This window comes from Oscillibacter sp. 1-3 (assembly GCF_000403435.2).
Taxonomy (GTDB): Bacteria; Bacillota; Clostridia; order Oscillospirales; family Oscillospiraceae; genus Oscillibacter.
The window spans coordinates 634597-691325 of record NZ_KE159707.1 but is presented as its reverse complement, the minus strand read 5'-3'; the positions used below and the strand labels follow the sequence as shown (position 1 = coordinate 691325).

The following is a 56729-nucleotide window of genomic DNA, read 5'->3' as shown; positions in this document are numbered from 1 at the left end:
GCTTGGGCTGTTTTGACGAGCGGTTTGACAAAGAGACTTTCGGCAGCATCAATCTGAAAAGGGATAACTTTTTCCAGAACCTTCGCCCCATAGAGCAGGCAAAGCGAGACGGGGCTGCGCACTGCTCAATCAAACCTTTTCCTGGATGCCGGCGAGACCGTGACCATCTCGGCCGCCAATCCCCCAATCCGCCAGCGTGGACTTCGGCCTGATCGCCCCGGGCGGATTGTTCTATTCTTTCCCGAAAAAGCGGAGCAGATTTGTCCCATTCACAAAAATCCTGTGCAAAAGCAGCCAGCACGGACGCAAATGCGTCCGTGCCTCCTCCGCCTCAAAACAGCGGTCCCTGCCGCTCCCTCTTCAATCTCCGAATATCCTCCCCCACAAAGGGCAGCAGCTGGTACTCCCCCTCGATCCGCGAGGCAATCTGGGGCGAGTACCGCCGCCCCAGCTCGTTTGGCATCAAATTCGTGCTGAGAATCGTGGACCGCCGCTCCACCAGCCGCGTGTTGACGATCTCATACAGCGCGCTCTGCACAAAGGCCGTGGTCAGCTCCGTCCCCAGATCGTCCAAAATCAGCAGGTCGCACCGGAGCACCCGCTCCACGTCCTCCCCGGCCTCCTCCCGGCTGAATTTCTCGTCCTCAAACACCCGGAACACGTGCCCCGCCGTGTCGTACACCACGGACCACCCGGCCCCGCTCACCTCCCGGGCGATGGCGGCGGAGAGGTGGGTCTTTCCCAGCCCCGGCGCGCCGAAAAACAGCAGGTTCTCAAACCGGCGGCCAAACCGGTGGGCGAACTCCGCGCAGCTGTTGTACACCCGCTCCTCCATGTGGCTCCGGGCGGACCTCCGCTCCCCCGGCTCAACCCGGTCGGAGTACCACTCCAGGGAGAAGGTGTCAAAGCTCTGCCCTCCCAGGTCCAGCATCCGGCTCAGCTCCCTCTGCTGCTCCCGGGCGTAGTAGCCCCGCAGGCACCGGCACACGCCGCCGTCCCGATAGCCCGTGTCGCCGCACAGGGGACAGGCGGGCCTCTCCTCCAGGCAGTCCTCCGGCAGACCCAGCCGCTCCAGCAGGTCCCGCCGCTCCCGCTGGAGGCGCAGGTTCTCCACCCGCAGCCGCGCCACCTCCTCCGCCGGGTCCGTTCCCCGGCGGAAGGTGACGGTGACCAGCCGCCCCATGGCGGTGCGCAGCTCCCGCTCGATCTCCCGCAGCCGGGGGGCCTGCCGGAAGATGTCCTCCCGCCGCCGCGCCTCCCGCGCCTCCCGCGTCCGCCGGTCCTCCTCAAACGCCTGGAGGGCCCGGCGCATTACTTTTCCGTCGTAAGCCATCTCTTCTCTCCTTCATCCGGCCTCCGCCCCGCCGCTCAGACGTACTCCCAGGCCCCCCGTCCGCCGGTGGTCTTCGGCTTCCTGCCGCCGTCGCCTGCCTCCACCTCCTCCGGGGTGTGGAGACCCGCCTCGTGCCACCGCTTCAAAATGCCGTTTAAGTAGGGCCACTTCAATTCGTGGCACTTGAGCACCGTCTTGTCGTAGGCCAGGGCCACCGTCTCCGGCGGGAAGCCCATCTCCTGCCAGGCGGTGAGGTACTTCTCCTCCGACGCCGCCGGCATCCGCTCCCCCAGGCCCAGGACCCGCATGTACTGCGGCACGCGCTCCTGCCGCCGGGCGTAGTTTTTCAGGTACTCCGCCGCCGCTCCCTGGCTGTCAATGCCCATCCGGGCCCAGGCGTAGCCCTCCCGCTCGATCTGCTTCATCCCGGGGCGGCGGCCCGGGCCGTACCGCCGCTGCACCCGCTCCGCGCAGTGGCACACCAGCAGGTAGATCACGTCGGCGGGCAGCCCCAGGTAGTCGTTCAGCCCCAGCAGGACCCCCACGTCCGGGGCGGTGAGCTTCTTGCCCAGCTTCCGCTCCACCTCGGCGGTGAGGCTGCGGAACTCGGCGCTGCCCTCCAGCCGGTCGGCGATGTCCGTCTGCCGGTAGGCCGGCTTTTCCTCCGCCGGCTCCGGGGGCGGGTCCGCCTGGGCGATGAAGCCCAGCTGGCGCAGCACGTCCTCCGCCGCCTCAATGCGGGACCTGTCCCACCGCAGCTCCCCCGCCAGGGACCGGGGCGGAACGGCGCCCCGGCGGCGCAGGAGGGCCAGGTAGAGCAGGGCCGCGTCTCCGTCGCCCCGGTCCAGCAGCCGCCTGACCGCCTGGCCGGTGAGGGTGACGCCCTCGTCTCCGGTCTCCACCAATACGCTGGACATGGCCTGTCCCTCCCCTCTGCGCGGTTTTTGTCCTCCTATTCTACACGAAATTTCCTGGAAGGGCAAGCCCTGACCGGGGGTTTTCTCTCGGGGGTCCCCGCAGGGAAGGAGGATTTCGCGCCTCGGGCGCGGGACGGGGAAATCCGGCCTCGGGCCGGGGACGGGGGAGACCGCCCTTCGGGCGGGAGTGGGTTTTACTCGCCCTGACGGGCGGGGTGGATTTCAGCCATGATGATGGCTGGGCAATGCACCCCCCATTTTCTCTTTTTCTGCGCGCAGAAAAAGAGAAAACGGGCCGTGCACGGTCCAAAAGAGAAAAAGACGCTGGGGCGGAATTTGACCGCAGGGGTCAAATTCACCCAAATTACGGGGGCTGGCCTGAACTAGTGCCCATAAATCTTGCCGGTCTTCTGCCGGGTGCGCTTGACAGCGTACCTTGCGGGGGCGCTCCCCCGCATTTGCATCTGCCAACGGGGTTGTTTTGGTGCGTAGACGCAAGGCCTCCAGCGCCTCTTCCTGCGCTTCGCGCCTGGTCGGGCACGTGCGGGGAAGAGAGTTCGTCTACCGACGGTAGAAGGAGATCTGTCCAAACGGGACAGGCCAGGCGCGAAGCGCGGGAAGAGAAGCTAGGAGCCTTGCGTCAAAGAAGCAAAACAACCTCGTAGAAAGTACCGACTGCGGCGGAGCGCCAAAGGACGGTACAGAGTTAGACGCAGCCGGCAGAAGACCGGCAATTTACGAAAGCACCGATTCAGGCCAGCCCCCGTATCTTGGGCGAATTTGGCCCTCGCGGCCAAATTCCGCCCCAGCGTCTTTTTCTCTTTTGGACCGTGCACGGCCCGTTTTCTCTTTTTCTGCGCGCAGAAAAAGAGAAAATGGGGGGTGCATTGCCCAGCCATCATCATGGCTGAAATCCACCCCGCCCGTCAGGGCGAGAAAAAACCTCCCCCGCCCGAAGTGCGGTATACCCCCCGTACCGCCCCCATGGCGCGACTCCTCCCGGAATTTTTGTGAATTTTTTGGAAAAATCACCATTTTTTCTGGCATAAGGCCAGCTCATGTGCTATACTGTACGCTGTAAAATTGACATGACCCGCTCCATGTGTGAAGAAAGAGGAGGAATGTCTCATGGCAAACCGGGTGGTCGTAAATATCTGCGGCGATGATTATACCCTTGTGGCGGAGGAATCCCCCTCCTACATCCAGCGGGTGGGCTCCTATGTAGACGGAAAGATGCGTGAGACCATGGACGCCGCCAAGGTGGGCCGGGTCAACGCCGCCGTGCTCACCGCCGTCAACATCGCCGACGAGCTGATGAAGTCCCAGGAGACCGCGGAGCAGCTGCGGGGCCAGATCAAGGGCTATGCGGACGAGGCCGCCCAGGCCCAGTCCGAGGTCAGCGAGCTGAAGCGAGAGGTCTTCCGCCTCCAGCAGAAGCTGGAGCGGCAGAGCCGGTGATGCGCAGGCCGGAACTGCTGGCCCCCGCCGGTTCTCCGGAGGCCCTGCGGGCCGCCGCGGAAAACGGCGCGGACGCCGTGTACCTGGGCTGGGGCAGTTTTAACGCCCGCCGGGGCGCCAGGAACTTCTCTGACGAGGAGTTCGCGGAGGCCCTGGCCTATTGTCGCGTCCGGGGCGTGCGGGTCTTCCTCACATTGAACATCCTCTTGTCCGACCGGGAGCTTCCCGCCGCGCTGGAGGCCGCCCGAACCGCCTCCCGCCTGGGGGCGGACGCGGTGCTGGTCCAGGACTGGGGCCTTCTGGATCTGCTGCGCCAGACTCTGCCGGATCTGCCCCTTCACGCCAGCACCCAGATGAGCATCTTTACCTCCGGCGGCGCCCGGGAGGCCGCGGCGGACGGCTGCGAGCGGGTGGTCATCGCCCGGGAGTGCTCGGCGGAGGACACGGCGGCCATCATCCAAAACTGCCCCGCCGAGATCGAGGTCTTCGCCCACGGGGCCCTGTGCATGTGCTACTCCGGCCAGTGCGCCATGAGCGCGCTGATCGGCGGCCGCTCCGGCAACCGGGGCCGCTGCGCCCAGCCCTGCCGCCTGCCCTACGGGGTCAACGAGGCGGCGGGGGACCGCCGTCCCCTGAGCCTGAAGGACAACTGTCTTGCCGGAAGCCTGGGGGAGATGGCGGCCATGGGCGTCAGCTGCGTCAAGCTGGAGGGGCGGATGAAGCGGCCGGAGTACGTGGCCGCCGTCACCAACGTCTACGCCCGTCTGCTGGAGGAAAACCGGAAACCCACGGCGGAGGAGCGGGACATTCTGGAGCGGGCCTTCTCCCGCTCCGGCTTCACCGACGGCTACTGGCGGGGCCGGAGGGGCCCCGATCTCTTCGGCTTCCGCCCGGAGGACGCCGCTCCCCCGGCGGCGCCCGACCTTCCCAAAGTCGACCGCCGCATCCCCGTGGTCTTCACCGCGCTGGTCAGGGCGGGGGTCCCCTGCTCTTTGACGCTGGACGACGGCTTTGGGAACGATGTCACCGTTACCGGCCCCGTGCCGCAGCCCGCCGGAAACCGTCCCCTGACCCTGGAGGACCTGACCGCCCGGCTGGAGAAGACCGGCGGCACGCCCTACCTCTGCGTCATGGACGAGGACTCTTGGGTGGACCCAGGGCTGTACCTCTCCGCCGCCGCCGTCAACGCGCTGCGGCGGGACGCTCTGGACGCCCTCTCCGCCGCCCGGGCCGCGCCGCCCGCCCGCTGGGAGCGCCTCCCCCCGCCGCCCCTGCCGGAGACCGACTGCTCCGGGGACGTTCCCCAATTCACGCTCTCCGTCACAGACGCCGCCCAGCTGACCGGCGAACTGCTCTCCCTTCACCCCGCCCGCGTCTATGTGCCGCTGGAGGCGCTGGCCTCTCTCTCCGCCCTGCCGCAGGGGGATGCGGAGTGGTGCGCCATTCTGCCCCGGGTGTGGCGGGACCGGGACGAGCCTCAGCTGAAAGCCTGGCTGGATCACGCCAAGTCCCTGGGCGCTGCCGGGGCTCTGGCGGGCAATATTGGACATCTCCCCCTCCTGCGTGATTCCGGACTGTATATTTACGGTGATTTTGGACTAAACGTATTCAACAGCCGCGCCCTGGAGTACCTGCGGAAAAAGGATCTGCGCTCCGCCTGCGTCTCCTTCGAGCTGCGCTTCTCCCAGATCCGGGACATGCGAAAGCTCCTGCCGGCGGAGGCCATTGTCTACGGGCGCCTGCCCCTGATGATTACGGAGAACTGCCTGATCGAAAACAGCGGCTCCTGCCGCTGCAGCCGGCCCAACGTCCTCCGGGACCGCACCGGGGCCGCCTTCCCCCTGCTGCCCGCCTACGGCTGCCGGACGGAGGTCCAGAACGACCGCCCCCTCTGGCTGGCGGACCTGCCGGAGTGGCGGCGGCTGGGGCTGCGCTACGCCCGGCTGCGCTTCACCACGGAGAGTCCCGGGGAGTGCGTCCGGGTCTTTCGCGCCTATCTCAGCGGAGAGGCCCCCAAGGGCGAGTTTACCCGGGGCCTCTGCAGGCGGGGCGTGGAGTGAGGGGATCAAACCCGTTTTGTATGCTGCGCCGCAAAAAATGCAAGGCATTTACTGAATTGGAGTATTACAATGGAAGAATTGAAGGTAAAATATTTTACAGACCAGATTGACGAGCTGTGCTATGTGGCGGGGAAATCCGACTGGATTGACCTCCATGCCGCGGAGGAAGTGACGATGAAGGCCGGGGAATTCCGGCTCATCCCCCTGGGCGTGGCCATCGCCCTGCCGCAGGGGTACGAGGCCCACGTGGTGCCCCGCAGCTCCACGTTTAAGCATTACGGCCTCCTCCAGGCCAACTCCATGGGCATCGTGGATTATACCTACCGCGGGGACAACGACCAGTGGTTCCTCCCGGTCTACGCCACCCGGGACGTGACGGTGGAGCTGAACGCCCGCATCTGCCAGTTCCGGATCATGCAGAATCAGCCTCCGCTGAAGTTCACCCGGGTGGAGCGGCTGGAGGGTCCCGACCGGGGCGGCTTCGGCTCTACGGGGAGATAGGAGGGCGGCGCTGTGGCAAACATCGTACTGGCCTCCGCCTCCCCCCGGCGGCAGGAGCTTCTGCGCCGCATCGGCATTGCGGATTTCGACGTCCGGGTGCCGGAGGCGGACGAGACCTTTCCCGAGGGGCTGACGCCGCCGGAGGTGGTGGCCCATATCTCCCGGGGGAAGGCGGACGCGGCCGCGGCCCTGTGCACACCGGAGGAGATCGTCATCACCGCCGACACCATGGTCTTTCTGGACCGCCAGCGGCTGGGCAAGCCCGCGGACGAGGCGGACGCCCTGCGGATGCTCACCGCCCTCCAGGGGCGGCGGCACACCGTCTGCACCGGCGTCACCGTCCGGCAGGGGGACAGCTGCCTCACGGAGTCCGAGTCCACGGACGTGTACTTCCGCCCTGCCTCCCGGCGGGAGCTGCTGGCCTATATCCAAACCGGCGAGCCCATGGACAAGGCCGGGGCCTACGGGGTCCAGGGCAAGGGGGCGCTGCTGGTGGAGCGGCTGGACGGCGACTTTTTCAACGTCATGGGCCTCCCCGTCCTGCGGCTGAGCCGGATGCTGGAGAAGTTCGGCGTTCTTCTTTTGAATTAGGAATGAGGACTTAGGAATTGAAAGATTTTCTGAAAAACAACGGTCTTTGGATTTTGTTTGCCGGAGCGGTCATCTCCGTGGCGCTGGCGCTGATGTCCTATTTCAGCACCACCTCCGCCCCGTTGGTGAACGCGGTGAATGTCCTGGTGTCTCCCTTTCGCTCGGCCTATACCGCCGTGGCCGCCTGGTTCAATGACAAGCAGAATTACTACCGGGACACCACGGATCTTCTGGAGGAGAACGACGCCCTGCGCAAGCGCATTGCCGAGCTGGAGGCAGACCTCCGCCAGGCGGAGGACGACAGCAAGGAGAACGAGGTCCTGCGCGACGCTCTGGAGCTGCGCAAGCAGCGGCGGGACCTAGAGCTAGAGAGCGCCATGATTACGGAGCGGTCTGTGACCAACTGGACCTCCTCCCTGACGCTGAACAAGGGCACCAGTCACGGCGTGGAGAGCGGCGATGCGGTGATCGACGGCGCCGGCAGCCTGGTGGGCGTGGTCCGGGAGGTGGGGCTGAACTGGTGCACTGTGCTGACCATTGTGGACACGGACACCTCCCTGGGCGCCCAGGTGTTCCGCACCAAGGATCTGGCCCTGGCCGTGGGGAATTTCTCCCTGATGGAGGAGAGCCGGCTGCGGCTGGAGTTTCTGCCCGCCGGGTGCCAGCTGCTCACCGGCGATCTGGTGCAGACCTCGGGCCTGGGCGGCTACTATCCCTCAGGCCTTGTCATCGGCACGGTGGAGGAGATCCTGGTGGACGACTCCGGCGCCGCATCCTATGCCATTTTGACTCCCGCGGCGGACCTCTCCTCCCTGACGGAGGTCTTTGTCATCAAGTCCTTTGACATTGTCACCTGAGAGCTGTATTCCCAGGCCTTGAACGCCCTTTGGCAGACAAGGCCCCAAAGCCCCGCTTTTCCCTGAGACCCCGGCGCCCCTCTGCGGCCCTTCCCGCCGGCAGAACGGGGCAATTTCCACCTGAGAGGACGGTGCGCCCGTGCTGGCACGAAACGAGACGATTTTCAAATGGTTCCTCTATTCCGCCGCCGCCGTGCTGTGCCTGACGGTGCAGGGCGCCGTTTTCCAGCGCTTCACGCTCTGGGGCGTGATCCCCTTTATCTGCCCGCTGCTGGCGTCCATTCCCGCCACCTGGGAAAGCCCCGCTGCGGGCACGCTCTTCGCCCTGGCGGTGGGCGTGACCTGCGACCTGCTGCTGCCGGCTCCCATTCCCTGCTTTTACACGCTGGTGTTCCCCCTGGCTGGGCTCTTGTCCTCCCTTCTCTCCCACAGCATCCTGCGTCCCGGATTCCTCTGCTCCCTTGCCGCCGCCGCCATCGCCTTCGCCCTGACGGACGGCTTCGCCTGCTTCGTCCTCTGGAGCCGGGGCAAGGCCGCCTGGGAGGCCGGGGCCTTTGTGGCCCTGCGGGAGTTCTGCGTCGCCCTGCCCTGGAGCATCCCCGTCACGCTGCTGTTCCGGGCGGTATTCCGCCGCACCCATCCCGACGACTGACCGCCCAAAAGGAGTTCCTATGGATCAACACGAATCCCGCAGCCTCCGCCTCTACGTTCTGGGGGCCTTTCTGGTGGCCGTCCTGCTGGTCTACCTGGGCGTTTTGTACAGCGTCCAGGTGGTTCACTACCAGGACTACGCCACCCAGTCCGTCCACTCCATCCTCCGGCCGGAGACGGTGGAGGCCTCCCGGGGCATCATCACCGACCGCAACGGCCGGACCCTGGTATCCAACCGCTCCACCTACAACCTGACCTTCGACCCCAGCCTTCTGAAAGAGGGCGAGGACCAGAACGAGGCCATCCTCCGCCTGATTCAATTATGCCAGGCCAACGGCGTGGAGTGGATCGAAAACCTGCCCATCTCCCGCCGCCTGCCCTATACCTACACCCTGGACCAGCTGGGGGACCCGGTGCTCAAAAGCCGCTTCCTCTCCTACCTCAAGGACCTGAAGCCCTCCCGGGAGGCTCTGACCGCCTACCTTCTCCAGCGCCCGGAGACGGTGGCCCCCCGTAATGCGGACGACCCGCCCCTGCCGGTGCTCCCGGAGCCCGAGGGCGAGCTGACGGAGGAGCAGGAGGCCGCGCGGCAGCGGCAGCTGGGGGAGGAGCTGCTGGATCTTCTCTCCACCAAGCACCTCACCGCCACGCTCCTCACCGGCGCGGGCATCACCCCTCAGACCCTGCTGGAGTGGATGCGTGAGGATTTCGGCCTCTCCCCCTCCCTCTCCCTGGGGGAGGCCCGGCTGGTGCTGGGCATCCAGTACGAGCTGTACCTCCGCCGCCTGGTCAACACCGTGGCCTACATTCTGGCGGAGGACATCGACATGGAGTTCATCTCCCTGATTAACGACGGCGGCTACTCCGGCGCCAAGGTCACCAGCTCCTACGCCCGGGAGATCGAGACCTCCGCCGCTCCCCACATCCTGGGCATGGTGGGCCCCATCTACGCCGAGGACGACCTGGAGGCCCTGCGGGCCAAGGGGTACAACGGCGACGATACCATTGGCCGCTCCGGCGCGGAGGCTGCTTTTGAGGACTATCTCCGGGGCACCGACGGGCGGCGGGTGGTCTCCGTCAACAGCGACGGAAAGATCACCGGCGAGTACTACACCCGCGACCCCCAGCCCGGCTACAACGTGGAGCTGACCATCGACCTGAAATTCCAGCAGGTGGCGGAGGAGGCCCTGGCCGCCACTGTCTCCGCCATGAGCGAAAAGGACGGCAACACCACCCGCGGCGCAGGGCTGGCGGTGGTGAAGGTGGGCAGCGGCGAGGTGCTGGCTCTGGTCTCCTATCCCACCTACGACCTCTCCGCCTATATTCAGGACAGCGCCTACCGGGGCCAGCTGAACAGCGACGAGTCCCGCCCCCTGATGAACCGGGCCACCACAGGCCGCTACTCCCCCGGCTCCACCTACAAGCCCATGATTGCGGTGGCGGCCCTGGAGGAGGGCGTGGTAACCCTGAACGAGCGGATTCTGGACACCGGCTACTGGCGCTATCCGGACATTGTTGCCGGCACCGGCGAGTGGGGCTGGTGGTGCTGGAACCGCGGCGGCCACGGGCGGCTCAACGTGACCCAGGCCGTCACCGCCTCCTGCAACACCTTCTTCTATGAGATGGGCTACCGCCTGGGGATCGAGAAGATCGAAGAGTACGCCGACGCCTTCGGCTTTGGAAAGAGCACGGGCATTGAGATCGGCGACAACCCCGGCCTGGTGGCGGGTCCGGAGGAAAAGGAGGCCCGGGGCGAGATCTGGTACGGCGGCGACACTGTCCAGGCCGCCATCGGCCAGGGCCACAACCTCTTCACCCCCCTTCAGATCGCCAACTATATGGCCACCCTGGTCTCCGGCGGCAGGCACTATGACGCCCATCTGCTGAAAACCGCCAAGACCTACGACAACTCCCAGGTGGTGGCCACGGGCAGCAAGGAGCCCTCCAACGTCATTGAGATCAGCGACGCCACACTGGACGCCGTCAAAACCGGCATGCACAACCTGACCACCAGCACCCTGGCGCCCTATTTCCGCAATTGCGTGGTGGATGCCGGCGCCAAGACCGGCACCGCCCAGCTGGGCGCCAACATCACCAACAACGGCGTGTTCGTCTGCTTCGCCCCCTACGACGAGCCGGAGATCGCCGTCGCTCTGGTCATTGAGCAGGGCAACTCCGGCGCACAGCTGGCCTCCACGGCCGTCAACGTCATCAACGCCTACTTCATCCCCGACGAGGCCGAGACCGCCGTCACCGGGGAAAACCATCTGCTTCCCTGACCCCTCCGCACGTTTAAGAAGCTGTATGGCCTGTTCGCAGGCGCCCAAGCGCATACCTTAAAACCTGTATTCACAGGCGTTGAACCAGTCCCCGCGGGAAAAGACGCCTTGAGCCGGCTTTCGCCGGTTTGAAAACAGACTCCGGAAATAGGCGGCAGGGCGCGGATTGGTGCAGCTTCTGACAATGTTGATTCCCCCATTTTGAAACAAGGAGTTTTTCCATGAGTGAGCCCTTCGTCTTTGACCCCCGCCACGACCTGTGCAAGACCCCCTTCGGCGCCGTCCCCTGCGGCCAAAGCGTAACCTTCCACTGCCGTCCTCTGGCCTCCGAGGGCTTCCAGCACTGCGCCATTGTCCTGCTGGGAGAATTTTCCGGATCGGAGGCGCACATTGAATTCGCCTGCGGCGGCCCGGAGGGAGACCGCGTCCGCTTTTCCGGGACGGTCCTCGCCCCAGGAGAGCCGGAGCTGGTCTGGTATCATTTCCGCTTCTGGCGGGACGACGGTTCCGGCTGCATTCTGGACTGCACCGGCTACCGCCACGACGGTCTGGTGGAGCCCTGGCAGCTGACGGTTTATGAGGAAACTCCGACGCCTCAATGGTTCGGGGAGGGTATCTCATACCAAATTTTCCCAGATCGCTTCTCCCGCCTGGCAGTCCCAAATCCCGCCGGCATGGTGGGAAACCGCTGGGTCCACGAGAATTGGGCGGACGCGCCGGAGTGGCGTCCCGATCCGGACGGGGAGGTGCGGAACCGGGATTTCTTCGGCGGCTCCCTGGCGGGCATCACCGCCCAGCTCCCCCATCTGGCGGACCTGGGCGTGTCCACGCTGTATCTCTGCCCCATCTTCGAGTCCGCCTCCAACCACCGCTACAACACGGCGGACTACTCCAAAATTGACCCCATGCTGGGGACGGAGGAGGATTTCCGGGAGCTGTGCGCCAAGGCCAGGGCGCTGAATATTCGGGTGATTTTGGACGGCGTGTTCAACCACACCGGCTCCCAGAGCCTCTATTTTAACGAGGACGGCTTTTACCCCACTCTGGGCGCGGCCCAGAGCCAGGACAGCCCCTACGCCGACTGGTTCTCCTTCCACCCCTGGCCGGCGGACTATGACGCCTGGTGGGGCATCCGCACCCTGCCCGCCGTCCGGGAGGAGAGCCCCAGCTATATACATTATATAATAGAGGGGCAGGACTCCATTATCCGCCGCTGGCTCCGGGCAGGCGCCAGCGGCTGGCGGCTGGATGTGGCCGACGAGCTGCCGGATTGGTTCATTGAAAAGATCCGCGCCGTCATGGACCGGGACTTTCCAGACGCCTTCCTCCTGGGCGAGGTCTGGGAGGACGCCAGCACCAAGGTGGCCTACTCCCGGCGGCGGCGGTATCTGCTGGGCCGGGAGCTTCACGGCGTGATGAACTACCCCTTCCGCACCTCTTTGCTGGAGTATCTCCGGCAGGAACAGGCGGAGCGGTTTCAGGACGCCATGGAGACCCTGCGGGAGAACTATCCCCCCGCCGCCTTTTACTCCGCCATGAATTTCCTGGGCACCCACGACACCCCCCGGGTGCTGACGGTGCTGGGAGCCGACGTGCTTTTGGAGCGCAAGGAGGACCGGGCCCGTTACCGCCTCTCCTCCGGCGAGCGGGACCGGGGCCTCCGGCGGCTGCGGCTGGCCGCTCTGGTCCTCTTCACCTTTCCCGGCGCCCCCACGGTGTACTACGGCGACGAGGCCGGGATGGAGGGCTTTGAGGACCCCTTCAACCGGGGCGCCTACCCCTGGGGCGGTGAGGACCTGGAGCTGCTGGACTGGTTCCGCCGCCTGGGCCGCCTGCGGCGGGATCGGAGATCCCTGCGGACAGGGAGCCTCCGCTGGCTCCACGCCGCCGGTCCTCTGCTGGCCTTTGCCCGGGAGGCGGAGTCGGAGCGGCTGACCACGGCAGTCAACGCCTCTCAGGAGGTCCGAACCCTCTCCCTCCCCTGGTCCGCAGGTTTGGCGGAGGACCTGCTCACCGGACAGCGGCTCTCTCCGTCGGGCGGAACGCTGGAGCTGACCCTCCCTCCCCTCACCGGCTTCCTGCTGGCGGACACATCTGAAATCTGACCGGCACGGCGGCCCTGGGACTTCGGTTCCGGGGCCGCCGCTGAATGTTTCACGTGAAACATTCCCCTCCGCCTGCCTGCCCCCTCTTTTCTCTCTCCCCTTTCTTCAAATTTATATCACATTTTGCATATTTAACCTTGCAAGGGATGTTCTCCCCTGTTATAATGATTTCGTATGATACCCCGCCCATCCCTGTTGGCGGCAGACAGAAACAGGCGCGGTCCGCCTGGAGTTTGGAAAGTAGGTGCCTCCGTGGCAAAAATAATCGCAATTGTCAATCAAAAGGGCGGAGTGGGCAAGACCACCACCTGTGTCAATCTCTCCGCCGCCCTCACCGAGGTGGGGAAAAAGGTACTTCTGTGCGACTTTGATCCCCAGGCCAACTCCACCTCCGGCATGGGGGTGGACAAGACCGTCTCCAAGGGGATTTACGACGTGCTGATTGGGGAGATCCCCGCCGAATCCGCCCTGGTACATACCAGATACGGCGATGTGCTGCCCTCCAATAAGGCGCTGGCCGGGGCGGGCATCGAGATGATCGGTATGGAGCGCCGGGAATTTTTGCTGCGGGAGGCCCTGCATCAGATCAGCGGCCGCTACGACTATCTCTTCATCGACTGCCCCCCCTCCCTGGAGCTGCTGACGGTGAACGCCCTCTGCGCCGCCGACGCCATTTTGGTGCCGGTACAGGGGGAGTACTTCGCCCTGGAGGGCCTCAGCGACCTGATGAACACCGTGCGCATTGTCCGCCGCTCCCTGAACCCCCAGCTGGAGATGGAGGGCGTGCTGCTGACCATGTTCGACGGGCGGACCAACCTCTCCCTCCAGGTGGCGGAGGAGGTCAAGCACTACTTCCCCGGCAAGGTATACGCCACCGTCATTCCCCGGAACGTCCGCCTCTCCGAGGCCCCCAGCCACGGAAAGCCCATCAGCGCCTATGACCGCACCTCCCGAGGGGCGGAGTCCTACGCGGCGCTGGCGGCGGAGTTCTTGCGGAAGAACTGAGGAGGCCGCGGCGCATAGTTTGGCGGTAAATTTTCTGCTGATCGCAAAATTACTCCGCCAAATCCCCTGCGCTGACTTCTCCAGCCCTTCCCCCCAAAAGCAGGGCGCATGACCGCCCTTTTGAAAGGAGCACCACATGGCATCCAAAAAGCCCACCGGCCTTGGCCGGGGCCTCGGCGCCCTGCTGGGCGACGATGTATTGAAAACCGAAACCACCGGCAGTTTGTCCCTGCCCATCTCCCAGGTGGAAACCTGCTCCTCCCAGCCCCGGAAGCTCTTTGACGAGGCGGCGCTGGCGGAGCTGGCGGACTCCATCCGGGAGCACGGCATTATCCAGCCCCTGACGGTGCGGAAGCTCTCCTCCGGCTACTATCAGATCATCGCCGGAGAGCGGCGCTGGCGGGCCGCCCGCCTTGCAGGCCTCCAGGAGGTCCCCGCCATCGTCATCGAGGCGGACGACCGCAAGGCCGCGGAGCTGGCCATGATCGAAAACCTCCAGCGGGAGGACCTGAACCCCATGGAGGAGGCCGCCGGCTTCCAGTCTCTCATGGAAAACTACCACATGACCCAGGAGGAGGCGGCCCAGCGGGTGGGAAAATCCCGCAGCGCCGTGGCCAACGCCCTGCGTCTGCTGAGCCTGACGCCCACCGTCCGGGAGATGGTGGAGCAGGGAAAGCTCTCCGCCGGCCACGCCCGGGCCCTGCTGCCCCTCTCCCCCGCCGTGCAGGAGAGCACAGCCGCCATGGTGGTCCTCCAGGCGCTGTCTGTCCGGGAGACGGAGCGGCTGGCAAAGAAGATGGGAAAACAGCCCCCCGTCGAGTCGGACCCCGTGGGGGGCAAAAAGCCCTCCCTTGATGTGGACTACACCGCCGAGGCCCAGAAGGACCTCTCCTCCCGGCTGGGACGGGGCGTGAAAATCGTCACAGGCCGGAAGAAGGGACGTATCGAGCTGGAGTACTACGGCGTGGACGACCTCAACGACCTGCTGGACGCCCTGGCCCTGATCCAGGTGAAAAAGGCGGGGAAAGGATCAGAGGTATGAAGCTGGAGCGGCGCAGTGACACGGGAGAGCCCCTCTCCCCCGCGCCGGAGGAGAATCCCTCCTCCGGTCCCGACGGAAAAAAGCCGGTTATCGTCTATATTCTCGTCCTCTTCACCGTGGCCTTTCTGCTGATGATCTGGTCTCTCTTCTCCCACCAGCGGAGCAACACCGAGGCCATCGGCCGGCTCCAGGGCTCCGTCTCCGCCATGCAGGAGGTGCAGGAGCTCCAGGACCGGGTTATCCAGCTCCAGGAGGAGCTGGCAGAGGTCAAAGAACAGCTGGAACAGGAGCAGGAGGCCGCCGAGACCGCCGCTGCCGCAGCCCGGGATGAAGCCGGCGCGCTTTTGACGGAACGAGACAGTCTGGAGGCGCAGGTCGCCGCCCTGACGGCTCTCTACCGGCTTCAGCAGCTCTACGCCGCCCGGGACCTGGAGTCCTGCGAGGCCGAGATCAGCGCACTGGGTTCCGGGTCCCTCCTGGACAGTCTAGACGCCGTCTCCCGGAAGTGGGACTGGGACGTCACGCCGCCGTCGGAGCGGTATCTGGAGCTGAAAGAGGCTGTGAGCGCCCTGGAGGACCGGGCTCCGTGAAGAAGTACCGGAGGCCGGTCTGCCGGTAACAGCCCCGCTGGCGGCGGAGAGGTAAAAGGAGGACGCCATGAAATGGCTGAAAGCCCATTGGAAGGCCCCGGCTGTCATTTTGATCCTGCTGCTGGCGTGGGGAAGCTGGTACGCCCGGCCGGTGGATCTCTACGGCCTCACCGGCCTGACCCCAAGCGCCGTGAATACCATTTCCTTCTCTCTCCGCCAATTTGACAGCTGTGTTCCCGGCGGCACAATCGACGTCTATGGCTCCTGCACTCCCGAAAGCCCGGAGTGGGACGCCGTGCGGGAAGCAGTGGAAACTCTGCGGTTCCGCCGCCCTCCCTGGAATCTCCTGCTCCAATTCTTTGACAGCAACTTCCTCACAGGCCGCCAGACCAAAGATGGAGATTATCACATCATGCTGACCCCCATAGCGCAGGGCGGAGGTTATGTGAACCTTCAATTTTTTCTGGACGAGTGGACATACAGCTCCCCCTGGTCTAATCGGAATCTTACCCTCTGGGTAGAAGACAGCCGGGAAACTGGTAACGCCCTGGCGGAGGCTCTCTGGTCCCTGCTGGAGGAGCCATAAACCGCTTTCATTGTTTCACGTGAAACATTCATAAGATACTGATTTTAATTTTGAGGTGAACCAACCATGCTGGACATGAAATTTATCCGGGAGAACCCGGAGATCGTCAAGGAGAACATCAAAAAGAAATTTCAGGACCAGAAGCTCCCCCTGGTGGATGAGGCCATCGACCTGGACGCCCGGCGGCGGGCCGCCATCGTTGAGGCCGATCAGCTCCGCTCCGCCCGAAACACCCTGTCCAAGCAGGTGGGAATGCTGATGGGCCAGGCCAAAAAGGACCCCTCCAAGCTGGAGGAGGCGGAAAAGGTCAAGGCCCAGGTCAAGGCCGACGCCGAGCGCCTTGCGGAGCTGGAGAAGCAGGAGGCGGAGCTGGAGGCGGAGCTGCGCAAGCGACTGCTGGTAATTCCCCAGATCATCGACCCCTCCGTCCCCATCGGCAAGGACGACAGCGAAAACGTGGAGGCGGAGCGCTTCGGCGAGGCCAAAACGCCGGACTTCCCCATTCCCTATCACACGGAGATCATGGAGTCCTTTGACGGCATCGACCTGGACGCCGCCGGGCGGGTCTCCGGCAACGGGTTCTATTACCTGCTGGGGGACATTGCCCGGCTCCACGAGGCGGTGCTGGCCTATGGCCGGGATTTCATGATCGGCAAGGGCTTCACCTACTGCATCCCCCCCTTCATGATCCACGGCAACGTGGTGGAGGGCGTCATGAGCCAGACGGACATGGACGGCATGATGTACAAGATCGAGGGCGAGGACCTGTATCTCATCGGCACCAGCGAGCACTCCATGATCGGCCGGTTTATCGACCAGATCGTGCCCAGCGAGAAGCTGCCCCAGACCCTCACCTCCTACTCCCCGTGCTTCCGCAAGGAGAAGGGCGCCCACGGCATTGAGGAGCGGGGCGTCTACCGCATCCACCAGTTTGAAAAGCAGGAGATGATCGTGGTCTGCAGGCCCGAGGAGAGTCAGGACTGGTACGAGAAGCTGTGGCGGTACTCCGTGGAGCTGTTCCGGTCCCTGGACATCCCCGTGCGGCAGCTGGAGTGCTGCTCCGGCGATCTGGCGGATTTGAAGGTGAAGTCCTGCGACATTGAGGCCTGGAGCCCCCGGCAGCAAAAGTTCTTTGAGGTCTGCTCCTGCTCCAACCTGGGCGACGCCCAGGCCCGGCGGCTTCGCATCCGCTACAAGGACGAGAGCGGCAAAACACAGCTCTGCCACACCCTGAACAACACCTGCGTGGCCCCGCCCCGGATGCTGATTGCCTTCCTGGAGAACAACCTCCAGGCCGACGGCACCGTGCTGATTCCGGAGGTCCTACGGCCCTATATGGGCGGCAAGGAAAAGCTGACGCCCAAAACCTAAACATATAAAAGTTTCGCGCAAGCCTTTGAAAAGGCTTGCCCGGGTCCAGGGGGCGGCGGCCCCTGAGGCCGCATCAAATCACAGTAGACACAAGAGACCGAATAGGAGGTAAACGCAATAGCACAACTTCCCTCCCCATCCCGCAGCGGTGCGGTGGACTTCCTCAGAGCGCTGGCCATCACCGGCGTAATCCTGATCCACGTCTCCGCCGGCGGATTCAGCCACCCCGCAGGCTCCTTCGACTGGCTCTCCGCCCTGTTCTGGGGGTCCGTCAGCCGCGCCAGCGTGCCCGTCTTCCTGATGCTCACCGGGGCGCTGATGCTGGACCCCGGCCGGCAACTCACCATCCGGCAGCTGTGGCTCCGGAAAATCCCCCGGCTGCTGGCGGCTCTGCTGGCCTGGGCCCTGATCTACCGGCTTTGGCGGATGGCGTTTTACGACGGCGGACTCACCGTCTCGGGAGCGGCGGACGCAGTGAAACAGGTCCTGGCATTTCACCACCAAAATCACCTCTACTACCTGCACATTGCGCTGCTGGTCTACGCCCTGCTCCCCGCGACCCGAATCATCACCGCTCACGCGGACCGGCATACGCTGGAGTATCTGCTGGTCCTGTGGGCCGTTCTGGGGATTCTCTATCCCACCTTCAAGGGATGCTGGCCACTGACCCTGCTCCGGGGCATTCCCACCCAATACGGGCTGAACCTGGCCTACACCAGCGTGGGGTACGGGCTGCTGGGCTGGTACCTGCGCAAGTACGCCGCCTCCCCCAAAGTCTGGGCCCTCACCGCCGCCGCAGGATTTCTGATAATCTTCGGCGGAACCGCCGTCCTCTCCCTGCGGGATGGACAGCTGAACGAGGCGCTCCTGGATGGGACCAGTCCCGGCACGGCAATGCTGGCCGCCGGGATCTGCGGCTGGGCCTTCTCCGCGCTGGGAGAGCGGCAGATGCCGCCGGCACTGCACACCCTGTCCCGGGCCTCCTTCTGCGTGTATCTGGTCCATCTGCTCCCCTGCTGGGAGCTGGGACGGCTGGGACTCAGCGCCGTGAGCGGCCCCTGTCTCCTCTCTATCCCCCTGACCGCCGCCGCTGTGCTGGCCTGTTCCCTGGCGGTGTGGACGGTCCTGGTCCATGTTCCCATTGCGGGAAAGTGGCTCGTATAATTCCAATTTGTATATTTTTCACTTCTTTATACAAACAGAAATCGTTTTAATCCCCTCTCAGGCAGAGAACCCCGCTTCCCAACCGCCCCTGGCGGAACGACTCGCCAAGAGGCAAATCCAAGAAAAGGCGGTGCCCTATGAGCATTTTTTCATCTCTCTTCTCCAGAGAAACCGAGGACGACTACGAGCTGGAGGCCGTCCAGAGCACGGACGGAAAAAACGGCCAGGCCAACAGCGCCCCCACGGGTGAGCTGTGCGAGGGAATGCGCATCGACGTAACGACCCCGGACGGAACGCCGCTTCTGGCGGGAAAGATCACGGCCCTCACCTCCACCACATTGACGCTGGAGCGGCTGCCCGGCGGGCTGGCCTTTAAGGTCTGCAGCCGGGAGGCCGCCGTGTGCGCCAGCGGCTACGACAAGAAAATGGTTCCCATCAGCCTGCGGGCCACGGTGCAGGAGTCCACCCGGACCCTTTTGAAGCTGAAAAATGTACAGGTGGAGACCCATGCGGAAAACCGGGAGGCCTTCCGCCTGCCCCTCAGCGTCCCCGTGTCGCTGTACCGCTGGGAGGATGAGCACTACAAGACGCCGGAGGAGTGCCTCCTGGTGGACATCAGCACCGGCGGCGCCTGCGTGCAGACGGAGTATATCCACTCCGAGGACGAGGTGCTGCGCATCCGCCTGAAGCTGGACGACTACACGCCGCTGAACTTTGTGGGCCAGATCGTGCGTTGCATTGAGCACGAGCCCGGTCAGTTCCGCTACGGCTTCCTCTTCGCCCAGCTGACCGAGGAGGAGATCACCTCCCTGAACAAGATCCTCTTCAATATGCAGACCGGCGTCAAGCGCACCCATATGCGCACGGAGATTGGACACTGGTGAGCGGGAGTCTTTCAATCCGTTTCGTATAATCACACGCACTTTATACCGAAAGGAATTGCTTTTATGGCCTCTGAGAAGAAAAACTCCTTTCTGGCGGAGTTCAAAACCTTCATCGCCCGGGGGAACGTGATCGACATGGCCGTGGGCGTCATCATCGGCGGCGCCTTCTCCGGCATCACCACCTCCCTGGTCAACGACATCGCCATGCCCATTCTGGGCATCTTTACCGGCAGCATCTCTTTCGCGGACCTGTCCGTCAGCATCGGCAGCGCCGTGATCGGCTACGGCAATTTTATACAGGCGGCGCTGAACTTCCTGGTAATGGCCTTTGTGGTGTTCTGCCTGGTGCGGCTCATCAACAGCTTCCACCGGAAAAAGGAAGCCGTCCCCGCCGCTCCCCCCGCCCCGCCGGAGCCCTCCAATGAGGAAAAACTGCTGACGGAGATCCGGGACCTTCTGAGGGAGCGGAGATGATCGCGCCGCTGCTGGAGGAGGGCCTGCCGGCCCTGGGCCTGACGCCCCCGCCGGGGGCCGTGGAGCAGCTGGACCAGTATGCCCGGCTGCTGCTGGAGAAAAACCAGGTGATGAACCTCACCGCCATCACGGAGCCGGAGCAGGTGGCGCAGCTGCACATGCTGGACTGCGCCGCCCTGGCGGGCCTCTGCCGCCTGGAGGGAAAACAGCTGCTGGACGTGGGCACCGGGGCGGGCTTTCCCGGCATGGTGCTGAAAATTCTGGTCCCCTCCCTGGACGTGACGCTGCTGGACAGCCTGAACAAGCGGCTGGACTGGCTGGCGGAGACCTGCGGCGCCCTGGGCCTTTCCGGCATCCGCACGGTCCACGCCCGGGCGGAGGAGCGGAGCCATGACCCGGCCTTTCGGGAGCAGTTCGACGCAGTCACCTCCCGGGCCGTGGCGGAGCTGCGGACCCTGTGCGAGCTGTGCCTGCCCTACGTGCGGCCGGGAGGGTATTTTCTGGCCATGAAATCCGTGGACTCCGACGGAGAGATCGCCGCCGCCGCTTCCGCGGTAAAAGCTCTGGGCGGCGGCCTGGAGCGGGTGCAGGACTATGAGATTCCCGGAACGGACATCCGCCACCGGGCCGTAATTGTAAAAAAAATTTCGGAAACCCCGAAAAAATATCCCAGAACATTTGCAAAAATTAAGAAAAAGCCGTTATAATGTATAGTACCAATCTGTTTTATCATCAACCGGCGCGGAAAGGGGGAGGGCTATGAACGGCCAATGCATCGCCGCCGTCTCCGGTAAGGGAGGCACCGGCAAGACGTCTCTGGTCTCCAGCGTGGGGGCCGCGCTGGCCCTGGCCGGCCGGCGGGTGCTGTGTCTGGACTGCGACGTGGGCCTGCGGAACCTGGACCTGGCCCTGGGGCTTGCCGACAAGGCGCTGATGGACTTCTCCGACGTGGCCCAGGGACGCTGCCCGCTGGACAGCGCCGTGGTGGAGCACCCCAAGCTGTCGGGTCTCTTCCTGCTGACGGCCCCCGCCCGCAGCCGGGGACAGCCGGTGACAGAGGCGGAGATGACGGCCCTTCTGGCGGAGATCCGGGAGCGCTATGACTACTGCCTGCTGGACGCCCCGGCAGGTCTGGGGACCGGCTTCCATCTGGCGGTCTGCGGGGCGGACCGGTGCATTGTGGTCACCACGGCGGACGCCACCTCTCTGCGGGACGCCCAGCACACGGTGATGGAACTGCACCGCTTTCCCGCCGGGAGCCTTCATCTGGTGGTGAACCGGGTGCGGAAGAAAATGCTCCGACAGCTCCACGCCACCATCGACGACGCCATCGACCGGGCCGGGCTTCCCCTCCTGGGCGTCATCCCGGAGGACGACACCCTTCCCCTGTTTTTGAACCAGGGCCTCCCCCTGCTGCCCACCGGCGGACAGGGCGCCTCCGCCGCATACCGCAACATCGCAAAACGCATTCAGGGGGAAAAGGTTCCCCTGGCGCGAATCAAATAAACGAAAGGAGCCAGACAGATGAACATTGCGCTGATGTCCCACGACAACAAGAAGGAACTGATGGTCCAATTCTGCACGGCTTACGCTGGCATTCTGTCCCGACACCACATTTACGCCACCAATACCACCGGACACATGGTAGCCGACGCCACCGGCTTGGACGTCCACTGCTTTTTGACCTACGCCCACGGCGGCAGCCAGCAGATCGGCGCCCGCATCGCCTACAACGAGTTTGACCTGGTGCTGTTTTTCAACGACCCCAGCAACGAGAGCATGGCCGGCGACATCTCCTATATCTCCCGCCTGTGCGACCAGAACAACATCCCCTTTGCCAGCAATATCGCCACAGCGGAGATGCTGGTTCTTGGCCTGGCCCGGGGCGATCTGGACTGGCGGTATATTGTCAACCCCTCCACCCGGCCCATCGCCTGAGCGCAGGGAGCTGTTGATACCGCCGGCTTTTCATCCCGGGGCACTGCGGCCTCCGCAGCCTGGAAAGACGCGCCGGCGGGACGCAGGTCTTGACATTTTTTCGAAAAGAGAATACAATCACCTACACCGCGAAGAAGCCGCAGCAGTAGACCGGCAGCCGATCCCCAGAGAGGGGCGCAGCGCTGAAAGCGCCCCGTTCGGCCCGGAGGAAGGACAGCGGCGGAGCGGGGGCGGAAACGCCCACGGCTCCCTCCCCGTACCAGGAGGCCAAAGGAGGCGCAGGCCTTGAATTTGGGTGGCACCACGAAGCGTGAAGGCGCTCTCGTCCCAAAAAATGTTTTTTTGGGACGAGAGCGCCTTTTCCATGAGGACCGCTGCAAAAAGTGAGATCCCTGGGTTTTTCACGGCGCCTTTTTGAGGTTTTTCAGGGACCGCAGCTGCGCGCGGCTGTCTTTCCTTGCGGTTTTTCCAGGGGGCGCCGCCCCCTGATCCCCCACCGCCTTTTGAAAAAGGCGGGCGAAAACTTTTACCCCACTAACGACGCAGAAGGAGCGAACAGCTATGGCAAAACAGACACCCCGTACCCTCTCGGGCTTTATGGAGCTTCTCCCCGGGCCCCAGCAGCAGCTGGAGCGCATTATGGAGACCCTCCGGCACACCTATTCCCTGTATGGCTTCACGCCTTTGGACACGCCCGTCATCGAGTCCAGCGAGGTTCTGCTGGCCAAGGGCGGCGGCGAGACGGAGAAGCAGATCTACCGCTTTCAAAAGGGCGACGCGGACCTGAGCCTCCGGTTTGACCTGACGGTTCCCCTGGCAAAATACGTGGCCCTGCATTACAACGACCTCACCTTCCCCTTCCGCCGGTACCAGATCGGCAAGGTCTACCGGGGGGAGCGGGCCCAGCGGGGGCGCTTCCGGGAGTTCTACCAGGCGGACATCGACATCATCGGCGACGGAAAGCTCTCCATCCTCAACGAGGCGGAGATCCCCGCCATCATCTACAAGACCTTCTCCGCCCTGGGGCTGAGGCGGTTCCAGATCCGGGTGAACAACCGAAAGATCCTGGGCGGCTTCTACGAGCTCCTCCACTGGCACCACCGGGCGGAGGACATTATGCGGATTGTGGACAAGCTGGACAAGATCGGCCCTGAAAAGGTGGGGCTGATGCTCCATGATGAAGTGGGCATGGACCAGGACGCCGTGGGCGAGGTGATGAAATTCATCTCCATCAAGGGGAGCAGCGAGGAGGTCCTGCACGCCCTGGAGGAGTACCGGGGGCGGAGCCAGACCTTTGACCAGGGACTGGAGGAGCTGAACACCGTGGTGCGGTACCTGGGGGACTTCGGCGTGCCGGCGGAGAATTTTGCCGTGGATCTGACCATTGCCCGGGGACTGGACTACTACACCGGCACTGTGTATGAGACCACCCTGCTGGATCACCCGGAGATCGGCTCCGTGTGCTCCGGCGGACGGTATGACAATCTGGCGGAGTACTACACGGACCGCCAGCTCCCCGGCGCGGGGATCTCCATCGGCCTGACCCGGCTGTTCTACGTGCTGGGAGAGCAGGGGATGCTGAACCCGGAGCTGAACACCGCTCCGGCGGACGTGCTGATTCTGCCCATGACGGAGGATCTGTCCGGGGCCATCGCCCTGGCGACCCAGCTGCGGGAGAATGGGATTCGGACGCAGCTTCACTGTGAGGAGAAGAAGTTCAAGCAGAAGATCGCCTACGCGGACAAGCTGGGGATTCCCTATGTCATCTTCCTGGGGGAGGATGAGATCAACGCGGGCGTTGTGGCCTGCAAGGACATGGTCACCGGGGAGCAGACGAAGCTGGAGGCTGCCGCCACGATTTACCGCATCAAGGCGGGGCTGGATGCCCGCGGAGGCGGGGCGGTGATTCTTGGATAATGGCCTATGCCCGCTCTTGCGGGCGGGGGAGATTTCAGCCATGATGATGGCTGGGCAATGCACCCCCCATTTTCTCTTTTCGGTTGCGCCGAAAAGAGAAAACGGGCCGTGCACGGTCCAAAAGAGAAAAGGCGCTGGGGACGAATTTGGCCGCAGGGGCCAAATTCGCCCAAGTTACGGGGGCTGGCCTGAACCAGTGCCCATTTGAATTGCCGGTCTTCTGCCGGGTACGCTTGACAGCGTACCTTGTGGGGGCGCTCTGCCGCATTTGCGACTGCCTGCGAGGGTGTTTTGCTTCTTTGACGCAAGGCCCCTTGCTTCTCTTCCCGCGCTTCGCGCCTGTCCGGGCACGTGCGGGATTTTTGAAGGAAATACTTCCCTCCCAGAAAATCAGTTTCATGTTCTTCCAACTTGTTTAGGAAAATATCAATGTAATCTTCCATCTTTCTCTTCCCGTAATTGATAGATATTATCGTGTCTGTCAATGGAAAACAAGGGCCCAATGAAATTTGCAGAACATCTTTATACAGCTCAGAAAAGCGAAAGGTCTTAAACAGACAGAACTCGCATTAAAAATGGGTATTAACTGGCGGACCTATCAAACATATGAACGCGGCCAACAAAGACCCTGTCTATCCACCCTGATTGCCCTGGCAGATTTCTATGATCTAACTCTAGACGAGCTGACCTGCCGGAAGCGTTAAGCGAACCAACTCCCTATGCACACCCGTCTAGGCGCGAAGCGCGGGAAGAGACGCAAGGGGCCTTGCGTCAAAGATGCAAAACAACCTCGGAGGCAGTCCCGACTGCGGCGGAGCGGTTCTGGACGGTACGGAGTCAGACGCAGCCGGCAGAAGATTGGCAATTCAAATGGGCATTGGTTCAGGCCAGCCCCCGTATCTTGGGCGAATTTGACACTTGTGGTCAAATTCCGCCCCAGCGTCTTTTTCTCTTTTGGACCGTGCACGGCCCGTTTTCTCTTTTTCTGCGCGCAGAAAAAGAGAAAATGGGGGGTGCATTGCCCAGCCATCATCATGGCTGAAATCCACCCCGCCCGTCACGGCAAATAAAAACCACCCCCGCCCGAAGGGCGGTCACCCCCGTCTCCGGCCCGAGGCCGGATTCCCCCGTCCGCGCCCGAGGCGCGAAATCCCCCGTCCGCCCGCAGGCGGTCCGCCTCCACACCAATCCAAAACATTTGGTATAAATTATAATTCACATTACAGAAAGGAATCATAGTTATGATGCAAAACAGAACCCACACCTGCGGCGAGCTCCGTCTGGCGAACGCCGGAAAACAGGTCAAAATCTCCGGCTGGATGGAGAACATCCGCGCCGTCAGCGCAAATCTTGCTTTTATTGTCGTCCGCGACTTCTACGGCACCACCCAGGTGGTGGCCGAGAGCGAGGACATGGTGGACACCTTCAAGGCTATCAACAAGGAATCCACCATCTCCGTGGAGGGCATCGTCCGGGAGCGGGACAGCAAGAACTCCAAGCTTCCCACCGGCGACATTGAGGTGGTCCCCGCCAAGGTGGAGGTCCTGGGCCGCTGCCGGCACAATGAGCTCCCCTTCCAGGTGAACCGCAGCCGGGAGGCCGACGAAAACGCCCGCCTGAAATACCGGTATCTGGACCTGCGGAATCCCGCCGTGAAAGAGAATATCGTCCTGCGGTGCAATGTGGTCTCCGCCCTGCGGCAGGGTATGACGGAACACGGCTTTCTGGAGATCACCACGCCCATTTTGACCGCCTCCTCCCCCGAGGGCGCCCGGGACTATCTGGTCCCCGCCCGGAACCACCCCGGCAAGTTCTACGCCCTGCCCCAGGCCCCTCAGCAGTTTAAGCAGCTGCTGATGACCTCCGGCTTTGACCGCTATTTCCAGATCGCCCCCTGCTTCCGGGACGAGGACGCCCGGGCCGACCGCTCGCCGGGAGAGTTCTACCAGCTGGACATGGAGATGGCCTTCGCCTCCCAGGAGGACGTGTTCGCCGTCATCGAGGACGTGCTGCCTCCGATTTTCGCCAAGTACGGCAAGTACAACCGGGCCAGCTCCGCCCCCTTCCTGCGCATCCCCTTTGCCGAGGCCATGGAGAAATACGGCACCGACAAGCCGGACCTTCGGATCGATCTCACCGTACAGGATGTGACCGAGCTGCTGGGCGGCTGCGGCTTCGGGCCCTTTGAGGGGACCAAGGTCAAGGCCGTGGCAGTCAGCGAGTTCCACGAGACCAGGAAGTTCATCGACAAGACCCTTGCGGATGTGGAGGTCGTCTCCGGCGGCAAGCCCTACTGGTTCCGCCTGGACGAGAATGGGGAGATCGTGGGCGGCATCGCCAAGTTCGTCCAGCCCATCAAGGACAGCGTAGTCTCCGCCCTGGGGCTCCAGCCCAACACCCTGGTGGCCCTGTCCGCCGGAGAGCTGGCCCGGAAGACCGCCGGCGTGCTGGTGAAGACCCTGGGCGCCGCCGTGCCCGGGCACATGGAAAAAGAGCAGTACGCCTTCTGCTGGATTGTGGACTTCCCCATGTATGAGGTGGGCGAGGAGAGCGGCGAGCTGGAGTTCTGCCACAACCCCTTCTCTATGCCCTCCGGCGGGCTGGAGTCGCTGCTGAAAGCCGAGCGGGGCGAGATCGATCCCCTGACCATCACCGCCGACCAGTATGACCTGGTGTGCAACGGCGTGGAGCTCTCCTCCGGCGCAGTGCGGAACCACGACCCGGAGATCATGGTCAAGGCCTTCGAGATGGTGCGCCTGGGCGAGGAGGACGTGAAGGCCAAATTCCCCGCCATGTACAACGCCTTCACCTACGGCGCTCCGCCCCACGCGGGCATCGCCCCGGGCGTGGACCGTATGGTAATGCTGCTGGCCGGCGAGGACTCCATTCGGGAGATTATCCCCTTCCCCATGAACAAGAACGCCGCAGACATCATGATGGACGCCCCAGGCGAGGTCACCCAGAAGCAGCTGGACGAGCTCCACATCGCCCTGGTAAAGCCGGAGGAATGACACGGGAGACCTGGGCGCACCACGCCATGGCGGCGGCGGGCGGCTTTTTCGGCGTTTACGCCCTGCTGACCCGGGGCGGGACCTTCGGGTCCTCCGAGACCTCCAACCTCATCTATCTGGTGATCGCCGGACTGGACGGGAGCTGGGGTTCCGCCCTGGTCCGGCTGGGGGGCACGGCGTGCTACATCGCGGGAATCGTGTTCGCCGTGCTCTTGCGGCGGTATGGGCGGCGGCGCCAAACGCAGATTTTATCCATCGCCGTGGACGCTGCCGCCTGTCTTCTGCTGGCTTGGATTCCGGCGGAGACGGACCCCATTCTGGCCCTCTACCCCATGTTCTTCGCCACGGCGGTGCAGTGGGTGTCCTTCTCCCAGGCCGCCGGGTACAACTGCGCCACCATCTTCTCCACCAACAATCTCCGGCAGTTTACGGAGGGGACGGCGGAGTATCTCTGCACCCGGGAGGCAGAACAGCTGCGGAAGCTGAAATTCTACGGCGGGACGCTGGTCTGCTTTCACCTGGGAGTGGCCTGGGGGTGGTGGTGCGTGATGAGATGGGGGATTCCCGGGATCTATGGGTGTCTGCCGGTGCTGGCGGTTCCCCTGCCGGGGGTGCTGGCGAGAGTGAAGGTATAAATAGTTGTTTTTTACAAATCATCAAGGCGGCTCCCTTTCAAAAGGGAACCGCCTTTCTTGAATATTGGCAATAATACCTCCAATTTCTGCACATTTCACAATTTCATCGCTATTTTATATTTACCAGGTCTTGTTTGATATAGTTAAAGCACTTGAAAATCCGCAATTTACGGATCTTCAACCAACGGGTCTTTGTTCACATCACCTATGAAATCAAACACACGACCGCTTATACAGTCCCTGGCGGCAGTTATACTGCCGCCAGATTGAAAAGAATCATTCTGATTCTTTTCAAGTGTGTTGACTATAAATGATAAAATGCTCAACGGCGAGAAATTTTTCCGGTCAAGACGATTTGACGCCCCCATATTTTATGTTTGGCAAGAAAAATCAACGCGGAGCGGCGGAAAAATATCCGTCGCTTGGGCTCTTTGACATTTTTCAAACACGGCTAAGCTTTTAGCTGCATAATATCCTGCAACTCTCCACAATTGCTTAGAATTAATCGGGAACCTTTTTTATCTGTAGAATATCTTCTATTTCGCACATATTATATAAAACACAATATTTACATTCATAAACATTGTCAATTGACACTTTGCATAAATTTGGAATAATATAATTGTAGGAATACGTGTATATGATGGCTTTTATCGGTCTTTTCAATCTTCTAAAATGGAACACAAAAGCAAAAAAGCTACCCAAAGAATCCGTCACACCAGTTTATGGTCAGAGGGGAGGCAAAGAACCTGTGGAACAAATTACTGAAGTTGCGAAGTATTTCTTGTCTAAGGAGGCCATGACGCACAAAAAATTGCAAAAACTGTGTTACTATGCTCAGGCATGGCATCTGGCAAACTATGGTAATCCCCTCTTCCAAAGTTATTTTGAAGCGTGGGTCCATGGCCCAGTATCACCGGAACTATACTCTGTATATCGTAATTGGGGCTGGCTCCCTATTTCTCAGCCGGCAGACATCACGGCAAATCTATCCAACCCCAACACCGCATCCTTTTTAGACATCGTCTACCAGACGTATGGTCACTACACAGGTGACCAGCTAGAAAGTATTTCTCACCAGGAAGATCCGTGGAGCAATGCACGGATCGGCTATTCTAAAGCAGATTATTGCAGAAATATTATACCTGAAGATCAAATGCGGCAATACTATGGAAAAAGGATTGGAAAGTGAGATGGAAAACGGAACAACAGCCACATCTGGCTCCCTTGCAGATTTTTGGCCGCAGGTGCTGTTGATTGCTCTGACTGCTGCCGCTGTTGGAGTTTTTATCGGCATTCAAATTGTTAAAAGACAATTGACTTCACACAAAAAAACTCATATATCCATGGAATATTCCATAATGGTTCTATCTGGGATCATCACAGTATGTGCAGTCTTTTTCCAGACATTCAATATGCTGGAGGCGTTCTCTTCCGCTATTATCACTGCATTCTCAGGCGTTGTTTTTTCCTGGCTGTTGACAAAAACGTCCAGCAAAGAGGAGTGGCAAAAACAGGAACAGGAACTGGCACGGCGTTCATACCGACACATCGATTATATTGAATCCGCCTCTAAAAGCGCCGAACAAATGATAAATCAATATATACAAGGCGACCGAAAAGACGAAATCAAGGATAAGGAAAGACTCATTTTCAGCGGGGTAATGGACTACATCGGCTATATAAGCGGCGGCATCAATACGTGTAAAATGGATTGGTACGATCTAATGTCCCCGGAAGAGCAGGAGAAATTTTCATCCAGGGAAGCTGCAAACACCGGCGATATGATATTTTTCAATCAGGAAGATGCCTGATTATAGACATGCCATACGAATTTCTTGACAACCCGGCGAAAACGTGATACAGTGACAAAACAGCAAAGGCCATGAACGGGAGGAGTAGCCCTGTTTCCCCGGCCAAGAGAGAGGGCGGTTCGGTGCGAGCCCTCCCGGGGGACGGAGGGGAAGGCGCCCGGGAGCCGCGGGGCGGAAATGCTTCGCCGTTCACCCGACGTTACCGGGCAGAGCGTCCCCCTCCCCGGGGGAAATTCAGGTGGAACCACGGACGCAAGTTCGCCCTGAGCCGGACGGCTCAGGGCGTTTTTATCTGCGAGGAGGCGGCTTGATTTGACAGAGCAGCACAGAGAACAGGCCATTGAGACGGTGAAGAACATTCTCCATGTCCTCCACGAGAAGCGCTATGAGGATCTGCCCTCCTGCGTGGACGAAATGGAGTTTGACGACACGGAGACAATCCGGGAATGTATCCAGGGCACACTGGAGATGAATGATTTCGACGCCTTTGACGAGTACGGCGTGCCCTGCAGTTTTCAGCCCCAATATGAGTATCACCACGAGGTGCGGTTCTACGAGTACAGCGACGCAAGCGGCTTTGCCGTGGACTATGAGCTGACCTCCGGAGGGGAGCTGACTTATCTCTGCCTGCAGCTGATATTTCTCTACCGGGACGGCGGGCTGAAACGCATTTTCCACACCATTGATCCTCAATAGGTATTGTCAAATATTTTAATATAAGGAGAAATTGCAATGGACAACAAGCAGAAAACCATGGAAAAAGTGGTGGCCCTGTGCAAAAACCGGGGCTTCGTCTTCCCCGGCAGCGAGATCTACGGCGGCCTTGCCAACAGCTGGGACTATGGCCCCCTGGGCGTGGAGATGAAGAACAACGTCAAGCGGGCCTGGTGGAAAAAATTCGTCCAGGAGAACCCTTACAACGTGGGGCTGGACGCCGCCATCCTCATGAATCCCCAGGTGTGGGTGGCCAGCGGCCACGTGTCCACCTTCAACGACCCCCTCATCGACTGCAAGGCCTGCAAGATGCGCCACCGGGCCGACAAGCTGGTGGAGGGCTTTGTCAGCGAGAACGGCCTGGACGCCAACGTGGAGGCCATGACCCAGGAGGAACTGGTGGCCTTTATCCGGGAGAAAAACGTCCCCTGCCCGGGGTGCGGCAAGTCGGACTTCACCGACATCCGCAAGTTCAACCTCATGTTCAAGACCCACCAGGGCGTCACCGAGGACACTGCCAACGAGGTCTACCTCCGGCCTGAGACCGCCCAGGGCATTTTTGTCAACTTCCCCGCCATCCAGCGCACCACCCGCCGCAAGCTCCCCTTCGGTGTGTGCCAGGTGGGAAAGTCCTTCCGCAACGAGATCACCCCCGGCAACTTCATCTTCCGCATCCGGGAGTTTGAGCAGATGGAGCTGGAGTTCTTCTGCAAACCGGACACCGACCTGGAGTGGTTCCAGTACTGGCGCACCTACTGCCACGACTGGCTCATCGGCCTGAACGTGAAGGAGGAGAACCTGCGCCTGCGGGACCACGAGCCCGAGGAGCTGGCCTTCTACTCCAAGGCCACCACGGACTTCGAATACCGCTTCCCCTTCGGCTGGGGCGAGCTGTGGGGCGTGGCGGACCGCACGGACTACGACTTAAAGCAGCACCAGGAGCACTCCGGTCAGGACCTGACCTACTTCGACCAGGAAAAGAACGAGCACTATATCCCCTACGTCATCGAGCCGTCCCTGGGCGCGGACCGCATGACATTGGCCCTTTTGGTGGAGGCCTACGACGAGGAGGTTGTGGACGAGGCCAAGAACGACGTCCGCACCGTCATGCGCTTCCACCCCGCCATCGCCCCCTTCAAGGCGGCGGTTCTGCCCCTGAGCAAAAAGCTGGGCGGCAAGGCCCGGGAGATCCAGCAGGAGCTCTCCAAGGAGTGGATGGTGGACTTTGACGAGACCGGCTCCATCGGCAAGCGCTACCGCCGGGAGGACGAGATCGGCACCCCCTACTGCGTCACCGTGGACTTTGACACCGTGGGCGACGGCGAGAAGGCCGGGGACAACTGCGTCACCGTTCGGGAGCGGGACTCCATGGCCCAGGTGCGCATTCCCATCAGCGAGCTGAAAGCCTATCTCGCGGAGAAGCTGGCCTACTGATGCAAAAATTCTGGCTGTTTCAAGCGGCTCCGGACGGCCTGCCCCAAAAGCGGCAGGCCGTCTTCTGGGTCTGGAACCTGGGCGTCCTGCTGGCGGCGGGGCTTTGCCTGGGGTGGCTGTCCATGTTCTTTGCCTATGGGGATTACCCGGACACCATTATGAAGACCTACTTCCAGCACCCCCTGATTCTTTTCCTGAACATCGCGCCGGTGGTGCTGGCCGTGTTTTTGATGTACGCCCTGACAGGCCGGGGGTGGCTGGCCTTTTTGCTGACGGATCTTGTGGTGTGGGGGCTGTCTCTGGGGAACTACTACAAGCTCCGCTTCCGGGACGATCCGCTGATGTTCCAGGACCTTATGAACCTCCGGGACGCCGCCGCCATCACCGCCATGGCGGACTACGACCTGACGCCGGACAAGCGGGTGATCTTCGGCGTTTTGTGCCTGATTTTCGGCACGGCCTTTCTCTTCCTTCTAGTCCGGGGACGGCTGCCCAAAAGGCCGCGGCTCGCACTGCTGGCGGCCTGCGCGGTGCTGTGCTTCCCCACGGCGAAGCTGATGGAGAACACCGAGATCTACAGCAGCAAAACCCAGAACTACGACCAGATCGAGCGGTGGTCCTCCACCCAGGTGTACCTCTCCAAGGGGTTTGTGTATCCCTTTCTCCACAGCGTCACCGCCGGGGCCGTGAAGCCGCCGGCGGGTTACAGCGAGGCGAAGACCCGGTCGCTGCTGGATTCCTACACCCCGGAGGATATACCAAAGGAGAAAAAGGTGGACATCATCGCCATCCAGCTGGAGGCCTTCGCCGACTTCTCCCTCTTTGAGGGCGTGGAGGGCGTTGACTTTGAGAGGGCCTACGGCGTCTATCACCAGCTGGAGGCGGAGAGCGTGGCCGGAAATCTTGTGACCAACATCTTTGCCGGGGGCACCGTGGACACGGAGCGGGCCTTTTTGACCGGCTTTGCCGACCAGCGGAATTACCGGGCCAATACCAACTCCTACGCCTGGGAGCTGCGGGGGCAGGGCTACACGGCGGAGGGCTGCCACCCCAGCTACGAGTGGTTCTACAACCGCCGGAACGTCAACGGCTATCTGGGAGTTCCCACCTACTACTTCATTGAAAACCGCTTCCGGGAGCTGTATCCCCACGGCGAGGCCCCGGACGAGGTGCTCTTCCCGGAGATCTTGCGGCTCTATGAGGAGAACCGGGACAATGGAGGGGCGCCCTACTTCTCCTTCAACATCACCTACCAGGGCCACGGCCCCTACGGCACCGAGGACGTGTGGCGGGGGAACCATTTCACCGACGGGCGGTATTCCACAGAGACCGCCAACATTGTGGATAACTACCTGGGCTCCGTCATGGACACGGCGGAGCAGCTGCAATGGCTCTTTGACCAATTCCGTGGAGAGGAACGGCCGGTGGTACTGGTGGTCTTCGGCGACCACAAGCCCTGGCTGGGGTACGGAAACTCCGCCTATCAGGAGCTGGGGGTGAATCTGGACCTGGCCTCGGAGGAGGGGTTTTACAATTACTACGCCACCCGCTATTTCCTCTGGGCCAATGACGCCGCCAAGGCGGCGCTGGGAAGGGACTTTACCGGCGAGGGGCCGGACGTGTCCTCCTGCTTTTTGATGAATCTGGTCTACGACTATCTGGGCTGGACCGGCAGCGCCTGGGCCCAGGCCACCAGTGACATCTGGCGGGAGATTCCCGTGCTCACCGACGTGGGCCGGTATGTCTGGAACGGAGAACTGACGGCAGAGCTGGATGCGGAGGGACAGGAGGTTCTGCAGAGGTATCTGAGCCTCCAGTACTATTACAGCACCCATTTCCGGTATCAGGACCTATAGCTGCCAAACTCAATAAAAATGCCGCTGTGCGTTTTGCACAGCGGCATTTTTTCAGCTGCCCCATCTCCTGTCCCCGCACTGGCCGTAAAATCTGCCGGTCCTATGGCAGGATCGGTACAGCCTTCTATGTTTGAAAGATGGTAAAATGCGCAGCGACGAGAGAGTTTTTTGATGCCGCCATACTGTGTGTATGGCAAGGACAATCAACGCAGAGCGGCGCAAAAAGATCCGCCGGCGGCGCGTTTTAACAGTTTTCAAGCAGGGCCTGCGTATCAGAAAAACATTCCCATAAAGCCGTCGGGGCGCTCCTGGGCCTGGTTCCATATCTCCTGGAACAGCTGGCGGGAGACGGCTTTTGCACGGCACTCCCCCGCCTCGCCGGTAATCTTCCGCAGGTCCTCCGGGAAGGGAACGCTGGAGAGGGCCCCCTCGTTTCCCCGCTCCGCGCCGTAGGAAAAGCAGATGCCGTTTCTGAAAAACTCCACTTTCCTGATCTCCATCCGGCTCTCATCCAGCTCGGAGTAGACAAGATACGGCTCGTCGTCCAGGTCGTGGTCCCACTCTGTCAGCACGTAGTCCATCATCCCGCTCCTCCCCGCTTTGTAAAAAAGAATTCAATTTCCTCCCGCGCCGCCGAAACGCTGCCCTGGGCGAAGCCGTTCCGGCCGCCGCCGCGGCCCCGCAGGGTCTGGTTCAGCTCCTTGACCAGAGGGGCGATGTCCCCGCCGTCCGAGCGGACCAGGGCGTAGGCATGGCGTTCCCCCTCCCCCGCGAACACGGCGGCAAGCCCGCCGCAGGTCTGGGCCGCGGCGTCCGCCAGCCGCCGGACGCTGTCCGGCTTCATGGGGGGCTGGAACAGCAGTATGTCCCCCTGGCCCGCGTGCTCACGGGCAATGGAGGCAAAAGCCGTCTCCTCCAGGTGCGCCTGGGCAGCCTTGGCGGCGGAGAGCTCCCCCTCCAGCCGCTCCACGGCGGCGGCGGCGTCCCGGGGCTTGACGCTGAGACGCTGAGCGATAGTCCGGGTCTGGTCGTAAATCAGGGAGAGGTAGTCCATGGCCCGCCTTCCGCAGAGGATCTCCAGGCGGACGCCCTCCCGGAACCTCTGGCAGGAGAGGACCTTGACAAGGCCCACCTGCCCCGCCTGGAGGACGTGGGTGCCGCAGCAGGCGCAGCAGTCCGCCCCGGGGAAGGCGACGATGCGCACCTTCCCGGCGAGCTCCTTCTTGCTGCGGTAGTCCAGGGCCGCCAGCTCCTCCGGCGAGGGATAGGAGATCTCCACCGGCCGGTCCGCCCAGACGGTCTCATTGGCCAGTCTTTCCGCCTCCAGAGCCTGCTCCCAGGAGATCTCGGCGTTGTAGTCGATGGTCACCGTCTCCGCCCCCAGGTGGAAGCCCACGTTGTCGCAGTGGAATTTTTCACACAGGATGCCGGAGATGATGTGCTCGCCGGAGTGCTGCTGCATGTGGTCAAAGCGGCGGTCCCAGTCAATGGAGCCCATTACCATCGCGCCAATTTCCAAAGGGCCGTCGCAGGTGTGGAAAATTACGCCGTCTCTTTCATGGACATCCGTTACGCGCACGCCGCCCAAGACGCCGCAGTCCGCAGGCTGTCCTCCCCCCTCGGGATAGAAAGCGGTGCAGTCCAGCGTCACCTGCCAGCCGCCCTTCGCGGCCTCGCAGGTTTGGACCATGGCGGGAAACTCCCGCAGAAAGGGGTCCTCGTAGTACAATTTCTCTGTGTGCATCTGATTGCTCAACTCCTAAATTCATTCCGTTTTTCCGGAGGAGATCTCCAACATTGGAGAAATGGCCCGGTCAAGGGACCGGGCCCCACAGGGGGAAGGGTCCTGTGGGCTAGGCGATCAGGCCCAGGGCCTGTTTCCACGCCAGCACCCGGCGGCAGGCGCCGTTCAAAGTCTCTTCGCTCAATTCTCCGTTTTCCACAGCCTGGATCACCTTGGGAATCTGGGCGCGGTAGTCCGCCGTAATCACCATGTCGTTTCCCGCCGCCAGGGCCATGACCGCCGCGGAGCCGTCCCTGGCGTAGGCCGCCACCGCCTTCATGGAAAGATCATCGGTCATCACCACGCCGTCAAAGGCCAGCTCCCGGCGCAAAAGCCCATGGACCGCAGGGGACAAAGAGGCGGGCAGGTCCGAATCCATGCATTTCACGATATTGTGGGACACCAGCACGGCAGCGGTTCCGCCCCCCGCCGCAAGGCCCGCGCGGAAGGGGAGGAAATCACTCTCCAGAAACATCTCTATGGGACGATTGTCCAGGGCGATGCCGGTGTGGGTGTCCGCGTTGTTTCCATAGCCGGGAAAGTGCTTCAAAACGCTGCCGATACCGCACTCCCTCATGGCTGTGACCACCCGCTCCGCATAGTCCGCCGTGGCCGCCGCGTCCAGGCCCAGGGTGCGGTCATAGATGAAGCTGTTCGGGTCCGTGGACACGTCGCACACCGGGGCCAGGTTGACGTTGACGCCGTAGCGCAAAAGGGCGCCGTTCTTCTCCCAGGCGTCCTCCGCGAAGACGTCCCCCTCCCCGCTCCGGTGGTTTAGGAGCCACTGGGGGGATTTGCACTTTCCGCCGGGGAACAGGTTGGGGTTCCAGCTGGCCCGGGCCACGGTGCCCCCCTCCTCGTCCGCGCCGATCAGCAGGGGGACGGCGGCGGCCGCCTGATAGCTCCGGAGCTTTTCCGTCACCTGCTCCGCCGTCAGCCAATTTCCGGCGGCGTCCTTGAAATCCCGGCCAAAGAGGAGATATCCCCCCAGATGATAGGCGGCGATGTCCTCCAGGGCGCCGGTTTCCGGACAGCGGACAAAGAAGAGCTGTCCCGCCTTCTCCTCCAGGGTCATGGACGAGAGGAGCGCTTCGATCCGCTCCGCCGCCAGCTCCTCCTCCGTGGGCTCCGGCGGGGCGGGCGGTTCCTCCGGAAGCTCCACAGCGGGTGGGTCCGGCAGGGCGGGCGGCTTCTCCGGCTCCGGCGGCGCGGCGCAGGAGGCCAGCAGCAGCAGGGCGGCCAGGGCCGCCGTGAAAGATCGTCTCATATCCACCTCCGGGATGTTGATGGGACCAGTGTAGCACAGTTGGGGGGAAAAAGAAAGAGGGATGTCCGTTCGGAAGCGTCCAGCCGCGCATTCTGCGAAGGGAACGGTTTTTGTCTGTTCCGTGGGTGTTTCGGATTTGATGGACAGACGACGGGAAACGGCAAGCGGCAGGGGCGGCCAAAATGGCCGCCCCTGCCGTCAGCTTGTCGAAAAAGTATTTTCAACAAGCTGCTGTAGATTTACAGAACTTCAAAAAGTTCTGTAAATCTGATGATTTCAATGGCGCAGGAAACCCCTCTTGGGTTTCCCGCACACACCCTTCCTTTCCGTTGACGAAATCTCCAGCGCTTTTTGACAGTCTGGCGGCAGGAGCGGCCAAAATGGCCGCCCCTGCCGTTTCCGTCTCTCTTCTCCTTTTATCCGGCGGAGGGCCCGCCGGTTGAACATCCGCAATTTCCGGATTTTCAAGCGCTTCAACTCACGGGACCAACGCCCAGGCCCTGGGGAGTCCAGAGGCTGAAAAGGCGGATGCCGCCGTCCTCCACCAGGCCGAACCAGGCTGTGCCGTCGCCCGCGCCCACCAGGCCATTATGGGTAAAAATTGAGTGGTAGTCCAGATTGTCCACAAGGGTCTCCACGTCGAGCTCAATGGCCTCGTCGTAGTACGCCAGCAGTTCCTCCGGCGTGTTCACCGTGAAGACACCGCCGGCGACATGCACGGCGCAGGGGTAGACGAAGAGCTCCGCCACCTTCTCCCGCTTCCCGCCGGAGAGAAGATCGGTCAGGTCCCAGACGAAGGCTTTGGCCGCGTCCCGCTCAATGCCCGTACCGGCGTAGATCTCATCCTCATTGGGGTCCGGGGAATCCCCCTCGCCGGAGCGCACAGCGGCCTGATCCGTCTGAATGGTAAAGACTCGGATGACGTTCTCCTCCGTCAGCCCGAACCACACGGCTCCGTCCGCCACAGCGGCCAGGCCGCTGCCGTCGCTGAAGATCCAGGGCTCCGAGGGGGTGGGCTCCCAGGTCATGGCCGTGGAGAGTCCCTGGCAGTTTTGCCCGATGACCTCATCGTAGTAGGGCAGGAACTCCTCCGGCGAGCGCACCGTGAAGGTCCCGGCGGCCACCTCTACCTGGGAGGGATAGACCAGCAGCTCCGCCACCTCCCTTTTCTTCCCGTCCGCGATCCGCTCCGCCAGCATGAGGACGAATTCCCGGGCCACTTCAGGCCGCATGCCGGTTCTATCATACAGCGGGTCCTCCGTCTCCTCCGTCTCAAGGGGCTGGTTCTCCTGCTCCTCCAGATACCGCTCGTTCTCCCAAAGGATCGCGTCGAAATCCGGCGCTTCCGCCGGGGTCAGGGCGGAGAAGCGGAAGCTGTCCGCCAGCTCCTCCAGCTCCTCCCAGCCAATGGGGGCGCTGGAGAAGGTGTCGTCCCCCTCTCCACCGGTCAGCACGTTGACCAGGATGAAGCTGTCCCCCAGGTCCGCCATGATGATGGAGCGGTTCCGCCGCCCCAGTCCCAGGGTGACGGGGGTGCCGTCCGCCGTCTCATATTCCCACTCCTGGAAGTCCGATACGTCGCCGATGTTCAGCGCCACGTCGTCAAAGGTCCCCCGGACGGAGCGGCTGAACTGGTACTCAATGGCCCCGTAGCCCTTCAGCTCCCCGGCCCCCAGCTCCGCCTCGCCGTCAAAGCGGAAGGTGCCGTTTTCATAGATATAACCGGAGTAGGCCGTGACGTTCTCTCCGCAGAAGTTCCCCGCCGCCGCAGGCCAGGCGCCCGGCATCACAATCTCCATGCGGGTGTGGAGACGGAGGCCGTATTTTGCGATAATCTCCTCCAGTTTGTCGGCCATTTCCTGGGTGTAGACCAGGTAGAAGCCGTAGCGGTCCTCAAAGCCCGTGGGAGCATTGCCGATGGCGCTGATGATGGACCCGTCCTCATCATAGCCCGCCAGGAAGGTCTGCCACTCCGCCAAGGCCCTGCTCTCCGGCGTGTCCTGATAGCCGGAGAGGCTGACGAAATCCCTATACTCGTACTCGCCCGGTACCACAATGCCGTTTCCATCCAGCATGTTCACGCTGCCCTTTTCCGGCAGCAGCGCGTCCCGCAGGCCGAATAATCCCGTGGCCGCCGCCGCAACGGACAGCGCCGCCAGCGCGCAGATCACCGCCGCCAGCATGAAAACCCGCCTGGAACCCCTTCTTCTTCGTTTCATCGTTTGAATATCCTCCCATCTGATCTCTTTGGAAGAGTGGACCTGGGAGAAGGTATCCTGATAAAATTCACGATTACTCATCCTGCCACACCTCCGTCAACTGCTCCTTCAGCTTCGCCCGCGCCCGGTGGAGCCGGGTGGTCACCGCTGAGGTACGCAGACCCAGAATCTCCCCAATCTCCTTCACCGTCAGCTCCTCGTAGTAGAAAAGGTAGAGCACCGTGCGGTACTTCTCCGGGAGGCGCATGACCTCCCGGTACAGCTCCCCCTGCTCCGGCCGGTCAAAGACCGGCTCCTCCGGCAGCTCCTCCAAAAATACCCGCCGCCTCCGCCAGGGACTTTTCAGAGCGTCCTTGCATACGTTGACCGTCACCCGGATCAACCAGCGGCGCAGATGGTCCGGTCCCTCAAAGGGCTTCTCCGCGGTATAGAGCCGCAGAAAGACCTCCTGCACGGCGTCCTCGGCGTCCTGGGGATTGCCGAAGGAGTGCAGGGCAATGCGGTAGACCATATCCTGATACTGCCGGGCGGCGCTGTTGAATAAGGTTTTTTCCATGGGCCTGATGCTCCTCATTTGAAAGCTTTCACTAAACATACGACGCGGGGGAGCGTTTTGTCACAGAGAATGAAATTTTTTGAAAACAGGAATCCTCTCCTGCGGCAAAGATCAGAGTTTCCGGTAAAGGGTTGCCACCGTCGGTCCGGCGCCCGCAATTTTGAAGACTGCGTTTTCCGCGCATACCCTCTCCTCCCATCGAATCATTCTCACCGATTTTTCCAAGGCTGAAAAGAGAGCCGCCCGAAATCCGGGCGGCTCTTTAGAATGGCATCAATGGGCAGTTCGGTCGCAGGCTACAATGACCCGCCGGTTGGGCTCGGTGCCCGTGGAGTAGGTGGTGACACCGGGCACGTCCTGGAGGGCGGTGTGGATCACATGGCGCTCGTAGGCGTTCATGGGCTCCAGGGTGACGCTGCGGCGGTACTTAACCACCTTTCCCGCCACCTTCCTCGCCAGGTGCTGGAGGCTCTGCTCCCGCTTTTCCCGGTAGCCCTCCGCGTCCAGCTGGACACGGACGCGGCCGCTGCCGGCGCGGTTGACGGAGTAGCTGGTGAGCTGCTGGATGGCGTCCAGGGTCTCGCCCCGGCGGCCGATCAGCGCGCCCATCTGCTTCCCCTCCAGAATGACCTTGTAGCGGCCCTTCTCCGGCTGGTACACCCGGATGTCCGCAGAGCACTCCATGTGCTCCAAAAGGCCGGTGAGGAACGCGCGGATGGCCTGGGCCTTCTCATCGTCCACCTCTTCGCCCAGGTCCTGCACGGCGGGGGCGGGACGGGGCTGCTCGGCCTTGGGAGGGGCGGGCCTGTCCTCTCTGCGCTCCTGCTTCTTCGGCTTTTCCCGGCGGGGCTGTCTGGGCTCCTGCTCCGGTCTGGGGGCCGGCGCGGGCTCCTCCTTCGGCGCGGGCTTTGTCTCCGCCTTGGGGGCGGCCTCCTCCTCGGGGCCGTGGTAGACCCGGACCCGGGCGGGGCTGCTGCCAATGCCCAGGAATCCGGACTTGGCCCGCTCCAAAATCTCAACGGACACATCGTCCCGATCCAGGCCCAGCTGCGCCAGGGCCTTGCTGACAGCCTCGTCCTCGGTCTTGCCCGTTACATCGATAAACTCTCTCATAACGGCTCTCAATCCTCCGTATCGTATCGGTCCGCCTTGTAAGAGCGGCCGCGGGCGTAGGGGCGGTCACCCACCCGGCCCGCCTCGGTGGTGCTGGGTTTCTTCGCCCGGGTTTTGGCCTCCAGCGCCTCCTGGCGCTTTTCCTTGAGGGTCTTCTTCTGGGCGGCCTGCCGCTGCTGCTCCTGGAGGACCTTGGCCTCCTCCTGGCGGCGCTTGCGGTCGGCCTCCCGGGCCTCAAAGCGGGCATCCTCCTCCGCCTGGATCTTCTTGGTATAGAATCTGCCCAGAATGGCCTCCTGAATGATGGAGAAGGCGCTCTGGGCGATCCAGTATACACCCAGGGCCGCAGGCATGATGAAGGCGATGTACACACTCATCAGAGGCATCATCAGCATCATGGTCTTGCCGCTGGCGGCGGCGGAGCCCTGGTTCTGGCTGCCCGCCATGGAGACCTTGCTCAAAAGGAAGCTCAAAAGGCCGGAGAGGATGGGGATCAGCACAATGCCGATCAGGGCCGGGGTGACGCCGGATTTCAAAGCGCCGAAGGCGCTGCTGGGAAGGGTGGTCAAATCCAGACCCAGGAAGTGATAATCCACGTTGACCCAGTTTGGATTCTCCGCCAGGAAGGTTTTGACGAGGGGATTATCGGCATTGCTGGAGATGTGCTGGATAATCTCGATCTGGGCGTAGGCGCCGTCGTTTCCGTTGGCCAGCGTGGACCAGTTGAGATTCAGGGCGGCGATCACATCCTTGGCCTTTTGCAGCACCTCCAGGTTGGCGGCTCGGCTGCCGAAGTTCATGAAAAAGACCACCGGCTCCCGGATAATATAGTAGAGGGCGATCATGATGGGCATGGGCAGAAAGCTCCAGAGGCACCCGCTCATGGGGTTGATGCCCTCCTCGGCGTAGAATTTCTGCATCTCCTCGTTCATCTTCACCTGGTTGTTGGCGTACTTCTTCTGAATCTCCTGCATTTTGCCGGACATCCGGTTCATACGCACCATGCTCTTCTTGGACTTCATCTGGAAGGGCAGCAGCACCAGCTTGATGACCAGAGTGAAGAAGATCAGGGACAGGCCATAGGAACTCGTCAGGTTGTAAAAAAGACGCAGCAGAGCCGCGAAGGGGATACAGATAAAGTATCCGATGGTTGAAAACATAGACGTTTCCTCCAAAAAGTAAATGGGGTCAAGGCAGGGAAAGAGAGGGTTCGGTTTTCCCTCCTCTGCGCCGCGGCGCGTTCGCGGCGAAAATTTCCCGGCCGCCCTTACCCGCAAAGGGCGCCGCTTCATCCTTGAGGCGGCAAAGCCGCCGGCGGCTGCCCGGAGGCGGAGGCGCCGGTCCGCAGACCGGCATTGGGGGATCAAAAGGGAGAGTTATCTCCCCCTTTACTCAGGGCACAGGGTCGTATCCCCCCTTGTGGAAGGGGTTGCAGCGCAGAATCCTCCTGAACGCCAGCCAGCCGCCCTTGACCGCGCCGTATTTTTCAACGGCCTCCAGGGCGTATTGGGAGCAGGTGGGAATGTAGTTGCAGCAGCGGGGCCGGTAGGGCGAGACCGCCTTTTGATAAAACCGGATGGCCAAAATGAAAATTCGCTTCATCCGCCGCCCTCCAGAATATTCAGCTTCCGGCAGGAGCGGAGAAAGACGTCGTTCAGCTCCTTCCAGGAGGCCGTCACCGTTCTTCCCCGGGCCACCAGGATCACGTCCCAGCCCTTTTGGAGCTTGTCCCGGTTGAGACGGAATACCTCCCGCAGGCGGCGGCGGGCCCGGTTCCGCGTCACCGCGTTTCCGATCTTCGTTGACGCGGTGATCCCCAGGCGGGTGCGGCCCAGCCTGTTTTTCCGGCAGTAGACCACCATGGAGCCGTTTACGGCAGAGGAACCGCGCTGGTACACACGGCGAAACTCATAATTTTCTTTCAGCGTCCATGCCCGCTTCATCTCATTCACCAGCTTTCCTGAACAAAAACTCTTTTAGGGACGGAGGAATCTAAGAAAATTCCAGCCGTCCCTGAAGACGTTGTTCAAGTGTCTCCCGCGTGCTGCGCTCAGTAGGACAGACGCGCGCGGCCCTTGGCGCGGCGGCGGGCCAGGACCTTGCGGCCGTTGGCAGTAGCCATCCTCTTGCGGAAGCCATGGACCTTCTGGGCGTGGAGCTTCTTGGGCTGATAGGTACGTTTCGTAGCCATTTTGAGACACCTCCTGTTTCATTGCGTCCGCCCGCAGGCGGCGCTTACTCGACACCGCCCTCCATTCGAAGAGCGGAGCAGTAAACTTTTACCGGCGCCTGCACAGTGAGGCGCATGGGATAGTATACCTTCTTTTTCAAAAGGTGTCAAGATGTACTTCAAATTTCCCTGAAATTCTCCCCTTTTTCTCCTTTTTTGAAAGATTTTCTACATATAGTCCCCTTCTTTCAAAAAAAATCTAAATCTTGCGCCGTTTTGGACAATTTTTTTTGATCTTTTATATTAGAATAGGTATTGCCTCTCTTTGCTTTTTTTGCTATAATGAATTGTATTATTTTGTCCATTTTTCACGATACTTTTTCCAGTGATCTTAAATTTAGAGAGAGGTGTTTCCTTTTGAACTCTGTCGCCGACATATGGGACAATATTCTGCTGCAGCTGAAACAGGATCTCTCGGAGACCACCATCGCCACCTGGTTCGACGAACTGGAGGCCGTGGACATCCGGGGGAACACATTCTATCTCCACTGTCCAAACGATTTCAAAAAGGGATATATCGAATCCCTGTTTCTGAAAAACATCAAAGCGGCTCTGCGGGACATCTTCTCTATGGACTTCGAGGTGTCCATTCTGGACGATCCCTCCTTTTCGGAGTTCAAGGGGCCGGCAGACAAAAAGAAAGAGGACCGCTTCACCTCCGAGGAGTTCACCTTCGAGACCTTTGTGGTGGGCCCGTCCAACAAGCTGGCCTACGCGGCCTCCATGGCCGTGGCGGAGCACCCGGCCCAGAACTACAACCCCCTCCTGATCTACGGCGATTCCGGCCTCGGCAAGACGCACCTCCTCAACTCCATTGCCAATGTCATCCGCAGGGACGATTCCCATTCCAAAATCGTCTACATCAAGGGCGACGATTTCATCAACGAATTCATTGAGCTGGTGCGGGCGGGCCGTGGCAGCGAGTTCCGGGCCAAATACCGCAACGCCGACCTTCTTCTTGTGGACGACGTGCAGTTTGTGGCCGGCAAGGAACAGGTGCAGAACGAGTTTTTCCACACCTTCAACACCCTCTATGAGTCCGGCCGCCAGATCGTGCTGACCTCCGACCGCCCCCCCTCTGAGATGACGCTTCTGGACGACCGTCTCCGCACCCGCTTCGAGTGGGGACTCCTGGTGGACGTGGCCCCGCCAGTCTTTGAGACCCGGGTGGCAATTGTGAAGAACAAGGCCGCCATTCTCGGCATGAACCTGCCGGACAAGGTGGCCTTCACCATCGCGGAGAAGGCCACGGCCAACGTCCGCCAGCTGGAGGGCATCGTCAACAAGCTGCTGGCCTACAAGGACCTCCTCGGAGACGAGACCAACGAGGACACTGTCTCCCGGGCCATTCAGGACATCTTAAAGCGCAGCAGTGAGTACATTCCAACCCCGGAGGCCATTCTGGAGTACATCAGCAAGTACTACGGAGTGGAGGAATCCCTGATCCGGGGACAGCAGCGGGTGCGGGACGCCGTCCAGGCCCGTCAGATCGCCATGTATCTCATCCGCTCCATGACCAATATCTCCGTGGTGGACATCGGCAAGGTCTTTGACAACCGGGACCACTCCACCGTTCTCTACTCCATTCAGCGGGTGGAGGACAAGATGAAGCGGGACCCCGCCTACGCCGAAAAAATAAAGGAGATTAAGACCAACATCAGCTCCAAACGCTGACGCCATTTTTCCACATTTCCCGTGGAAAAGAAAAACAATTCTGTGGATAACGCCCTTTTCAGGGAAACCATGGGGAAACACGCGAAAAAGGCCGACGCCTCTTGTGGAGGGCCGATCCCTTCCCGCCCAGCAGCTTCCTCTTTTTTTCCACATCTTTTCTCTCTACGGCTTCTATTTCTTCATAAATAATTTATTTTCTTTTTTTAAGAACGCGATTCCCTCTATTTTGACTGAAAGGAAACGACCGCTATGATGAAGTTCTCCTGCGAAAAGGCGCTGCTGCAAAGCGCCATCGCCGTCACCAGCCGCGCCGTTGCTCAAAAAAGCTCCATTCCCGCCCTGGAGGGTCTGTTTCTCCGGGCCGGAGGGGATCTGACTGTCTCCGGCTACAATATGAATACCGGCATCCGCACCAAAATTTCCGCCGGCGTCGCCGAGGAGGGAGAGATCGTGCTGAACGCCCGCCTGTTCGGCGATATCATCCGCCGCATGCCCGACGATATGGTGACCTTTTCCGCCGACGAGCGGCAGATGGTCCACCTCAGCTGCGGCGACGCGGACTTTGACATCCTGGGCCTCTCCGCCGCCGATTATCCGGAGCTTCCGGAGGTGGAGGACGAGTACTCCGTCTCGATTCAGCAAAAGGTCCTGCGGGCCATGATCGAGGAGACCTCCTTCGCCGTTTCCACCAACGAGAGCCGGCCGGTCCACACCGGCGCCCTGTTTGAAATCAGCGAGAAGGGGCTGACCATGGTGGCCGTGGACGGTTTCCGGCTGGCCGTCCGGCGGGAGCCCCTGGAGCAGCTGGCCGGCGGCGCCTTCTCCTTCGTGGCCCCCGGCTCTGCGCTGAATGAAGTGAAGAGCATCTGCGGCGATACGGAGGACACCGCCTCCGTCACCCTGGGCAAGCGGCACATCCTCTTTGAGGTGGGAGATACGGAGCTGATCTGCCGGAGGCTGGAGGGAGAGTTCCTGGACTATAAGAACGCCATTCCCCGTTCCAATCCCATTTCCGTGATTGCGGAGACCAAGTCCCTTATTGAGAGCATTGACCGGGTGTCCGTGGTGATCTCTGACAAGCTGAAAAGCCCGGTCCGGTGCGTGTTTGACCACGATAAGGTGATGCTGTCCGCCAAGACCGGAAACGGGGAGGCCAAGGACGTCTGCCGCCTCTCCGGAGACGGCGGCGGTCTGGAGATCGGTTTCAACAACCGCTATCTCATGGAGGCACTGCGGTATGCCCCGGCCGACGCGGTGAAGATCGAGCTGAATACCGGCGTCTCCCCCGCCATCATTGTTCCGACGGACGAGAAGGACAACTTTTTGTACATGGTTTTGCCGGTGCGGCTGAAATCGGCGGAGTGAGGCCATGAAAACCATTGTCATCTCAACAGAGTTTATCAAGCTCCAGGACCTTTTGAAATATGCGGGGCTTGTGGAGACCGGCGGCGAGGCCAAGGAGCTGATCCAGGGCGGTCAGGTCCAGGTGGGCGGCGAGGTCTGTCTCCAGCGGGGGAAGAAGATCCGCCCCGGGGACGACGTGCTCTTTGCAGGCGCCCATTACACGGTCGGTTATGCGGATTGACCGTCTGGAGCTGGAGGGCTTCCGGAACTACCGGCGGCAGAGCGCGGACTTTGATTCCCGGTGCAACGTGATCTTCGGGGAGAACGCCCAGGGGAAGACCAATCTGCTGGAGGCCCTGGTTTATCTCTCCTGCGGCAGGTCCCCCCGGGCCAGGACGGAGCGGGAGATGATCGGCTTTGACGCCTCCGCCGCCCGCATGTGCGCCCGGGTCTTTGCCCGGGAGCGGGAGTTCTCGGTGCAGGTGGACCTGTTTCGGGACCGGCGGCGGCGGATGTCCGTCAACCAGGTGGCCGCCAAAAACAGCGCCGCCCTGAGTCAGGTCTACCAGACCGTGTTTTTCTGCCCGGAGGATCTGTTTCTGATTCGGGAGGGGGCCGCGGTCAGAAGGAAGTTTATGGACACCGCCCTGTGCCAGCTGCGGCCCCGGTACGCCGCCGCCCTGGCGGAGTACAGCCGGACCTATGACCACAAGACCCGCATCCTCCGGGACGCGGAGGAGCGGCCGGACCTGCTGGACACTCTGCCGGAGTTCAATGAGCGGATGGTGGTATTTGGCGCGGTGCTGGTCCACTACCGCCAGCAGTTTGCCGCGCGGCTGAACGAGTATGCCGCCATTCACCACCGGGAGTGCTCCGGCGGGCGGGAGGAGCTGGAGATCCGGTATAAGACTGTGTCCTCTGTGGAGGACCCGGGGGCGGAGGTATCCGTCATTACAGAGCAGCTGCGGCGCCATATGGAGGCCCATCAGGCCGCGGAGCGGGCCTCCCGGCTGTGCCTCTCCGGGCCCCACAAGGATGATCTGCTGGTGAGCATCGACGGCAGAGATGCCAAGCAGTTTGCCTCCCAGGGGCAGACCCGGACGGCTGCCCTTGCCATGAAGCTGGCGGAGCGGGAGATTTACCGGAATGTCTCCGGGGAGTATCCGGTGCTGCTGCTGGACGATGTGCTCAGCGAGCTGGACCCCCGGCGGCAGGAGTTTGTACTCAACCGCATCGCGGGGGGGCAGGTGTTCATCACCTGCTGCGAGGATGACCGGCTGCCGGAGATGCTGGGGGGGAAGGTGTTCCATGTGGAACGGGGGGAGATTGGGTGATACCCGATCTTGGATGGTTCCCGCCCTGACGGGCGGGGCGGAACTCAGCCATGTCGATGGCTGGGCAGATGCACCCCCCATGTCGTCGGAAGAAACTCCGCCGCTCCATTTCCGGCTAAAGCCGAAAATTCCGCTCAAGCTCCGTTCCTTCCTCCTCTCCCCACCGGACCCGCTTCGCTGACTCCGGCGGGGGCCCCTCTTTTCGGTTGCGCCGAAAAGAGAAAACGGGCCGTGCACGGTCCAAAAGAGAAAAGGGCGCTTTTGGCATTCGCGGGAGCCTCACGCTTCGATTGAAGGGCGCTCAGCAGACTTGATGGTTGGACGCATGGACTTTCTTCTTTTCCCGCGCTTCGCGCCTAGGCCTTGTTTGGGGTGAAGTGTGAAACTGCCGGTTTTTGAGTATGGGACATAGATTGTCCGGGACAGGGGGAGATGGGTAGATGGACAAAAAATATGTCTGGAGACTTGTGATCGCCCTGATTCTGATTCTGCTGGGGACGGAGGTCTGCATGGAGCTCCGTTATTCCTGCGGGGAGATCTCCTTCGTGTCCAGGGATACGGAGAAAATCCTCAGCCGGACGCCGGCGGCGGTTATCACGGAGGAAGACCGGGCTATGGTTGAGGCGTTCTCTCAGTGTGCCGCTGTTGGGAATCTGCTGGATGGCGGTGAGAACGGAGATTTGTCCGCCGCGGATGATCCGGAGCTGATGGAGACTGCGGACAGGTATTTTTCCCCGGAGAGCGCGGCGACCGTCGTTGTGAGCGCCATGTTTTATGAGGCCGGTTCCTCCCTGTATGTGAATTGGCAGGATGGGGACGGACAGCGGTTTGTCCTTGAGAAGATGAGAGACGGCGGGGAGTGGGAGTAGGGAGTGGGAGTATTTCAAGCTGTACTCCCTGAACCAGAGGACCTTCTATGAGAACTGGGACAACCAGCGGGCCCAGAAGAGCGTGGTCCGCCGCCGGTGGTTTGCCTGGCTGAGGGACTGAATGGGGGAGGATGGAGCTGTGTACTTGCACCTGGGACAAAATGAGATCGTGCCGTACCGCCGGATCATTGGAATCTTTGACCTGGACAAATGCTCCACCTCCAGGCGGACCCGGGACTATCTGGCCGCCGCCCAGCGGGAGGGCGTGGTGCTGGATGTGTCCGGGGATCTTCCCAAGTCCTTTGTGGTGTGCGACCACCCGTATCACGATCAGATTGTATATCTCAGCCAGCTGAATTCCGCCACGCTGGCAAGCCGGGCGGAGAGAAGCCACTTTCAAAATAACTTTGAATGAGGAGGATTGTCATGAATCCCATTGAATATCTGTGAAAGGACCGCAAGCGCCGTCTGGAGCTGACCATGACCCTGGGACAGCGGATCTTCGGGGTGGGCACCGTGTGCGTCCACTCCTCGGACAAGAGTATTCCCCATCTGGATTTGAAGAATGTCAAAAATCCCCGGGAGGTCAAGGAGCTGATTCACCAGAATGTGGAGTCCGCCAAGGACAAGCGGCGGATGCGGACCACGGAGCTGATGGGCGCTGCACACCAGATGCTGGCGGGGAGGGCGAAAAGGGCTCTGTGATGGGACATCCTATGCGGGATTTCCCCCTTGTATTCCAAGAAACATGAGGAGTGGAGAAAGGCGGGCCGGAAGGTCTTCCAGCCTGGCTTTTTCCACTCTGAAAAGCAGTGAAAATGCTCTTCGCCGTCGTGGGGAAGACCCGGTTAAGCAGATGACGAAGAGCGCGAAAAAAATTCTTTTTGGTTCTTTTTCTTATAAGAAAAAGAACAAGGTAAGGAGAAGTGTATGGCTGAAAATGAAATCCTGAATTCCACCGCAGTGGACGCGTCCAACGAGTACGACGCGTCCGAGATCCAGGTCCTGGAGGGCCTGGAGGCTGTCCGGAAGCGGCCGGGCATGTATATCGGCTCCACCAGCGAGTCCGGCCTCCACCATCTGGTCTATGAGATCGTGGACAACGCCATTGACGAGGCGCTGGCGGGCTACTGCGACGAGATCACCGTGACCATCAACCCCGGGGACACTATCACCGTCACCGACAACGGCCGGGGAATCCCCGTGGACATCCAGGCCCAGACGGGTCTGCCCGCGCTGGAGGTGGTGTACACCGTCCTCCACGCCGGCGGAAAGTTCGGCGGAGGGGGCTACAAGGTCTCCGGCGGTCTCCACGGCGTGGGCGCCTCCGTGGTGAACGCCCTCTCAGAGTGGCTTACCGTTCAGGTCCACAAAAACGGCGAGATCTACGAGATGAAATTCTCCCGGGGCAATGTGACCCAGAAAATGACCGTGGTGGGAAAGACCGATAATACCGGCACCACCGTCACCTTTAAGCCGGACCCGGAGATGTTCGACGTCACGACTTACAGCTACGAGATCATCCACACCCGAATGCAGCAGCAGGCCTTTTTGAACGCGGGGCTGAAAATCTCCACCTTCGACCTGCGGGAGGGCCGGGAGGCCTCCGACTCCATGTGCTATGAGGGCGGCATCCGGGAGTACGTGGCGTGGCTGAACCAGAACAAGACGCCCATCCACTCGGAGGTCATCTACATGGCCGGTCAGAAGGACGACTCCTCGGCGGAGGTGGCCATGCAGTACAACGACGCCTACAACGAGATGATCGTCTCCTTCGCCAACGACGTCCGCACCCCCGAGGGCGGCATGCACGAAGAGGGCTTCAAGCGGGCCCTGACCACCGTGCTGAACAACTACGGCCGGAAGATCAAGATGCTCAAGGAGGACGAGAAGGTCTCCGGCGAGGACTGCCGGGAGGGTCTTACCTGCGTCATCTCCGTGAAGCTGACGGAGGCCCAGTTCGAGGGCCAGACCAAGGCCAAGCTGGGCAACAGCGAGATCCGCACGCTGGTGAACAACATCGTCTCCGAGAAACTGGACACCTTCCTGGAGGAGAATCCCCAGGTGGGAAGGATGATCCTGGACAAGGCCCTCACCGCCAACCGGGCCCGGGAGGCCGCCAAGAAGGCCCGGGAGTCCATCCGCCGCAAGACCGCCCTGGGCGGCGCCGCCATGCCGGATAAGCTGCGGGACTGCAACGAGAACAACCCCGAGCTCACCGAGATCTACATCGTGGAGGGCGACTCCGCAGGAGGCTCCGCCACCCAGGGGCGGGATTCCCGGTTCCAGGCCATCCTGCCTCTTTGGGGCAAGATGCTGAACGTGGAGAAGGCCCGGGCGGACAAGGTCTACGGCAACGACAAGCTCCAGCCCGTCATCACCGCCCTGGGGGCCGGCATCGGCGAGGAGTTCGACGCCGGGAAGCTACGGTACCACAAGGTCATCATCATGGCCGATGCCGACGTGGACGGCGCCCACATACGCACGCTGCTGCTGACCTTCTTCTTCCGCTTCATGCGGCCCCTCATCGAGCAGGGGTACGTCTACTCCGCCGTTCCGCCCCTTTTTAAGCTGAGCCGGGGCAAGACCACCCGCCTTGCATTCTCCGAGGAGGAGCGGGATCTGATTTCTTCGGAGCTGCGGGGGGACAATCCAAACGCCAAGGTGGACATCAGCCGGTTCAAGGGTTTGGGCGAGATGAATCCCCACGAGCTGTGGGAGACCACCATGGACCCGGAGAAGCGGACGCTGCGCCGCATCACCCTGGACGACGCGGTAAAGGCCGACGAGATCTTTACCATCCTCATGGGCGAGAAGGTGGAGCCCCGGAAGGAGTTCATTGAGGAGAACGCCCAGTACGCCGTGAACCTGGATTACTAAAGAGGGTTTTCATGGAAGAGATCGTCAAAAAAAGGAAAACGCCCGCGCTGCCGGATAGAATCTGGATCAAATATGGAAATTGGGAATTTCATACCGGTGAACACAAGGAGATTAGGGACCTGTCGGAAAATGATGTAACAGGTATTGTGGAAAAAGTGCGGAGCGGCCTTTGTTCCAGCCTGTATCTGACTCCTGATGAGGATGGAGAGATGGAAGAGGGCTTTTTCCAGCTGGAGAGCGCCGGCGGCGATGGGCTGATCTTTCTGCAGATCAGCAAAGAGGAGGAACGGACGGCCTGGGCCTGCTTCGACCCGGACTATCTGGATTCTGACGGAGAGGCCCCCATTGAGCCCAGCGACGGGCAGTCCGTCATCCCCATGAAATGCACGATGCGGGATTGGGAGCTGGCCGCCAAATGCGTGGAGTGGTACGTGCGCACCGGCGAGCCCTACCCCGGCATGGACTGGCTGAAATTGAGCTGGTAGCAAGAGAGTGAAGATTTTTAGAGAGAGGGGTGGTGAGCAAAAGCTCCCCGCTCTTCTCCAGGGAGGAATGAAATGTCTAAGAAACCCCAATACGACCCCGAGGAGATCCGCTATCCGGAACAGAAGATTGTGGAGTCCCCCCTGGTGCCGGAGATGAAGAAGTCCTATATTGAGTACGCCATGTCCGTCATCAAGGGCCGGGCGCTGCCGGACGTGCGGGACGGCCTCAAGCCCGTCCACCGGCGCATCCTCTACGCCATGTACGAGGACAACCTGACCAGCGACAAGCCCTTTAAGAAATCCGCCACCTGCGTGGGCGACGTGCTGGGACGGTACCACCCCCACGGCGACGCCAGCGTCTATGACGCCCTGGTCCGTCTGGCCCAGGATTTCTCCATGCGCTACATGCTGGTGGACGGCCACGGCAACTTCGGCTCCGTGGATGGCGATCCCCCGGCCGCCTACCGGTACACCGAGGCCCGCCTTGCCAGGATCTCCGACGAGATGCTGCGGGACATCGAAAAGGAGACGGTGGACTGGGACCCCAACTTTGACGAGAGCCGTCAGGAGCCCCAGGTGCTGCCCTCCCGCTTCCCCAATCTGCTGGTCAACGGCTCCAGCGGCATCGCCGTGGGCATGGCCACCAACATCCCCCCCCACAACCTGCGGGAGGTTATCGGCGCGTGTCTGTGCGTGCTGGACAACCCCGAGGCCACCCTGGCGGACCTGATGGAGCACGTGAAGGGGCCGGACTTCCCCACCAGGGGCATCATCATGGGCCGGTCCGGCATCCGGGCGGCCTACGCCACCGGCCGGGGCCGTCTCATGGTCCGGGCGCGGCACGATTTCGAGGAGTTCGGCAAGGACCGCACCCGCATCATCATCACCGAGATCCCCTACCAGGTGAACAAGCGGATGCTGATTAAGAATATGGCGGACCAGGTGGAGGACAAGCGCCTGGAGGGCATTTCCGACATCCGGGACGAGTCCGACCGCAACGGCATGCGCATTGTCATCGAGCTGAAGCGGGACGCCAATCCCCAGGTAGTGCTGAACCGCCTGTTCAGCCAGACCCAACTCCAGACCACCTTTGCCATCAATATGCTGGCCCTGGTGCAGGTGAACGGCCAGCCCCAGCCCAAGATCCTTTCCCTGCGGCACATCATTGACGAGTATCTGAACTTCCAGGAAGAGGTCATCGTCCGGCGGACGAAATTCGACCTGCGCAAGGCCCAGGAGCGGGCCCACCTGCTGGAGGGATTGCTGATTGCCCAGGATCACATTGACGAAGTGGTCAAGATCATCCGCACCAGCTACGACAACGCCAAGGAAAACCTGATGAACCGATTCGGACTGGACGACATTCAGGCCCAGGCCATTTGCGACATGCGCCTCATCGCCCTCCAGGGCCTGAACCGGGAGAAGCTGGAGAACGAGTACAAGGAGCTGGAGGAGCGGATCGCCTATTTCAACCGCATCCTCTCCGACAACAGCCTGGTCCGCCAGATCCTCAAGGAGGAGCTCACCGCCATCGCCGACAAGTACGGCGACGGCCGGGTGACGGAGATTCAGGACGTGGAGGACGAGATCGACATCGAGGACCTGATCGAGGAGGAGGAGTGCGTCTTCACCCTGACCCAGGCGGGTTACATCAAGCGCACCCCCGTCAGCGAGTACACCGCCCAGTCCAAGGGCGGCATGGGGAAAAAGGGCATCACCACCCGGGAGGAGGACGTGGTGGAGGATGTGTTCACCGCCTCCACCCACGACTATATCCTCTTCTTTACGGACAGCGGCAAGGTCTACCGCAAGAAGGGCTACCAGATTCCCGAGTCCGGCAAGACCGCCAAGGGGACCAACATCGTCAACATTCTCCAGGTGGAGCAGGGCGAGCGGGTTCAGACCATGATCCACACCCGCTCCATCGAGGACGACGGGCGGTTCCTCTTCATGGTCACCCGGAACGGCACCGTGAAGCGCCTGCCGGCCAATACCCTGAAAAACCTGCGCAATAACGGCCTGCGGGCCCTGCGGATGGACGAGGGAGACCGGCTGATTACCGTCCGGGAGACCGACGGGGAGCAGAAGATCCTGATTGCCACCCACGACGGCCTTGCGGTCTGCTTCGACGAGACCGACGTGCGGCCCATGGGCCGGGAGGCCATGGGCGTGCGGGGCATCCGCCTGCGGGAGGGGGACTACGTGGTAGGCGCCGCCCGGGCCAAGCCGGGGCATGAGGTCCTCTCCATCACCGAGCGGGGCTACGGCAAGCGCACGCCGGTGGAGGAGTACCGGATCACCAACCGGGGCGGCGTCGGCATTAAGAACTATATGATTACCGACAAGACCGGGGCGGTGGTTGGAATCAAGGTGGTGGACGGCAGCGAGGACCTGCTGCTGATGACCCAGACCGGTATTCTGATCCGCACCCATGTGGAGAGCATCCGCCTGGCGGGGCGGGCCACACAGGGAGTGATTGTCATGCGGTTTAAGGAAGAGGGAGACCGGGTGATCTCCATGGCCCTGACGGAGCGGGAGGAGAGCGGCGAGACCGTCCAGACGGAGGAGAGCATGGAGTAACCGCGGACGGTTCCAGGCCGGCAGGTCTGTGGAAAATATTCGAAAAAGAGGACGTGGAGAAATCCACGTCCTCATTCTTTGAACTCAAAGAGCTTGTATAGGGGGATGTTCAGGGCCTCCGCAATGTCGATCAATGTATCCAAACTGCATGAGCTTACACCTGTTTCAATTCGTTGAATATAATTGCGGCTGATTCCATCCTCACCACAGGCGTCAGCAAGCTGTTCCTGCGTCAAACGCTGTTCTTTTCGATAATACAGAATGTTTAATCCAATTTTAATCCACTCTTTGTAATGACGGATATTCACAGAATCACCCCTGCGAATATTCTAAACAGGCGGAACAGAAAAGTTAGCAAACGGAAAAAGTGTAAATACAAACAAATAGTGTTTATTTAAGAATAGAACATGCTATAATACCACTTGTGGGGTGGTGTTGTGCGTTTGCTGAAAATTTTTCTTGCCCTGGTTCTGGTGATAAAGTTATTGCCTTTTTGCCTCATTTACAGTATCATGCTAATACGTTACCCGAGGCGGTACCTGTTGGCAGGAGAGAGGGCGGCCGATACGATTCTCTCCTTTGAGAGACGCCTCTTTGAGAAAATGCGGAAGATATGGAGGCGGAAGAAAATGAAAACAGTTACCATTTACACCGACGGGGCCTGCTCCGGCAACCCCGGACCCGGCGGCTGGGGCGCCATATTGATGTACGGCGCCCATAAACGGGAGCTCTCCGGCGGCGAACCGGATACCACCAACAACCGCATGGAGCTGACCGCCGTCATCCAGGCCCTCTCCCTGCTGAAAGAGCCCTGCGTCGTGGACCTATGGTCCGATTCCAAGTACGTCATCGACGGGCTGGAAAAGGGCTGGGCCCGGGGCTGGCAGAGACGGGGCTGGGTGAAGTCCGACAAAAAGCCCGCGCTGAACCCGGACCTCTGGGGCCGCCTGCTGGAGCTGGAGGAGATCCACACCCTGCGCTACCACTGGGTCAAGGGCCACGCGGAGAACGAGTATAATAACCGCTGCGACCAGCTGGCCGTGGCGGAGAGTCAGAAGTACAAGTGATGCCGAAAAAAGGATAACATTTACAATTCGTTCATAAGAATAACACAATTTTGTCATGTTTCTGGGGTATCTTAAGAATCAAGCAAAGGGTTTTCCCAGCCCGATGCGTTTTCTCCCTCCTAAACACACACAGCAAAAAGGACCGCCTTCCGGCGGTCTTTTTTGTATCAATATTCGTATGCACGCCAGGACTTGTTTGATAAATGGCAAAATGCTCAACTTTTCCAGATGATGCAGCACCATTTGAAAATATCTTTTGTAAAATGGCGGCAGAAGGTGTAAAATACATCCGATCAATCATACAGGAATCTCTGAGCAAATCCATACGTGTTTTTTAGGCCATAAAGATTACTGACCATGTTTGAAAAATGTCAAAACGGACAAACGACGGAGCTTTTTCCGCCGCTCCGCATCTTGCCATTTATCAAACAGGGCCCAATCCGAGATTCTTACGTTCAACAGGAGGTTTTGCAGATGAAGGATGGATTTATTGCCGCTGCCTGCGGCGCGCCGAAGCTGCGGCTGGCGGACTGCGACTATAACGCGGAGCAGACGTTCACCATGATGCGCGCGGCGGAAAAGGCCAGCGTCAAGGTGCTGGTGCTGCCGGAGCTGGGCCTGACCGGCTATACCTGCGGGGACCTTTTTTACCAGGAGACCCTGCTGCGGGGAGCGGAACAGGCCCTCTCCACCGTGCTGGAGGCCACCCGGAACCTGGAAGTGGTGACGGCGGCGGGTCTGCCTCTGCGGGTGAATGACAAACTGTATAACTGTGCGGCTATTATACAAAAAGGACAGATTCTGGGCGTCGTCCCCAAGACCTATCTTCCAAATTATGGGGAATTCTACGAAAAACGCTGGTTTGCCCCGGCTCCGGCGGAGGTGGAATTCATCGATCTCTGCGGACAGAAGTCTGTTCCCTTTGCCGCCGGGCAGGTATTTGAATGCGGGAACATTCCGGGCCTGACGCTGGGCTTTGAGATCTGCGAGGACCTGTGGTCTCCGGAGTCCCCCTCGATTTTGATGGCTCGGAACGGAGCCGCTATCATCGGCAACCTCTCAGCCAGCAACGATGTCGTAGGCAAGGACGCCTACCGGCGGCAGCTGGTTTCCATGCAGAGCGCAAAGCTCATGTGCGGATACCTCTACTCCAGCGCCGGGGCGGGGGAGTCCACCTCCGACCTGGTGTTCGGCGCACACCAGCTGATTGCCGAGAATGGAACGATGCTGGCGGAGCGCCGCTTTGACGGCGGGCTTTTGATTTCCGAAATCGACATCCGGCGCTGTGCCTATGAGCGCCGCCGGACCCAGGCCCTGAGGGAGGCGGATGCCAAGAGAAGAAATTTCAGTTCCTTCTCCCTGACGGAGTCCGGTACAAAGCTGACCCGCTACATCTCCCCCATGCCCTTTGTACCCGAGGGGAAGGAAGAGCGGGACGCCCGATGCCGGGAGATTTTGCTGATCGCCTCTCTGGGATTGAAGCAGCGGCTGGAGCATACCGGAGCAAAGACTGCCGTGGTGGGCCTTTCCGGCGGGCTGGACTCCACCTTGGCGGTGCTGATTACCGGTCTTGCCATGAACATGCTGGACCGGCCCATGACGGACATCATCGCCGTGACCATGCCCTGTTTCGGCACCACGGAACGTACCCGGAACAACGCGCTTATCCTGGCGGAGAAGCTGGGGACGGCGCTGAAAACCGTGGACATCGCCGCCAGCGTCCGCAGTCACTTCCGGGACATCGGCCAGGACCCGGAGAACCACGACGTCACCTATGAAAACGCCCAGGCCCGGGAGCGGACCCAGGTGCTGATGGACATCGCCAACCAGACCGGCGGCCTTGTCATCGGAACCGGGGACCTCAGCGAGCTGGCCCTGGGCTGGTGTACCTACAATGGCGACCACATGAGCATGTACGCCGTCAACGCCTCCATTCCCAAGACGCTGGTGCGGCATCTGGTGGCCCACCTGGCCCGGGACAACGCCGGCAAGGACGAGGCGCTCCACGACGTGCTGGAGGATATTCTGGATACGCCCGTCTCCCCGGAGCTGCTGCCCGCCGTCCAGGGGCAGATCAGCCAGCGGACGGAGGATCTGGTGGGGCCCTACGAGCTCCATGACTTTTTCCTGTATTATATGCT

Annotated in this window: 58 protein-coding genes and 1 other annotated feature (1 of these 59 running past the window's edge); of the genes, 41 read left to right on the top strand and 17 right to left on the bottom strand. The window is 61.3% G+C overall.

Translation table 11 applies throughout. The features are described 5' to 3' along the window. Window positions 1–331: 331 nt before the first annotated feature. From C816_RS09815 to C816_RS09805, 4 genes are all read right to left on the bottom strand, one after another. Window positions 332–1333: an ATP-binding protein gene (locus tag C816_RS09815; RefSeq protein ID WP_016322241.1), complete on the bottom strand. Its 1002-nt coding sequence runs from the start codon at window positions 1331–1333 to the stop codon at window positions 332–334. Window positions 1334–1368: 35 nt separating this feature from the next. Next, window positions 1369–2250 (bottom strand): DnaD domain protein, encoded by an 882-nt coding sequence (locus C816_RS09810; RefSeq protein WP_016322240.1) that lies wholly within the window; start codon window positions 2248–2250, stop codon window positions 1369–1371. Window positions 2251–2472: 222 nt separating this feature from the next. Beyond that, window positions 2473–2613 (bottom strand): hypothetical protein, encoded by a 141-nt coding sequence (locus C816_RS24525; RefSeq protein WP_207636916.1) that lies wholly within the window; start codon window positions 2611–2613, stop codon window positions 2473–2475. Window positions 2614–2985: 372 nt separating this feature from the next. Beyond that, complete coding sequence (locus C816_RS09805) at window positions 2986–3297, bottom strand: hypothetical protein (protein ID WP_040655163.1); 312 nt, start codon at window positions 3295–3297, stop codon at window positions 2986–2988. Window positions 3298–3378: 81 nt separating this feature from the next. Between C816_RS09805 and C816_RS09800 the strand changes: the two genes are divergently transcribed. From C816_RS09800 to C816_RS09710, 19 genes are all read left to right on the top strand, one after another. Next, window positions 3379–3708: a cell division protein ZapA gene (locus tag C816_RS09800; RefSeq protein WP_016322239.1), complete on the top strand. Its 330-nt coding sequence runs from the start codon at window positions 3379–3381 to the stop codon at window positions 3706–3708. Continuing rightward, window positions 3708–5768 carry a U32 family peptidase gene (locus C816_RS09795; RefSeq protein ID WP_016322238.1) on the top strand — a complete coding sequence of 687 codons (2061 nt, stop codon included), beginning with the start codon at window positions 3708–3710 and terminating at the stop codon, window positions 5766–5768. The genes C816_RS09800 and C816_RS09795 overlap by 1 nt, the downstream gene beginning before the upstream one ends. Before the next feature lie 69 nt (window positions 5769–5837). After that, complete coding sequence (locus C816_RS09790; protein WP_016322237.1) at window positions 5838–6269, top strand: dUTP diphosphatase; 432 nt, start codon at window positions 5838–5840, stop codon at window positions 6267–6269. 12 nt (window positions 6270–6281) lie between these two features. Continuing rightward, on the top strand, window positions 6282–6860 hold the full coding sequence (locus C816_RS09785; protein ID WP_016322236.1) for a Maf family protein: 579 nt from the start codon (window positions 6282–6284) through the stop codon (window positions 6858–6860). A gap of 17 nt (window positions 6861–6877) precedes the next feature. After that, entirely contained in the window at window positions 6878–7717 is an 840-nt protein-coding gene (gene mreC / locus C816_RS09780; protein WP_016322235.1) for a rod shape-determining protein MreC, read from the top strand. A gap of 139 nt (window positions 7718–7856) precedes the next feature. Next, a complete protein-coding gene (locus C816_RS09775) occupies window positions 7857–8369 on the top strand; it encodes a hypothetical protein (protein ID WP_016322234.1) in 513 nt (170 codons plus the stop codon). A gap of 19 nt (window positions 8370–8388) precedes the next feature. Next, window positions 8389–10647 carry a penicillin-binding transpeptidase domain-containing protein gene (locus C816_RS09770; protein ID WP_016322233.1) on the top strand — a complete coding sequence of 753 codons (2259 nt, stop codon included), beginning with the start codon at window positions 8389–8391 and terminating at the stop codon, window positions 10645–10647. Window positions 10648–10868: 221 nt separating this feature from the next. Beyond that, a complete protein-coding gene (locus C816_RS09765; protein ID WP_016322232.1) occupies window positions 10869–12752 on the top strand; it encodes a glycoside hydrolase family 13 protein in 1884 nt (627 codons plus the stop codon). 252 nt (window positions 12753–13004) lie between these two features. After that, the gene (locus tag C816_RS09760; RefSeq protein ID WP_016322231.1) at window positions 13005–13757 is read left to right on the top strand and encodes a ParA family protein; all 753 of its coding nucleotides are present in this window, start codon (window positions 13005–13007) and stop codon (window positions 13755–13757) included. A gap of 136 nt (window positions 13758–13893) precedes the next feature. Further along, a complete protein-coding gene (locus tag C816_RS09755; RefSeq protein ID WP_016322230.1) occupies window positions 13894–14799 on the top strand; it encodes a ParB/RepB/Spo0J family partition protein in 906 nt (301 codons plus the stop codon). Beyond that, a complete protein-coding gene (locus C816_RS09750) occupies window positions 14796–15389 on the top strand; it encodes a hypothetical protein (RefSeq protein WP_016322229.1) in 594 nt (197 codons plus the stop codon). The genes C816_RS09755 and C816_RS09750 overlap by 4 nt, the downstream gene beginning before the upstream one ends. Before the next feature lie 67 nt (window positions 15390–15456). Continuing rightward, on the top strand, window positions 15457–15975 hold the full coding sequence (locus C816_RS09745) for a hypothetical protein (protein WP_016322228.1): 519 nt from the start codon (window positions 15457–15459) through the stop codon (window positions 15973–15975). A gap of 66 nt (window positions 15976–16041) precedes the next feature. Continuing rightward, a complete protein-coding gene (gene serS, locus C816_RS09740) occupies window positions 16042–17346 on the top strand; it encodes a serine--tRNA ligase (protein WP_016322227.1) in 1305 nt (434 codons plus the stop codon). Between the two features lie 153 nt (window positions 17347–17499). Next, complete coding sequence (locus C816_RS09735; protein WP_016322226.1) at window positions 17500–18510, top strand: acyltransferase; 1011 nt, start codon at window positions 17500–17502, stop codon at window positions 18508–18510. Window positions 18511–18647: 137 nt separating this feature from the next. Further along, window positions 18648–19394 (top strand): flagellar brake protein, encoded by a 747-nt coding sequence (locus tag C816_RS09730; protein WP_016322225.1) that lies wholly within the window; start codon window positions 18648–18650, stop codon window positions 19392–19394. A gap of 63 nt (window positions 19395–19457) precedes the next feature. Next, window positions 19458–19868 (top strand): large-conductance mechanosensitive channel protein MscL, encoded by a 411-nt coding sequence (gene mscL, locus C816_RS09725; protein WP_016322224.1) that lies wholly within the window; start codon window positions 19458–19460, stop codon window positions 19866–19868. After that, window positions 19865–20575, top strand: a complete 711-nt coding sequence (gene rsmG, locus C816_RS09720; protein ID WP_016322223.1) for a 16S rRNA (guanine(527)-N(7))-methyltransferase RsmG — start codon at window positions 19865–19867, stop codon at window positions 20573–20575. The genes mscL and rsmG overlap by 4 nt, the downstream gene beginning before the upstream one ends. A 52-nt stretch (window positions 20576–20627) precedes the next feature. Further along, the gene (locus C816_RS09715; RefSeq protein ID WP_016322222.1) at window positions 20628–21374 is read left to right on the top strand and encodes a nucleotide-binding protein; all 747 of its coding nucleotides are present in this window, start codon (window positions 20628–20630) and stop codon (window positions 21372–21374) included. Between the two features lie 18 nt (window positions 21375–21392). Then, entirely contained in the window at window positions 21393–21806 is a 414-nt protein-coding gene (locus C816_RS09710; protein WP_016322221.1) for a methylglyoxal synthase, read from the top strand. Between the two features lie 121 nt (window positions 21807–21927). Here C816_RS09710 and C816_RS25330 read toward each other — a convergent pair whose 3' ends face one another. Further along, entirely contained in the window at window positions 21928–22050 is a 123-nt protein-coding gene (locus C816_RS25330; RefSeq protein WP_256378391.1) for a hypothetical protein, read from the bottom strand. Window positions 22051–22367: 317 nt separating this feature from the next. On the opposite strand from C816_RS25330, the gene hisS reads away from it, so the two are divergent. The 9 genes from hisS (at window position 22368) to C816_RS09670 (ending at window position 33187) form a co-directional block, all read left to right on the top strand. Next, window positions 22368–23723, top strand: coding sequence for a histidine--tRNA ligase (gene hisS, locus C816_RS09705; protein WP_016322220.1), 1356 nt, complete (start codon window positions 22368–22370; stop codon window positions 23721–23723). Window positions 23724–24232: 509 nt separating this feature from the next. Further along, complete coding sequence (locus C816_RS25605) at window positions 24233–24427, top strand: helix-turn-helix domain-containing protein (RefSeq protein WP_081646309.1); 195 nt, start codon at window positions 24233–24235, stop codon at window positions 24425–24427. A gap of 537 nt (window positions 24428–24964) precedes the next feature. Continuing rightward, window positions 24965–26734: an aspartate--tRNA ligase gene (gene aspS, locus C816_RS09700; RefSeq protein WP_016322219.1), complete on the top strand. Its 1770-nt coding sequence runs from the start codon at window positions 24965–24967 to the stop codon at window positions 26732–26734. Next, window positions 26731–27369 carry a YoaK family protein gene (locus tag C816_RS09695; RefSeq protein ID WP_016322218.1) on the top strand — a complete coding sequence of 213 codons (639 nt, stop codon included), beginning with the start codon at window positions 26731–26733 and terminating at the stop codon, window positions 27367–27369. The genes aspS and C816_RS09695 overlap by 4 nt, the downstream gene beginning before the upstream one ends. Before the next feature lie 640 nt (window positions 27370–28009). Continuing rightward, window positions 28010–28561, top strand: coding sequence for a Panacea domain-containing protein (locus tag C816_RS22670; protein ID WP_016322217.1), 552 nt, complete (start codon window positions 28010–28012; stop codon window positions 28559–28561). Next, a complete protein-coding gene (locus tag C816_RS09685) occupies window positions 28539–29183 on the top strand; it encodes a hypothetical protein (RefSeq protein WP_155978966.1) in 645 nt (214 codons plus the stop codon). The genes C816_RS22670 and C816_RS09685 overlap by 23 nt, the downstream gene beginning before the upstream one ends. Window positions 29184–29245: 62 nt before the next feature. Further along, window positions 29246–29452: a binding site (T-box leader), on the top strand. Window positions 29453–29495: 43 nt separating this feature from the next. Beyond that, entirely contained in the window at window positions 29496–29879 is a 384-nt protein-coding gene (locus tag C816_RS09680; protein ID WP_016322215.1) for a DUF7668 domain-containing protein, read from the top strand. Between the two features lie 36 nt (window positions 29880–29915). After that, window positions 29916–31331 (top strand): glycine--tRNA ligase, encoded by a 1416-nt coding sequence (locus C816_RS09675; RefSeq protein ID WP_016322214.1) that lies wholly within the window; start codon window positions 29916–29918, stop codon window positions 31329–31331. Further along, entirely contained in the window at window positions 31331–33187 is a 1857-nt protein-coding gene (locus C816_RS09670; protein WP_016322213.1) for an LTA synthase family protein, read from the top strand. The genes C816_RS09675 and C816_RS09670 overlap by 1 nt, the downstream gene beginning before the upstream one ends. Window positions 33188–33459: 272 nt before the next feature. On the opposite strand, the gene C816_RS09665 is transcribed toward C816_RS09670, so the two are convergent. The 3 genes from C816_RS09665 to C816_RS09655 form a co-directional block, all read right to left on the bottom strand. Next, window positions 33460–33771 carry a DUF6881 domain-containing protein gene (locus tag C816_RS09665; protein ID WP_016322212.1) on the bottom strand — a complete coding sequence of 104 codons (312 nt, stop codon included), beginning with the start codon at window positions 33769–33771 and terminating at the stop codon, window positions 33460–33462. Next, window positions 33768–34931 carry an alanyl-tRNA editing protein gene (locus tag C816_RS09660; protein WP_016322211.1) on the bottom strand — a complete coding sequence of 388 codons (1164 nt, stop codon included), beginning with the start codon at window positions 34929–34931 and terminating at the stop codon, window positions 33768–33770. Before C816_RS09660 ends, C816_RS09665 begins: the two co-directional genes overlap by 4 nt. Before the next feature lie 109 nt (window positions 34932–35040). Further along, window positions 35041–36237 carry a glycoside hydrolase family 3 N-terminal domain-containing protein gene (locus tag C816_RS09655; protein ID WP_016322210.1) on the bottom strand — a complete coding sequence of 399 codons (1197 nt, stop codon included), beginning with the start codon at window positions 36235–36237 and terminating at the stop codon, window positions 35041–35043. Between the two features lie 182 nt (window positions 36238–36419). Here C816_RS09655 and C816_RS23635 point away from each other — a divergent pair, with 182 nt between their 5' ends. Continuing rightward, window positions 36420–36680 carry a hypothetical protein gene (locus C816_RS23635; RefSeq protein WP_155978965.1) on the top strand — a complete coding sequence of 87 codons (261 nt, stop codon included), beginning with the start codon at window positions 36420–36422 and terminating at the stop codon, window positions 36678–36680. A 30-nt stretch (window positions 36681–36710) separates the two neighbouring features. Here the strand turns inward: C816_RS23635 and C816_RS09650 are convergent, their stop codons facing one another. The 7 genes from C816_RS09650 to rpmH form a co-directional block, all read right to left on the bottom strand. After that, complete coding sequence (locus tag C816_RS09650; RefSeq protein WP_155978964.1) at window positions 36711–38537, bottom strand: hypothetical protein; 1827 nt, start codon at window positions 38535–38537, stop codon at window positions 36711–36713. Continuing rightward, on the bottom strand, window positions 38530–39012 hold the full coding sequence (locus C816_RS09645; protein WP_016322208.1) for an RNA polymerase sigma factor: 483 nt from the start codon (window positions 39010–39012) through the stop codon (window positions 38530–38532). Before C816_RS09645 ends, C816_RS09650 begins: the two co-directional genes overlap by 8 nt. 273 nt (window positions 39013–39285) lie before the next feature. Beyond that, window positions 39286–40125, bottom strand: coding sequence for an RNA-binding cell elongation regulator Jag/EloR (gene jag / locus C816_RS25445; RefSeq protein ID WP_016322207.1), 840 nt, complete (start codon window positions 40123–40125; stop codon window positions 39286–39288). Between the two features lie 8 nt (window positions 40126–40133). Beyond that, complete coding sequence (gene yidC / locus C816_RS21775; protein WP_016322206.1) at window positions 40134–41285, bottom strand: YidC/Oxa1 family membrane protein insertase; 1152 nt, start codon at window positions 41283–41285, stop codon at window positions 40134–40136. A gap of 232 nt (window positions 41286–41517) precedes the next feature. Further along, complete coding sequence (yidD, locus tag C816_RS09630) at window positions 41518–41727, bottom strand: membrane protein insertion efficiency factor YidD (protein ID WP_016322205.1); 210 nt, start codon at window positions 41725–41727, stop codon at window positions 41518–41520. Next, complete coding sequence (gene rnpA, locus C816_RS09625; RefSeq protein ID WP_040655160.1) at window positions 41724–42068, bottom strand: ribonuclease P protein component; 345 nt, start codon at window positions 42066–42068, stop codon at window positions 41724–41726. The genes yidD and rnpA overlap by 4 nt, the downstream gene beginning before the upstream one ends. A 107-nt stretch (window positions 42069–42175) precedes the next feature. Next, a complete protein-coding gene (rpmH, locus tag C816_RS09620; RefSeq protein WP_016322203.1) occupies window positions 42176–42316 on the bottom strand; it encodes a 50S ribosomal protein L34 in 141 nt (46 codons plus the stop codon). Window positions 42317–42712: 396 nt separating this feature from the next. Here rpmH and dnaA point away from each other — a divergent pair, with 396 nt between their 5' ends. The 10 genes from dnaA to gyrA all read left to right on the top strand — a co-directional run bounded on the left by dnaA (window position 42713) and on the right by gyrA (window position 53521). Next, window positions 42713–44029: a chromosomal replication initiator protein DnaA gene (gene dnaA / locus C816_RS09615; protein ID WP_016322202.1), complete on the top strand. Its 1317-nt coding sequence runs from the start codon at window positions 42713–42715 to the stop codon at window positions 44027–44029. Window positions 44030–44278: 249 nt separating this feature from the next. Further along, window positions 44279–45394: a DNA polymerase III subunit beta gene (dnaN, locus tag C816_RS09610; RefSeq protein WP_016322201.1), complete on the top strand. Its 1116-nt coding sequence runs from the start codon at window positions 44279–44281 to the stop codon at window positions 45392–45394. A 4-nt stretch (window positions 45395–45398) separates the two neighbouring features. After that, window positions 45399–45614, top strand: a complete 216-nt coding sequence (locus C816_RS09605) for an RNA-binding S4 domain-containing protein (RefSeq protein ID WP_016322200.1) — start codon at window positions 45399–45401, stop codon at window positions 45612–45614. After that, entirely contained in the window at window positions 45604–46707 is a 1104-nt protein-coding gene (gene recF / locus C816_RS09600) for a DNA replication/repair protein RecF (RefSeq protein WP_040655158.1), read from the top strand. The genes C816_RS09605 and recF overlap by 11 nt, the downstream gene beginning before the upstream one ends. Before the next feature lie 440 nt (window positions 46708–47147). Beyond that, window positions 47148–47576, top strand: coding sequence for a hypothetical protein (locus tag C816_RS09595; protein WP_016322198.1), 429 nt, complete (start codon window positions 47148–47150; stop codon window positions 47574–47576). A 139-nt stretch (window positions 47577–47715) separates the two neighbouring features. After that, entirely contained in the window at window positions 47716–47991 is a 276-nt protein-coding gene (gene remB, locus C816_RS09590) for an extracellular matrix regulator RemB (protein WP_016322197.1), read from the top strand. Window positions 47992–48056: 65 nt separating this feature from the next. After that, window positions 48057–48281, top strand: a complete 225-nt coding sequence (locus C816_RS09585; RefSeq protein ID WP_016322196.1) for a PH domain-containing protein — start codon at window positions 48057–48059, stop codon at window positions 48279–48281. A 225-nt stretch (window positions 48282–48506) separates the two neighbouring features. Then, window positions 48507–50456 (top strand): DNA topoisomerase (ATP-hydrolyzing) subunit B, encoded by a 1950-nt coding sequence (gyrB, locus tag C816_RS09580; RefSeq protein WP_016322195.1) that lies wholly within the window; start codon window positions 48507–48509, stop codon window positions 50454–50456. Between the two features lie 11 nt (window positions 50457–50467). Then, window positions 50468–50941: a hypothetical protein gene (locus tag C816_RS09575; RefSeq protein WP_016322194.1), complete on the top strand. Its 474-nt coding sequence runs from the start codon at window positions 50468–50470 to the stop codon at window positions 50939–50941. A gap of 72 nt (window positions 50942–51013) precedes the next feature. Next, complete coding sequence (gene gyrA / locus C816_RS09570) at window positions 51014–53521, top strand: DNA gyrase subunit A (RefSeq protein WP_016322193.1); 2508 nt, start codon at window positions 51014–51016, stop codon at window positions 53519–53521. 71 nt (window positions 53522–53592) lie between these two features. On the opposite strand, the gene C816_RS09565 is transcribed toward gyrA, so the two are convergent. Beyond that, on the bottom strand, window positions 53593–53829 hold the full coding sequence (locus C816_RS09565; RefSeq protein WP_040655154.1) for a helix-turn-helix domain-containing protein: 237 nt from the start codon (window positions 53827–53829) through the stop codon (window positions 53593–53595). A 321-nt stretch (window positions 53830–54150) separates the two neighbouring features. On the opposite strand from C816_RS09565, the gene rnhA reads away from it, so the two are divergent. Continuing rightward, window positions 54151–54588 (top strand): ribonuclease HI, encoded by a 438-nt coding sequence (gene rnhA, locus C816_RS09560; protein ID WP_016322192.1) that lies wholly within the window; start codon window positions 54151–54153, stop codon window positions 54586–54588. A gap of 31 nt (window positions 54589–54619) precedes the next feature. Here rnhA and C816_RS23630 read toward each other — a convergent pair whose 3' ends face one another. Then, window positions 54620–54889: a hypothetical protein gene (locus C816_RS23630; RefSeq protein WP_155978963.1), complete on the bottom strand. Its 270-nt coding sequence runs from the start codon at window positions 54887–54889 to the stop codon at window positions 54620–54622. A 173-nt stretch (window positions 54890–55062) separates the two neighbouring features. Between C816_RS23630 and C816_RS09555 the strand changes: the two genes are divergently transcribed. Next, a protein-coding gene (locus C816_RS09555) for an NAD(+) synthase (RefSeq protein WP_016322191.1) crosses the window boundary here: on the top strand, window positions 55063–56729 show its 5' portion. The gene runs 253 nt beyond the window's last position; 1667 of the gene's 1920 nt are visible here — the first part of the coding sequence; it begins with the start codon at window positions 55063–55065; its stop codon lies beyond the right edge, outside the window.

Coding starts and splice junctions, on each gene's coding strand:
- gyrA (WP_016322193.1), top strand. CDS start 51,014: ATGTCTAAGAAACCCCAATACGACCCCGAGGAGATCCGCTATCCGGAA.
- C816_RS09685 (WP_155978966.1), top strand. CDS start 28,539: ATGGAAAAAGGATTGGAAAGTGAGATGGAAAACGGAACAACAGCCACA.
- C816_RS09650 (WP_155978964.1), bottom strand. CDS start 38,537: ATGAGTAATCGTGAATTTTATCAGGATACCTTCTCCCAGGTCCACTCT.
- rnhA (WP_016322192.1), top strand. CDS start 54,151: ATGAAAACAGTTACCATTTACACCGACGGGGCCTGCTCCGGCAACCCC.
- C816_RS09675 (WP_016322214.1), top strand. CDS start 29,916: ATGGACAACAAGCAGAAAACCATGGAAAAAGTGGTGGCCCTGTGCAAA.
- C816_RS09665 (WP_016322212.1), bottom strand. CDS start 33,771: ATGATGGACTACGTGCTGACAGAGTGGGACCACGACCTGGACGACGAG.
- C816_RS09710 (WP_016322221.1), top strand. CDS start 21,393: ATGAACATTGCGCTGATGTCCCACGACAACAAGAAGGAACTGATGGTC.
- gyrB (WP_016322195.1), top strand. CDS start 48,507: ATGGCTGAAAATGAAATCCTGAATTCCACCGCAGTGGACGCGTCCAAC.
- C816_RS09660 (WP_016322211.1), bottom strand. CDS start 34,931: ATGCACACAGAGAAATTGTACTACGAGGACCCCTTTCTGCGGGAGTTT.
- C816_RS23630 (WP_155978963.1), bottom strand. CDS start 54,889: ATGATTGATCGGATGTATTTTACACCTTCTGCCGCCATTTTACAAAAG.
- serS (WP_016322227.1), top strand. CDS start 16,042: ATGCTGGACATGAAATTTATCCGGGAGAACCCGGAGATCGTCAAGGAG.
- C816_RS09605 (WP_016322200.1), top strand. CDS start 45,399: ATGAAAACCATTGTCATCTCAACAGAGTTTATCAAGCTCCAGGACCTT.
- C816_RS09750 (WP_016322229.1), top strand. CDS start 14,796: ATGAAGCTGGAGCGGCGCAGTGACACGGGAGAGCCCCTCTCCCCCGCG.
- C816_RS09695 (WP_016322218.1), top strand. CDS start 26,731: ATGACACGGGAGACCTGGGCGCACCACGCCATGGCGGCGGCGGGCGGC.
- C816_RS09810 (WP_016322240.1), bottom strand. CDS start 2,250: ATGTCCAGCGTATTGGTGGAGACCGGAGACGAGGGCGTCACCCTCACC.
- C816_RS09670 (WP_016322213.1), top strand. CDS start 31,331: ATGCAAAAATTCTGGCTGTTTCAAGCGGCTCCGGACGGCCTGCCCCAA.
- yidD (WP_016322205.1), bottom strand. CDS start 41,727: ATGAAGCGAATTTTCATTTTGGCCATCCGGTTTTATCAAAAGGCGGTC.
- C816_RS23635 (WP_155978965.1), top strand. CDS start 36,420: ATGGCCGCCCCTGCCGTCAGCTTGTCGAAAAAGTATTTTCAACAAGCT.
- rnpA (WP_040655160.1), bottom strand. CDS start 42,068: ATGAAGCGGGCATGGACGCTGAAAGAAAATTATGAGTTTCGCCGTGTG.
- hisS (WP_016322220.1), top strand. CDS start 22,368: ATGGCAAAACAGACACCCCGTACCCTCTCGGGCTTTATGGAGCTTCTC.
- C816_RS09805 (WP_040655163.1), bottom strand. CDS start 3,297: ATGCCAGAAAAAATGGTGATTTTTCCAAAAAATTCACAAAAATTCCGG.
- aspS (WP_016322219.1), top strand. CDS start 24,965: ATGATGCAAAACAGAACCCACACCTGCGGCGAGCTCCGTCTGGCGAAC.
- dnaN (WP_016322201.1), top strand. CDS start 44,279: ATGATGAAGTTCTCCTGCGAAAAGGCGCTGCTGCAAAGCGCCATCGCC.
- C816_RS09795 (WP_016322238.1), top strand. CDS start 3,708: ATGCGCAGGCCGGAACTGCTGGCCCCCGCCGGTTCTCCGGAGGCCCTG.
- C816_RS09755 (WP_016322230.1), top strand. CDS start 13,894: ATGGCATCCAAAAAGCCCACCGGCCTTGGCCGGGGCCTCGGCGCCCTG.
- jag (WP_016322207.1), bottom strand. CDS start 40,125: ATGAGAGAGTTTATCGATGTAACGGGCAAGACCGAGGACGAGGCTGTC.
- C816_RS09790 (WP_016322237.1), top strand. CDS start 5,838: ATGGAAGAATTGAAGGTAAAATATTTTACAGACCAGATTGACGAGCTG.
- C816_RS22670 (WP_016322217.1), top strand. CDS start 28,010: ATGATGGCTTTTATCGGTCTTTTCAATCTTCTAAAATGGAACACAAAA.
- recF (WP_040655158.1), top strand. CDS start 45,604: ATGCGGATTGACCGTCTGGAGCTGGAGGGCTTCCGGAACTACCGGCGG.
- C816_RS09645 (WP_016322208.1), bottom strand. CDS start 39,012: ATGGAAAAAACCTTATTCAACAGCGCCGCCCGGCAGTATCAGGATATG.
- rpmH (WP_016322203.1), bottom strand. CDS start 42,316: ATGGCTACGAAACGTACCTATCAGCCCAAGAAGCTCCACGCCCAGAAG.
- C816_RS09800 (WP_016322239.1), top strand. CDS start 3,379: ATGGCAAACCGGGTGGTCGTAAATATCTGCGGCGATGATTATACCCTT.
- yidC (WP_016322206.1), bottom strand. CDS start 41,285: ATGTTTTCAACCATCGGATACTTTATCTGTATCCCCTTCGCGGCTCTG.
- C816_RS09745 (WP_016322228.1), top strand. CDS start 15,457: ATGAAATGGCTGAAAGCCCATTGGAAGGCCCCGGCTGTCATTTTGATC.
- C816_RS09715 (WP_016322222.1), top strand. CDS start 20,628: ATGAACGGCCAATGCATCGCCGCCGTCTCCGGTAAGGGAGGCACCGGC.
- C816_RS09765 (WP_016322232.1), top strand. CDS start 10,869: ATGAGTGAGCCCTTCGTCTTTGACCCCCGCCACGACCTGTGCAAGACC.
- C816_RS09655 (WP_016322210.1), bottom strand. CDS start 36,237: ATGAGACGATCTTTCACGGCGGCCCTGGCCGCCCTGCTGCTGCTGGCC.
- C816_RS09815 (WP_016322241.1), bottom strand. CDS start 1,333: ATGGCTTACGACGGAAAAGTAATGCGCCGGGCCCTCCAGGCGTTTGAG.
- C816_RS09585 (WP_016322196.1), top strand. CDS start 48,057: ATGACCCTGGGACAGCGGATCTTCGGGGTGGGCACCGTGTGCGTCCAC.
- C816_RS09730 (WP_016322225.1), top strand. CDS start 18,648: ATGAGCATTTTTTCATCTCTCTTCTCCAGAGAAACCGAGGACGACTAC.
- mscL (WP_016322224.1), top strand. CDS start 19,458: ATGGCCTCTGAGAAGAAAAACTCCTTTCTGGCGGAGTTCAAAACCTTC.
- C816_RS09575 (WP_016322194.1), top strand. CDS start 50,468: ATGGAAGAGATCGTCAAAAAAAGGAAAACGCCCGCGCTGCCGGATAGA.
- C816_RS09770 (WP_016322233.1), top strand. CDS start 8,389: ATGGATCAACACGAATCCCGCAGCCTCCGCCTCTACGTTCTGGGGGCC.
- rsmG (WP_016322223.1), top strand. CDS start 19,865: ATGATCGCGCCGCTGCTGGAGGAGGGCCTGCCGGCCCTGGGCCTGACG.
- C816_RS09595 (WP_016322198.1), top strand. CDS start 47,148: ATGGACAAAAAATATGTCTGGAGACTTGTGATCGCCCTGATTCTGATT.